The 57,671-nt window shown below is 70.9% G+C and carries 45 protein-coding genes (2 of these 45 only partly in view); 21 read left to right on the forward strand and 24 right to left on the reverse strand.

Annotated features, from left to right (window positions below):
* Together F4560_RS13535 and F4560_RS13540 are read right to left on the reverse strand one after the other, a co-directional pair.
* Window positions 1-1,061, reverse strand: the 5' portion of a protein-coding gene (locus tag F4560_RS13535) for a sensor histidine kinase (RefSeq protein ID WP_184920043.1). Its footprint begins 202 nt before the window's first position; only the first 1,061 of its 1,263 coding nucleotides appear in the window; the start codon lies at window positions 1,059-1,061; its stop codon lies off the left edge, out of view.
* Complete coding sequence (locus F4560_RS13540) at window positions 1,058-1,780, reverse strand: response regulator transcription factor (RefSeq protein WP_184920045.1); 723 nt, start codon at window positions 1,778-1,780, stop codon at window positions 1,058-1,060. The genes F4560_RS13535 and F4560_RS13540 overlap by 4 nt, the downstream gene beginning before the upstream one ends.
* A gap of 225 nt (window positions 1,781-2,005) precedes the next feature.
* On the opposite strand from F4560_RS13540, the gene F4560_RS13545 reads away from it, so the two are divergent.
* From F4560_RS13545 to F4560_RS13555, 3 genes are all read left to right on the forward strand, one after another.
* A complete protein-coding gene (locus F4560_RS13545; protein ID WP_184920047.1) occupies window positions 2,006-2,464 on the forward strand; it encodes a universal stress protein in 459 nt (152 codons plus the stop codon).
* 76 nt (window positions 2,465-2,540) lie between these two features.
* Complete coding sequence (locus F4560_RS13550) at window positions 2,541-2,960, forward strand: hypothetical protein (RefSeq protein ID WP_184920049.1); 420 nt, start codon at window positions 2,541-2,543, stop codon at window positions 2,958-2,960.
* 255 nt (window positions 2,961-3,215) lie between these two features.
* Window positions 3,216-5,045: an acyl-CoA dehydrogenase gene (locus F4560_RS13555; RefSeq protein ID WP_184920052.1), complete on the forward strand. Its 1,830-nt coding sequence runs from the start codon at window positions 3,216-3,218 to the stop codon at window positions 5,043-5,045.
* Between the two features lie 9 nt (window positions 5,046-5,054).
* On the opposite strand, the gene F4560_RS13560 is transcribed toward F4560_RS13555, so the two are convergent.
* Both F4560_RS13560 and F4560_RS13565 read right to left on the reverse strand, forming a co-directional pair.
* On the reverse strand, window positions 5,055-6,068 hold the full coding sequence (locus F4560_RS13560; RefSeq protein ID WP_312869299.1) for a 3-oxoacyl-ACP synthase III family protein: 1,014 nt from the start codon (window positions 6,066-6,068) through the stop codon (window positions 5,055-5,057).
* A gap of 71 nt (window positions 6,069-6,139) precedes the next feature.
* On the reverse strand, window positions 6,140-6,748 hold the full coding sequence (locus F4560_RS13565; RefSeq protein WP_184920056.1) for a hypothetical protein: 609 nt from the start codon (window positions 6,746-6,748) through the stop codon (window positions 6,140-6,142).
* Window positions 6,749-7,331: 583 nt separating this feature from the next.
* Between F4560_RS13565 and F4560_RS44425 the strand changes: the two genes are divergently transcribed.
* The 8 genes from F4560_RS44425 (at window position 7,332) to F4560_RS13605 (ending at window position 15,270) form a co-directional block, all read left to right on the forward strand.
* Window positions 7,332-7,583: a phosphopantetheine-binding protein gene (locus tag F4560_RS44425; protein ID WP_184920058.1), complete on the forward strand. Its 252-nt coding sequence runs from the start codon at window positions 7,332-7,334 to the stop codon at window positions 7,581-7,583.
* A gap of 81 nt (window positions 7,584-7,664) precedes the next feature.
* Window positions 7,665-8,648: an acyl-CoA desaturase gene (locus tag F4560_RS13575; RefSeq protein ID WP_184920060.1), complete on the forward strand. Its 984-nt coding sequence runs from the start codon at window positions 7,665-7,667 to the stop codon at window positions 8,646-8,648.
* 4 nt (window positions 8,649-8,652) lie between these two features.
* Window positions 8,653-10,326, forward strand: coding sequence for an AMP-binding protein (locus tag F4560_RS13580; RefSeq protein WP_221483477.1), 1,674 nt, complete (start codon window positions 8,653-8,655; stop codon window positions 10,324-10,326).
* 5 nt (window positions 10,327-10,331) lie between these two features.
* Complete coding sequence (locus F4560_RS13585) at window positions 10,332-11,351, forward strand: SDR family oxidoreductase (RefSeq protein ID WP_184920064.1); 1,020 nt, start codon at window positions 10,332-10,334, stop codon at window positions 11,349-11,351.
* Between the two features lie 43 nt (window positions 11,352-11,394).
* Window positions 11,395-12,330, forward strand: a complete 936-nt coding sequence (locus F4560_RS13590) for an SDR family NAD(P)-dependent oxidoreductase (protein ID WP_184920066.1) — start codon at window positions 11,395-11,397, stop codon at window positions 12,328-12,330.
* Window positions 12,327-13,202 carry an SAM-dependent methyltransferase gene (locus F4560_RS13595; protein WP_184920068.1) on the forward strand — a complete coding sequence of 292 codons (876 nt, stop codon included), beginning with the start codon at window positions 12,327-12,329 and terminating at the stop codon, window positions 13,200-13,202. Before F4560_RS13590 ends, F4560_RS13595 begins: the two co-directional genes overlap by 4 nt.
* Complete coding sequence (locus F4560_RS13600; RefSeq protein WP_221483478.1) at window positions 13,199-14,602, forward strand: NAD(P)/FAD-dependent oxidoreductase; 1,404 nt, start codon at window positions 13,199-13,201, stop codon at window positions 14,600-14,602. Before F4560_RS13595 ends, F4560_RS13600 begins: the two co-directional genes overlap by 4 nt.
* Before the next feature lie 14 nt (window positions 14,603-14,616).
* Window positions 14,617-15,270 (forward strand): HAD-IA family hydrolase, encoded by a 654-nt coding sequence (locus F4560_RS13605; RefSeq protein WP_221483479.1) that lies wholly within the window; start codon window positions 14,617-14,619, stop codon window positions 15,268-15,270.
* A 109-nt stretch (window positions 15,271-15,379) separates the two neighbouring features.
* Here F4560_RS13605 and F4560_RS13610 read toward each other — a convergent pair whose 3' ends face one another.
* Window positions 15,380-16,072, reverse strand: a complete 693-nt coding sequence (locus tag F4560_RS13610) for an alpha/beta hydrolase (RefSeq protein WP_184920070.1) — start codon at window positions 16,070-16,072, stop codon at window positions 15,380-15,382.
* 210 nt (window positions 16,073-16,282) lie between these two features.
* Here F4560_RS13610 and F4560_RS13615 point away from each other — a divergent pair, with 210 nt between their 5' ends.
* Both F4560_RS13615 and F4560_RS13620 read left to right on the forward strand, forming a co-directional pair.
* On the forward strand, window positions 16,283-18,010 hold the full coding sequence (locus F4560_RS13615) for an FAD-dependent monooxygenase (RefSeq protein ID WP_184920071.1): 1,728 nt from the start codon (window positions 16,283-16,285) through the stop codon (window positions 18,008-18,010).
* Between the two features lie 16 nt (window positions 18,011-18,026).
* The gene (locus F4560_RS13620) at window positions 18,027-18,929 is read left to right on the forward strand and encodes a branched-chain amino acid transaminase (protein ID WP_184920073.1); all 903 of its coding nucleotides are present in this window, start codon (window positions 18,027-18,029) and stop codon (window positions 18,927-18,929) included.
* A 255-nt stretch (window positions 18,930-19,184) separates the two neighbouring features.
* Here the strand turns inward: F4560_RS13620 and F4560_RS13625 are convergent, their stop codons facing one another.
* Together F4560_RS13625 and F4560_RS13630 are read right to left on the reverse strand one after the other, a co-directional pair.
* Entirely contained in the window at window positions 19,185-19,580 is a 396-nt protein-coding gene (locus tag F4560_RS13625) for a YybH family protein (RefSeq protein ID WP_184920075.1), read from the reverse strand.
* An 81-nt stretch (window positions 19,581-19,661) separates the two neighbouring features.
* Window positions 19,662-20,519, reverse strand: coding sequence for an alpha/beta fold hydrolase (locus tag F4560_RS13630; protein WP_184920077.1), 858 nt, complete (start codon window positions 20,517-20,519; stop codon window positions 19,662-19,664).
* 115 nt (window positions 20,520-20,634) lie between these two features.
* Here F4560_RS13630 and F4560_RS13635 point away from each other — a divergent pair, with 115 nt between their 5' ends.
* Together F4560_RS13635 and F4560_RS13640 are read left to right on the forward strand one after the other, a co-directional pair.
* Window positions 20,635-21,627 carry a ScbA/BarX family gamma-butyrolactone biosynthesis protein gene (locus tag F4560_RS13635; protein ID WP_184920079.1) on the forward strand — a complete coding sequence of 331 codons (993 nt, stop codon included), beginning with the start codon at window positions 20,635-20,637 and terminating at the stop codon, window positions 21,625-21,627.
* A gap of 76 nt (window positions 21,628-21,703) precedes the next feature.
* On the forward strand, window positions 21,704-25,798 hold the full coding sequence (locus tag F4560_RS13640; RefSeq protein WP_184920081.1) for a type I polyketide synthase: 4,095 nt from the start codon (window positions 21,704-21,706) through the stop codon (window positions 25,796-25,798).
* Window positions 25,799-25,829: 31 nt separating this feature from the next.
* On the opposite strand, the gene F4560_RS13645 is transcribed toward F4560_RS13640, so the two are convergent.
* From F4560_RS13645 to F4560_RS13685, 9 genes are read right to left on the reverse strand one after another with little or no spacing between them, the layout of a single operon-like run.
* Window positions 25,830-27,368, reverse strand: coding sequence for a tetratricopeptide repeat protein (locus F4560_RS13645; RefSeq protein WP_184920083.1), 1,539 nt, complete (start codon window positions 27,366-27,368; stop codon window positions 25,830-25,832).
* Window positions 27,369-27,408: 40 nt separating this feature from the next.
* A complete protein-coding gene (locus F4560_RS13650) occupies window positions 27,409-27,609 on the reverse strand; it encodes a hypothetical protein (protein WP_184920085.1) in 201 nt (66 codons plus the stop codon).
* Between the two features lie 18 nt (window positions 27,610-27,627).
* Window positions 27,628-29,571 carry a tetratricopeptide repeat protein gene (locus F4560_RS13655; protein WP_184920086.1) on the reverse strand — a complete coding sequence of 648 codons (1,944 nt, stop codon included), beginning with the start codon at window positions 29,569-29,571 and terminating at the stop codon, window positions 27,628-27,630.
* Window positions 29,538-30,857 carry a serine/threonine-protein kinase gene (locus F4560_RS13660; protein WP_184920088.1) on the reverse strand — a complete coding sequence of 440 codons (1,320 nt, stop codon included), beginning with the start codon at window positions 30,855-30,857 and terminating at the stop codon, window positions 29,538-29,540. Before F4560_RS13660 ends, F4560_RS13655 begins: the two co-directional genes overlap by 34 nt.
* A gap of 4 nt (window positions 30,858-30,861) precedes the next feature.
* Window positions 30,862-32,790 (reverse strand): Hsp70 family protein, encoded by a 1,929-nt coding sequence (locus tag F4560_RS13665; RefSeq protein ID WP_184920090.1) that lies wholly within the window; start codon window positions 32,788-32,790, stop codon window positions 30,862-30,864.
* 8 nt (window positions 32,791-32,798) lie between these two features.
* Window positions 32,799-33,893, reverse strand: a complete 1,095-nt coding sequence (gene grpE, locus F4560_RS13670) for a nucleotide exchange factor GrpE (protein ID WP_184920092.1) — start codon at window positions 33,891-33,893, stop codon at window positions 32,799-32,801.
* Between the two features lie 6 nt (window positions 33,894-33,899).
* Window positions 33,900-34,337: a hypothetical protein gene (locus tag F4560_RS13675; RefSeq protein ID WP_184920095.1), complete on the reverse strand. Its 438-nt coding sequence runs from the start codon at window positions 34,335-34,337 to the stop codon at window positions 33,900-33,902.
* Window positions 34,338-34,344: 7 nt separating this feature from the next.
* Window positions 34,345-36,951 carry a tetratricopeptide repeat protein gene (locus tag F4560_RS13680; RefSeq protein ID WP_184920097.1) on the reverse strand — a complete coding sequence of 869 codons (2,607 nt, stop codon included), beginning with the start codon at window positions 36,949-36,951 and terminating at the stop codon, window positions 34,345-34,347.
* On the reverse strand, window positions 36,948-39,566 hold the full coding sequence (locus F4560_RS13685) for a TIR domain-containing protein (RefSeq protein WP_246477793.1): 2,619 nt from the start codon (window positions 39,564-39,566) through the stop codon (window positions 36,948-36,950). The genes F4560_RS13680 and F4560_RS13685 overlap by 4 nt, the downstream gene beginning before the upstream one ends.
* Before the next feature lie 423 nt (window positions 39,567-39,989).
* On the opposite strand from F4560_RS13685, the gene F4560_RS13690 reads away from it, so the two are divergent.
* Window positions 39,990-40,565 carry a dihydrofolate reductase family protein gene (locus F4560_RS13690; RefSeq protein WP_184920101.1) on the forward strand — a complete coding sequence of 192 codons (576 nt, stop codon included), beginning with the start codon at window positions 39,990-39,992 and terminating at the stop codon, window positions 40,563-40,565.
* Here F4560_RS13690 and F4560_RS13695 read toward each other — a convergent pair.
* A complete protein-coding gene (locus F4560_RS13695; RefSeq protein ID WP_184920104.1) occupies window positions 40,555-41,625 on the reverse strand; it encodes a bifunctional NAD(P)H-dependent oxidoreductase/GNAT family N-acetyltransferase in 1,071 nt (356 codons plus the stop codon). The genes F4560_RS13690 and F4560_RS13695 overlap by 11 nt on opposite strands.
* A 31-nt stretch (window positions 41,626-41,656) precedes the next feature.
* Here F4560_RS13695 and F4560_RS13700 point away from each other — a divergent pair, with 31 nt between their 5' ends.
* A complete protein-coding gene (locus F4560_RS13700; protein WP_184920106.1) occupies window positions 41,657-42,169 on the forward strand; it encodes a MarR family winged helix-turn-helix transcriptional regulator in 513 nt (170 codons plus the stop codon).
* Between the two features lie 88 nt (window positions 42,170-42,257).
* Here F4560_RS13700 and F4560_RS13705 read toward each other — a convergent pair whose 3' ends face one another.
* Window positions 42,258-44,768, reverse strand: a complete 2,511-nt coding sequence (locus tag F4560_RS13705) for a GH32 C-terminal domain-containing protein (RefSeq protein ID WP_184920108.1) — start codon at window positions 44,766-44,768, stop codon at window positions 42,258-42,260.
* A gap of 250 nt (window positions 44,769-45,018) precedes the next feature.
* Here F4560_RS13705 and F4560_RS13710 point away from each other — a divergent pair, with 250 nt between their 5' ends.
* The gene (locus F4560_RS13710; RefSeq protein WP_184920110.1) at window positions 45,019-48,345 is read left to right on the forward strand and encodes a GH32 C-terminal domain-containing protein; all 3,327 of its coding nucleotides are present in this window, start codon (window positions 45,019-45,021) and stop codon (window positions 48,343-48,345) included.
* A 121-nt stretch (window positions 48,346-48,466) separates the two neighbouring features.
* Window positions 48,467-49,501, forward strand: a complete 1,035-nt coding sequence (locus F4560_RS13715) for a LacI family DNA-binding transcriptional regulator (RefSeq protein ID WP_221483480.1) — start codon at window positions 48,467-48,469, stop codon at window positions 49,499-49,501.
* A gap of 96 nt (window positions 49,502-49,597) precedes the next feature.
* Here F4560_RS13715 and F4560_RS13720 read toward each other — a convergent pair whose 3' ends face one another.
* The 5 genes from F4560_RS13720 to F4560_RS13740 form a co-directional block, all read right to left on the reverse strand.
* Window positions 49,598-51,016, reverse strand: coding sequence for a glycoside hydrolase family 32 protein (locus F4560_RS13720; protein ID WP_184920112.1), 1,419 nt, complete (start codon window positions 51,014-51,016; stop codon window positions 49,598-49,600).
* Between the two features lie 23 nt (window positions 51,017-51,039).
* Window positions 51,040-51,945 (reverse strand): carbohydrate ABC transporter permease, encoded by a 906-nt coding sequence (locus tag F4560_RS13725; RefSeq protein WP_184920114.1) that lies wholly within the window; start codon window positions 51,943-51,945, stop codon window positions 51,040-51,042.
* 1 nt (window position 51,946) lies between these two features.
* Window positions 51,947-52,786: a carbohydrate ABC transporter permease gene (locus F4560_RS13730; RefSeq protein ID WP_184920116.1), complete on the reverse strand. Its 840-nt coding sequence runs from the start codon at window positions 52,784-52,786 to the stop codon at window positions 51,947-51,949.
* 169 nt (window positions 52,787-52,955) lie between these two features.
* Complete coding sequence (locus F4560_RS13735) at window positions 52,956-54,254, reverse strand: ABC transporter substrate-binding protein (protein WP_184920119.1); 1,299 nt, start codon at window positions 54,252-54,254, stop codon at window positions 52,956-52,958.
* Window positions 54,255-54,339: 85 nt separating this feature from the next.
* A complete protein-coding gene (locus F4560_RS13740) occupies window positions 54,340-55,371 on the reverse strand; it encodes a LacI family DNA-binding transcriptional regulator (protein ID WP_184920121.1) in 1,032 nt (343 codons plus the stop codon).
* A gap of 349 nt (window positions 55,372-55,720) precedes the next feature.
* Here F4560_RS13740 and F4560_RS13745 point away from each other — a divergent pair, with 349 nt between their 5' ends.
* Window positions 55,721-56,170, forward strand: a complete 450-nt coding sequence (locus F4560_RS13745; RefSeq protein WP_184920123.1) for a hypothetical protein — start codon at window positions 55,721-55,723, stop codon at window positions 56,168-56,170.
* A gap of 30 nt (window positions 56,171-56,200) precedes the next feature.
* Window positions 56,201-56,467, forward strand: a complete 267-nt coding sequence (locus F4560_RS13750) for a hypothetical protein (protein WP_184920125.1) — start codon at window positions 56,201-56,203, stop codon at window positions 56,465-56,467.
* A gap of 62 nt (window positions 56,468-56,529) precedes the next feature.
* On the opposite strand, the gene F4560_RS13755 is transcribed toward F4560_RS13750, so the two are convergent.
* On the reverse strand, window positions 56,530-57,671 hold the 3' portion of the coding sequence (locus tag F4560_RS13755) for an FAD-dependent oxidoreductase (RefSeq protein WP_221483481.1). Its footprint extends 271 nt past the window's final position; 1,142 of the gene's 1,413 nt are visible here — the last part of the coding sequence; its start codon lies off the right edge, out of view; it ends in the stop codon at window positions 56,530-56,532.

Here is a 57,671-nt window from a genome sequence, read left to right on the forward strand (position 1 = left end):
CCGTCCGCGTGCACCGTCACCCTGAACTCGGTGCCCGGCTGGGTGTGCCGGAACACGTTGCCGATGAGGATGTCCACCACGGCGGCGATGTCCTCCCGGGCAACCGGCACCGGCGCCGGGGCGTCCGGGCAGCGCACCGAGTGCCGCCGCCGTTCGTCATCCGCCAGCGGCGACCAGAACCCGGTCCGTTCGGCGACCACGGCCGCGAGGTCGCACGACGTGCCCGCGGCCGTTGTGGCAGCGGGTCGGGAGGCATCGCGGATCATCCGGTCGAGTTCCTCGTCGAGGTGGCGGGCGGCTCGCAGCACGCGGTCGACGCCGGGGCCGCGGAGGTTCTCCACGTCGATCCGCAACGCCGTCAGCGGGGTGCGGAGTCGGTGCGACAGGTCCGCGGCACGGGATCGCTCGACGGCGAGCAGTGCGGTGATGCGCTCGGCCATGAGGTTGAACGTGAGCGCGACGTCGACCAACTCCGGCGGGCCGGTCGGGTCAATGCGCTCCACCAGATCACCCCGCCCGAAGCGGTGCGCCGCCATCGCGAGGCGGCGCACCGAGCCGACGAGGCCGAGCGCGAGCCGGTCCACCAGCAGCACCGCGCCCGTGACCATGGCGATGACGACGGCCGCGAGCATCGCCCACACCCGGCCCACACCGCGCTCCAGCTGTTCCTCGGCCAGGAACACCTCCGCCACGAACGTCTCCTCGCCCAGCCGCACCGGTCTGAGCAGCACGACGCCATTCGCCACGGGTTCGACGAGCGGCCCGTTCCGCGCGGCGTCGACCTGCGGGCCGCGCGCACGCGGGGCGCCCACCGGCCCGTCGGGCGTGTACACCGACACGGCGTGCCCGGAAACGGCGACGACCTCGGCCAACCCACGTGCGATGGCACTTCGTCCGTCGGCAGTGGCAATGACGCCGACCACGGCTGTCACGGAACGTTCGGCATCGGCGAGAGCGGCGCGGCGCGCGACCTCGCGCGTGACCACCGCCAGCGGCACGAGGACCGCGACCAGGATGGCCGACGCGCACGCCAGCGCCACCAGCACCAGCGCCCGTCTCATGCCTGCTCGACCAGTCGGAACCCCACCCCGCGCACGGTCAGCAGGTGGCGCGGGACGGCGGCGCTCTCCCCGAGCTTGCGCCGCAGCCACGACACGTGGACGTCGACGCTCTGCTCGCGGCCGGAGTGGTCCCGCCCCCACACGGCGGCGACCAGTTCCGCGCGCGGCACCACCCGGTCACGGTGCTCGGCCAGGTACCGCAGGACGTCGAACTCCTTGCGGTTGAGCGCCACCGGTCTACCGTCGACGTGCACCTGCCGCAGCCCGAGGTCGATCAGGAGCGCGCCGAGGGAGACGACGCGCGGTCCGGATTCGCCTGATCCGCGCACGCGGCGCAGCACCGCGCCCATCCGGGCGAGCAGCACCGGCACCGAGAACGGCTTGACCAGGTAGTCGTCCGCCCCGGCGTTGAGCAACTGCACCACGCGCAGTTCGTCACGGCGTGCGGTCGCGACCACCACGGGCACGTTGCTCGCACCGCGCATCATGCGCAGGGCGTCCGCTCCGTCCAGGTCCGGCAGGCCGAGGTCGAGCAGCACGATGTCGGGCTCGTCGTGGGCGATGACCCGGAGGGCTTCCAACGCGGTGAACACGCCGCGAGATCGGTAGCCCGCGCCGCGCAGCGCTTCGACCAGCGCGGTCGACAGGTCCGGGTCGTCCTCCACCACCAGCACCGACGGGGCGGGTCCGAACGTCGACTGGCCGTGACGGGAATTCATTGGTCTGCTCCGTCTGCTCGTTCCGGGGGCGGCGGCACGATGCGGCTGCCCATCGTGCCGGGAACACCCGGAATCCGGCAAATTGGCACATACCCGTCCGTCGACTGCTCGTTTGACAAATCTCTTTCAGTCTTAAAAGTACCTTAAAAATCACCGGTAATGACTTGACGACAACAGGCTGCGGTCCGACTATTCCGGCGGGGGCATCGTTTGCGAGGAGGCGTGATGGAAGCCAGTCGAATTGTCGTCGGCTTTGACAACTCGGTGGCCGGTGCCGCAGCTCTGAAGTGGGCGATACGTCATACGCGGGACGGTGGGGTGGTGGTCGCGGTGTCGGTGTGCGGCATCCGCACACCCACCGGCAGCACAGACCTCTTCCACACCGCGCGGCTGCGCATGATCGACGACGCCGTGGCGCGGATGCGGCAGGACCCGAGCGTGAGCGTCGAGCAGTCGGTGCTCGACGGCGAACCGGGCCCGACGCTCGTGGGGCTTGCGGAGGAAGCCGACAGCCTGGTACTCGGCCGCCACGGGTACAGCCGGCGCGGGACGACGATCTTCGGGTCGGTGATCAGACACTGCCTGCAACACGCGACGTGCCCGGTCGTCGTGGTGCCGGTCGGGGCGGACCACACGGCCCGCACGATCCTCAGTGGACAGTCCTCAGAAGACGGTCCTCAGTAGACTCAGGATCTTGATATCCGGGTGCTGGAGGTTGCGGGCGGGGACCGGTCCCCGCCGGGCTCGTTACCGTGTGCGCATGATCCGACGAGCGGTGGTCGTCGTTACGGCGGCGTTGGTGGCCTCTGGTTGCTCCTCGAGTGGTGGCCCGTCCATCGCGGAGCCGACCACCACGACCACCACGACCACCATCACGACGACGACGACGACGACGACGACAACCACGACCACGACCACCAACCCGCCCGTGGGCGGGGAACAGCAGCTGTGTGCCGACCTGGCGTCCATCGACCTGTCGAATCCGCAGCAACTGCTCACGATCAAGCTGCCCAGAACGACGGACTCCACCTTCGACGTGCCGTTGGCCTTCCTGGCAGCAAGGCTCACCGCGCTCGAGTCCGCGCTCAACGCCGGCACCAACCCGGCCTATCCGACGCAGGACGCGGCGAACGCGGCGACAAGTGTGCTGGACGCGTGCCGGCAGGGCGGCTACCTGTAGGTCCGGGCACACCAGAAGATCCGCGCCGCACGCATCAGCCCTCGAAGAGGACCGCGCCGAGACCTCCGGGGTGTCCTTTGTGGACAAACGACCGCCGCAGCCCTCCCGCCCGACGGCAATGCGACACCCGCTGATCCGGTGAAGCCCGCGACCGCAGCGCAGTCGACTACCGAACGTGGCACCGGGACGGCGCGAAGCGCTATGGTCGGCGGCACTCTCCGGTCGCACTCGCCGCCCCACCACCCCGAGGTCACCTTGAGCCACTACCGAAGCAATGTCCGTGATCTGCGCTTCGTCCTCTTGGAGGAGCTGCGCATCGACCGCTACCTGGGCTCCGACGCGTTCCCCGACTCCACTGTGGACACGGTCAGGGACGTCATCACCGAGTTGGCCGGCATCGCGGAGACGGTGCTCGGCGAGTCGTTCACCGACGGCGACCGCAACCCGCCGGTGCTCGACCAGGCCGACGGGACCGTCCGCATCCCCGAAACGGTGAAGAAGGCGGTCGCCCTGCTCACCCGTGACGGCTGGGACTCGCTGCACCTGCCCGCGACGCTCGGCGGCCCCGGGCTGCCGCCGTCGGTGGCGTGGGCCTGCGCGGAACTGGTTCTCGGGGCCAACCCGGTCCTCTACTTCTACACCGGCGGCAAGGTCGCCGCGCAGGTGGTGCACCGCCACGGCACCGAGGACCAGCAGCGGTGGGCGCGCTGGATGATCGAGCGGCACTGGTCGGCGACGATGGTGCTGACCGAACCGGACGTGGGCTCGGACGTCGGCGCCGTCAGCGCCCGCGCGGTGCCCCAACCCGATGGCAGCTGGCACATCGAGGGCGTCAAGCGGTTCATCACCGCGGCGGCCCAGGACGACATGACCGAGAACATCGTGCACCTGGTGTTGGCCAGGCCGGGTGTCCCCGACGCGAAGCCGGGCACGAAGGGGCTGGGGCTGTTCATCGTCCCCGCGGTGCACGTCGACCAGGCGACGGGCGAGCCGACCGGTGAGCGCAACGGCGTCGTGGTCACCAAGCTCGAGGACAAGATGGGGATCAAGGCGTCCACGACGTGCGAGCTGGTCTTCGGCGGGGAGACGCCCGCGGTCGGCTGGCTGCTGGGCGAGCAGGTCCGCGGCATCGCCCAGATCTTCGACCTGATCGGCCACGCCAGGCTGATGGTCGGCACGAAGGCGGTCGCGACGCTCTCCAGCGCGTACCTGACGGCGGTGGACTACGCCAGGACCCGCGTGCAGGGCACGGACCTCAAGCGCATGCTCGACCGCGACGCGCCCAGGGTGGCCATCATCAAGCACGCCGACGTGCGCCGCTCCCTGATGCTGCAGAAGTCCTACGTGGAAGGCATGCGCTCGCTGTACCTCTACACCGCCTCACAGCTCGACCTGTGCCAGGTGGACCCGGCCGGGTCGGACATCGCGCGGCGGGTGCACGAGTTCCTGCTCCCGGTGGTGAAGGGCGCGTGCGGGGAACGCGCGTGGTCGCTGCTCGCCGAGTCGCTCCAGGTCATCGGCGGCTCGGGGTACCTGCGCGATTACCCGATCGAGCAGTACCTGCGGGACGGCAAGATCGACACGCTGTACGAGGGCACGACGGCCATCCAGGCGCTGGACTTCTTCTTCCGCAAGATCGTCCGGGACGGCGGGACGGCGTTCGAGCACCTGCTCGGCGAGATCGCCGCGTTCACGGCCACCGCGGACCCGCGCATCGGCGCCGACGTGGCCGCCCTCAGCGAAGGCGCGGACCACCTGCGGGCGATGGTCGCCGCCATGACGGGCCACCTGACGCTGGCGGCCGCGGACCCCGCCATCGTCCACCGGGTCAGCGCGCACGCGGTGCCGCTGCTGTCCGCCACCGCGGACCTGCTGGTCGGTTGGCGGTTGGCCGTCGCCGCGGACATCGCGGTCACCGCCATCGACGCCGGTGGGCTCAGCGACCGGGAACTCGACTTCTACACCGGGAAGACGGCGGCCTCGGCGTTCTTCTCAGCGACCGTCCTGCCGCACCTGGCCGCGGTCAGGAAGGTCATCGAGAACGCGGACGACCGCCTCACCGAGGTCCCCGACAGCGCCTTCTGACCCCGAGGGTCAGACCCGCCAGCGCAGGGCGGACGCGGCGGCGAAATCCCCGGCGTGGGCGAAGCCCGCCACCACGACGAGGTCGCCGTCGCGCACCCTGCCCGCGCGGACGGCGTGGTCCAACGTCACCAGGGCTCCCGCGCCGAAGAGGTTGCCGAACACGTCGAAGGTGTCGAGGTGCCGGTCGGCGTCGATGTCGAGGGCCTGCCGCCAGTTGCGCAGGAAGATCCGGTTGGGCTGGTTGGTGATCAGCAGGTCGATCTCGTCGACGCCGATCCCGATGTCCGCGCACAGCTCGGTGACGAGCTCGGGCACCAGCCGGTTGCCCAGCGCCAGGGTGTCGGCGGTCTTCGCCGGGTCGAAGCGGACGTCGAGCGCGCCCTCCCCCGGCGCCCAGTAGGCCCGTCCGTCCTGTGTGGACGGACCGAGGTCCAGCGCGACGGCGGGCGTGTTGCGGGTGCGCACGCCGAGGACCTCGGACCCTTCCCCGCCCGCGCGCACGTAGGCCACGCCGCAGCCGTCCCCGGGGACAACGGCGTGCGGCAACTGCCGAATCGCGGGGTGGCTGAACACCTGGCCGGCGGAGTTCTGCACGGTGGCCAGCAGCGCGGTGCGCGCCCCGCCACCGGCGAGAATCCGCTGCGCGATCTTGAGCATGTAGACGAAGGACGCGCACCCGCCGTTGTGCAGGTCGATGATCCATTCGGGAGTGCAGCCGAGCCGGTGGGCCGTCTCCGCGCCGCAGCCCGTGAACAGCTGGTCGGGCAGCAGCACGTTGGTGATCAGCAGGTCGACGTTGCCGTCGGGCTCGATGCCCAGCCGCTCGAACATCGGCGTCGCGGCGCCCGCGATCAGGTCGGCGGCCCGTTCCCCCGGCGCGACGTGCCTGCGCAGCCGGGGCGGGCCGAACAGCGGCGAGTCCTCCATCGGGACGGGGCCCGCGCCCTCGGCCCGGAAGAAGTCCAGGTCTACGACCGCGTCCGGCAGGTAGCTGCCGACGTCGACGACACTGATGGCGTTCACCCGAGGGTCCTCCGGAATCATCGGTGCCTGCGCGGACGCGCGGAGTGCCCGCTGCCGCCGGTCTTCGACGGTCAATCGGCCTGTAGGTCGTATCCGCAGTTCGGGCACGCCGGCAGCGGCGCGATGCCGACGGTCGAGCGCTGCCTGACCTCGGTCATCGTCCGCGTCGAGCCGTGCCCCGCGTCGTCGGCCGCGCGCTCGGAGCGCGCCAGTTCGAGCCTGTCGACGTTGGCGATGACGTTCTTGTTGCCCCGCCGCCAGCTGCGCAGTTCGTCCCGCAGGCCCCGCACGGACAGCTGGCGCTCCTGCGCGACGTCCAGCCACCGTTCCTGGAGTTCCAGGTCGAGCCCGGCCAGTGCGGAGTGGTGGCTCCAGGACAGGCACTCGCGGCGGCGGGAGATGCCGAACCGGGAGGCCACATAAGCCATGTTCATCAGGCTCTGGACGTCGTAGCCGGTCACCCTGGCCGCTCGCGAATATTTCTCGCCATAGGCGGTGTTGCCGTAGTTCACCCAGTCACCGATCCACCACGCCGCACCGCGGCCGATGACCCCCAGGCGTTTGCCGTGTTGCAGCCACTCCACCAGCCGCAGGTCACGCGACGGCTTCCAGGCGATAGAGCTTATTGCGATGTCCGACTCGTCCTGCGCACTTCGGGAACGTAACTCCCCCGACCTCATGACGTTGTCCAACCAAACCCCCCAGAGTTGTCAAGCGCGGCCACCGAAGTCAATGGCGAATGTCGCCAGTTGACCCGGCTCAGCCCGACAAGTACAGCGAAGCTAGCGCCCTCCACAGAGGGCGTCAACGGATGTCAATTGCCTTTGCCTGAACCTGTCAAATTTCACCAGACCCCGGCCCACCTGCGCACGATCGTGTATCGTGCCCCGCGTGGATCGCTCGACCGCCCGTTGATTACAGGTTGCGGCGGCAGAACCTACCGACGTCGGTAGATTCGGCCCCGGCGATCTCGCGATTCCGAATGCCGCATTGGGCCATGCGGACGAAGGTCATTGCCCCTGCCCGGCGCAGACCGTCCGGCGATGGTGACAGCGAGCCGATTCCCGTCCGCCACCCGGCGGCGGGATCTTGCGCCCTGCCACGCGAAGTCGGATAGGTTCCGCCCTGCGTTACCCGATCCGCCAACGTCCGGCGCCGCTCGATAAACGTTTGCCGCTCCGCCGGCCGCCACCACTGCGTGCGCCGGACGCGTTGAGCATTTCAATCGATTGTCAACGTAATTATTGATTCGGAGGATCCACTGTGATCGGCATCGACGAGGTCATCGGGCTCATCAAGCGCGAGATGCGCGGCAAACTGCCCGCCGACATCACCATCGACGAGAACTCCAGCATGGACGACCTGGGCCTTTCCAGCCTCCAGGTCGCCGAGATCGTGTTCACCCTCGAGGAGGACCACGGGGTCGAGTTCGACGCCGCGCGCGCCGCAGACGCGCGCACCCTCGGCGATCTCGTCGCGCTCGGCAACGACGCGCTCAGCGCCAAGAGCGCCTGACGCGGGTCTCCCGCTCCCCGTCCCAGCCCGCGAGCGCATCCAGGGGACGCGCCGCTGACCAACGCAGAAAGGAGACTCCGCATGGATGGGCGCAAGCACTACGGTTTTGTCCTCATCTCCGCGATCCTGCCGCTACTCGGTCTCGTTGTCGCAGTCGTTCTCTTGTGGAACAAGGGCGTGTGGCTGTCCGACCTGATCGTTTTCGGCGTCATGTACGTCATCGCGGGCCTTGGCGTGTCCACCGGCTACCACCGGATGCTCGCCCACCGGTCCTTCAAGACGACCCGGCCGATCAAGATCTTCTTCGCGGTTGCGGGTTCGATGGCCGGCCAAGGCCCGCCGATCATCTGGACCGCCCACCACCGCAGGCACCACCGCGTGGCGGACAAGCCCGGCGACCCGCACAGCCCGTACCAGGACCACGAGCCCGGCATCCTCGGCGCCCTCAAGGGCCTCTGGCACGCCCACATGGGCTGGCTGTTCGACAAGTCGCTCTCGTCCGACCCCATCAGGTACTGCCCTGACCTGGTACGCGACCGGGACATGCGGATCATCTCCCGGTACTTCCTGCCCATCGTGGCGGCGGGTGTCGTGCTGCCCGGTCTGCTCGGCCTGGCGATCAGCGGCACCTTGCGCGGTTTCCTCGCCGGGATGCTGTGGGGCGGGCTGGTCCGGTTCTTCGTCAGCAACCACATCACCTACGCGGTCAACTCGATCGGCCACTACTTCGGCAGGCGCCGGTTCGCCACCCCGGACGAGTCGCGCAACGTCGGCTGGCTGTCGCTGCTCTCCTTCGGCGAGTCCTGGCACAACAACCACCACGCGTTCCCCCGTTCGGCCAGCCACGGGATGCGCTGGTGGGAGGTCGACATCAGCGCGATGGTCATCCTCCTGCTGGAGAAGACCCGCCTCGCGTCGGACGTCATCCGCATCGATCGGGACCGCCAGGAGCGCAGGGCCGAGGGCCTGCTCACCGTCGGCGGTGGCCGGCTGGCCGACTCCGCCCCGGACCGGCCACTGGCCGAGCGCAAGGCCGCCACGGTCGGAGTAGCCGATGTCGAGTGACCGCGTGAGCTCGCCCACCGGGCGCTCGCTGTGGGACGGCCTGCTCACCGCGGCGGCCTCGCACCGGACGTCGCTGCACTGCTGGGACGGTGACGGGTTCACCGCGTTCCCGTGGTCGGAGGTCGTGCGGGACGCCGAGCGGATGACGCTCGGCCTGCGTCGTGCCGGGGTCCGCCCCGGCACGACGGTGGCCACCGTGCTCACCAACGGCGTGTCGCCGGTGCGCGGCCTGCTCGCCTCGTGGATGGCGGGCGCGGCGGTGGCGTCGCTGCCCGTCCCGGCACGCGGGATGAACGTCCAGGAGTACGCCGCGCAGCTGGGCAAGATCTGCGCCCAGCTGGGCGCGGCGGCGTTCATCGTCGAAGAGCGGATGATCGGGCTGATCCCCGAGGAGATCACCGCGGTCACCCCGGCGTTGTCGTGGGAGTCGTTCGAGGGCAGCGGTCGCGTCGACCCCAGCCCGCCCGACGAGGACGCCTTGGCGTTCGTGCAGTACTCCTCCGGCAGCACCAGCACGCCCAAGGGCTGCATGCTCTCCCCCAGGGCCATCGCCGCCCAGCTCGACATGATCACCACGATGCTGGAGTTGACGCCGCGCGCGGACGTCTCGGTCTCCTGGCTGCCGCTGTCGCACGACATGGGCCTCTTCGGCTGTCTACTGACCTGCCTGTGGGCCGACATCGACGACTACCTGTCCACCCCGGAGCGGTTCATGGTCGCCCCGGGCACCTGGTTCTCGGACATGGCCAAGGTCGGCGCCACCGTCACCGCGGGCAGCAACACCGGGCTGCACCTGGCCGCGCGCTCGGCCTCCCGGGTGCGGCAGTGGCCGAACACGGGCTTGTCGCAGGTCCGCGCGTGCATCATCGGCGCCGAACGGGTGGAAGCGCACACCCTGCTCACGGCCACCACTTCCCTGGCGCCCGCCGGCCTGCGACCGGAGGCGTTCATGCCCGCGTACGGCCTGGCCGAGGCGACCCTGGCGGTCACGGCCACACCCCTGGCCGAACGGCCGACCACGCTGGCGTTCGACGCGGGCGCCCTCGCCGACGGCGAGCTGCGGGAAGTCGACGCCGACGCCCCGTCCGCGACGGTGATCGTCGGCGCCGGGGTGCCCTGCGCCGGGGTCGACCTGTCCGCCCTGGCCGCCTTGCCCGGCGACCGGCTGGGCGAGATCTCCGTGGTCTCCCCGAGCCTGGCCATGGGCTACCTCGACGACCGGGAGCGCACGGCGGCGCGGTTCGTCGACGGCGGGGTGCTGACCGGCGATCTCGGGTTCGTCCGCGACGGCGTGCTCTACCCGGTCGGCCGCGTCGACGACGTCATCTCGATCGCGGGGCGCAAGGTGTACTCGCGGGAGATCGAGAACGCGGTCGACGCGCTCGACGGGGTCCGCCGCGGCTCCTCCACGCTGGTCGCCGGCAACGACCGCGGTGCGATCCGGCTGACCCTGCTGGTCGAGCTGGGCAAGTCCACGACGAACTACCGGGAGCTGGCCGACCAGGCCGCCACGGTGGCCATGGCGAAGGCGGCGATCGCGCTCGACGAGTGCGTCTTCCTGCCGCGCAACAGCCTGCCGAAGACGCCCAGCGGCAAGACCCAGCGGCACCGCTGCCAGCACATGCTGAACACCGGGCGGTTCACCCCGTTGGCCACCGTCGCGCTGGCCGGGGTGTGAGGCGCGTGTCCACATCCACTGCGGGCAAGCGCACGATCCTGTTGACCGGAGCGTCCGGGGTGATCGGGCGTGCTGTGGCCCGGGAGCTGAGCAAGCACACCGTGATCGGCCTCGCCCACTCCGACACCGACGTCCCCGAGTGCGCCGAGGTGCACCGCAGCGACCTGAGCGCGCCCCGGCTCGGCCTGTCGGAGCGCGACTGGAACTCCATCGCCGAGCGGATCGACGTGGTCATCCACTCGGGGGCGCTGACCGAGTGGGGCCAGCCGAGGCAGCGCTACCAGGCGATCAACATCGACGGCACGCAGCGGGTGATCGACCTGGCCGCGCGCGCGGAAGTGCCCGTGCACCTGGTCAGCACCTGTTTCGTGCACGCGATAGAGCGCGACGCGCTGCACCTGCTCGGCCCGGACAACGTCGTGGCGCCCTACATCTGGTCCAAGCTCGAAGTCGAGCGGCTGGTGGCGGCGAGCGGGCTGCCGCACAGCATCTACCGCCCCACCAACCTCGTCGGGGACTCGCGCACCGGGATGAGCAGCCGCCCGCAGATCGTGCAGTTCATGTCGGACTGGTTCTGCCGGGGCAAGGCGCCGTTCTTCCCGGCGCACCAGGGCAACCTGGTCGACATCGTGCCGCTGGACGTGGCGGCGCAGGCCATCGCCCGCGCCGTCGAGGCCGACGACCTCGGGTCGCTGTACTGGATCACCAGGGGCGCCGACGCCCTGACCGTGGACCAGGCCCAGGACGTGCTGGTCGAGCACGCCCACGAGCGGGGCCGGCGGATCGGGCGGGTCCCCGTCATCGACCCGTCGGGACCGCTGCCCGTTTCGCTCGACCAGGTCCCGGCCACGTCGCGGGCGTTCCTCAAGGTGCTCATCGACGTCAGCGAGGTCACCCACGCGTGCGGCGGGGTGCTGCCGACCTCGTGGCCGCAACTGCGGTCGACCTACGCCCTGCCCGAGGTGTCCGACGCGGACGCCTACCGCTTGAGCCTGCGCTACTGGTCCCAGCAGCGCGGAGGCTGATCACCCGCGGCAGTACCCGCTTCCGCGTTCAGGAGGATTGAGAGTGGACGAGACGACGAACGACTGGTCGCCGCCGGACCTGCGGGACGCCGTGGCGCTGGTCACCGGTGCCAGCCGCGGTGTCGGCCGCGGGATCGCGGCGGCGCTGGGTCAGGCGGGCGCGACGGTGTACGTGACCGGCCGCAGCGTCCGCGGCGGCGCCCGCACCGAAGACCTGCCGGGGACGGTGGAGGACACCGCCGACGAGGTCACCGCGCGCGGGGGCACCGGCATCGCGGTCCGCTGCGACCACACTGTGGACGCCGACAACGAAGCGCTGTTCGCGCGGATCGCCGAGGACCACCAGCGGCTCGACCTGCTGGTCAACAACGCCTGGTCGGGGTACGAGCGCTCCAACGAGGCGAAGTTCGACGCGCCGTTCTGGCAGCAACCGCGGTGGCGGTGGGACTCCTTCGCCGCGTCGCTGCGCGCGCAGTTCATCGCCGGCCAGCTCGCCGCGCCGCTGATGATCGAGCGGGGCACGGGCCTGATCGCCAACATCTCCTTCACCGACGGGGACGTCTACCTCGGGCAGACCGGTTACGACGTGTGCAAGTCCGCATCCGACCGGATGGTCACCGGCATGGCCTACGACCTGCGCAAGCGCGGCGTGGCCGCGCTGGCGATCCACCCGGGGTTCGTGCGGACCGAACGGGTGGAAGCGGCCTGGACCCTGCTCGGCGACGGCCCCGCGCAGGTGGTGCACACCCCGGAGTACGTCGGCCGCGCCCTCGCCCACCTGGTCGCCGACCCCGACCTGATGGCGATGTCGGGCAGCCGCGTCGCCGTGGGCGACCTCGCCGTCAAGTACGGCTTCACCGACGTCGACGGCAGGCGGCCGCCCGCGTTCAGGTTGGAGGGCCGGATGACCCTGGCCACCAGGATGGAGCGGCTCAACCGGGTCGTGGCCGCGAGCCAGGCAGGAGGACCGGCGGCATGACGGTGGAGATCGAGTACCAGGGCGCGTCCGCGGCGGCGATCCGCAGCCACTACGACGTGAGCAACGACTTCTACAAACTGTGGCTGGACAAGGAACGGGTCTACTCCTGCGCGTTGTGGGACGGCGACCCCGCGCTCAGCCTGGACGACGCGCAGATGCGCAAGCTCGACTACATGGTGGACGGAGCGAACGCGGCGGGTGCGCGTCGCGTGCTGGACATCGGCTGCGGCTGGGGTGCGCTGCTCACCCGGTTGGTGACCGTGCACGGGGTCGAGTCCGCCGTCGGCCTGACCCTCAGCGACGAGCAGGCCGCGCACGTCCAGGGCCTCGGCGACCCGCGGGTGACCCCGGTGGTGCAGAACTGGGCCGACCACGAGCCGGAACAGCCCTACGACGCCATCATCTCCATCGGGGCGTTCGAGCACTTCGCCGACTTCGGCCTGCGCCGCGCGGGGCGCGTCGAGGCGTACCGCCGGTTCTTCCGCAGCTGCCGCGACTGGCTGCCCCCCGGCGGACGCCTGGCGTTGCAGACCAACGTCAAGGGCAACAACGCCGCCATGTCCCGGCAAACGGTGCGGGACCTGCTGTTCATCGCCGACCGGGTCTTCCCCGAGTCCGAGCTGCCGTGGCTGTCCGAGGTGCTGGAGGCCAGTGAGCGGGCGTTCGACGTCGTGTCCGTGCGCAACGACCCCGACATGTACGCCAGGACGTGCCGCCAGTGGCACGACAACCTCGCGGCGTGCCGCGACGAGGCGACCGAACTGGTCGGGGAGCAGGTGGTGGGCGACTACCTGCGGTACCTGGCCGCGTCGGTCGACGCGTTCACCCGCCGCCACCTCGGCCTGGCGCGCATCATCTTCGAAAGGGCGTGAACCACGTGCCGCACAGCGACACCGGCCACGGGGCCGTCGCCACGGACCGCCGGGGCGGCGGTCAGCCCGTGCCGGTCAAGCACACGATCTACTGGCGCGAGACCGAGACCGTCGAGCCCGGTCCGCCGCTGGACGGTGACGTGCGCTGCGACGTGGTCGTCGTCGGCGGCGGGTACACCGGGATGTGGACCGCCTACCAGCTCAAGCAGGCCGAGCCCTCGATGGACATCCACGTCGTGGAGGCGGACTACGCCGGCAGCGGGGCCTCGGGCCACGGCGACGGGTTCGTCACCCCGACGATCGGGCACAACCTCGCCGCGTTCGTCAACGCCTTCGGCATCGACCGGGCCAAGGTCGCGTACTCGCTGGTTGGCCGGTCCATCCTCGAACTGGACCGCTTCTGCCGGCAACACGGCATCGACGCCCAGCTCGAACCCAACGGCTACTTCCAGGTCGCCACGAACGCCAGCCAGATGCGGTGGCTGGAGCGCGACATCGCCATGATCGAGCAGATGGGCGCCCGCGCGCCCAAGCTGCTCGACCGCGCCGCCATGGCCCGGCGGATCGGCTCACCCGAGATCATCGGCGGCATGGAGATCAGCGGCGCGCTGGTCAACCCGCACCGCCTGGTCCGCGGGCTCAGCCGGGCCGTCAGGGCGGCCGGGATCCACGTGCACGAGCGCACTCCGGCCACCGAGGTGATCCGGGGCGTGGGCGGCGGCCACGTCGTGCGCACGCCGGGCGGCACGGTCACCGCCGACAAGATGCTGCTGGCCACCAACGCCCACCAGCACCAGTTCCCGGAGTTCCGCAGGGAGGTCAAGCCGCTGTGGAGCTACGCGGCGGTGTCCGAGCCGCTGACCGACCGGCAACTCGCGCAGGTCGACTGGGCGGGGCGCGAAGGGTTCGTGGAAGCGCTCAACTTCATCGTGTTCGCCCGCCTGACCGCCGGAAACCGCCTGCTCGTCGGGGGCGGGCCCGCGCCGTACCACTACGGCAGGGACATGGACGACCGGCACATGCGCAACCTGTCCGCCGCCACGGTGCTGCGGCAGACGCTGGCCCGGTACTTCCCGGTGTGGAAGGACGTCCGGTTCACCCACGTGTACGGCGGGTGCCTCGACATGACCCGCGACTTCGTCCCGCACGTCGGCACCCTCGGTGACGGCGTGTTCTTCGCCCACGGGTACTGCGGCAACGGGGTCGCGCTGACCCACACGATCGGCAAGGCCCTGCGCGACCTGATGCTCGACCGGGAGACCGCGTACTCGACGATGCCGTTCATCGGCGGGCCCCGCAAGACCTACCCCGCCGAGCCGCTGGCCTACCTCGGAGTCCGGGCGCAGAACCTCGTGCTGTCCCTTCAGGACCGCTTCCCCGGCCTGCTCGCCGGCCGATGAGGGAGGGACGATCGATGGTCAAGCCGACGATGGCGGTCTGGTCCGACTTCGGCGGGGTGCTCACCGCACCGGTCACCGTCACCATCACCGCGTTCTGCGAACGCATCGGGGTCGCGCCGCCCACCTTCGGCGTCGCCATCCGCGAGGTGGCCGCGCTGTTCGGCACCTCGGACGTGATGGAGCCGCTGGACACGCCCCTTGTCGACGCGCCGGGGTACGCCGCGCTGCTCGGCCGGGTGCTCGCCGAGAACCACGGTGTCACCGTCGACCTGACGGACTTCGTGGAGAAGTGGTTCACCGACCGCACGGCCAACACCGCGCTGGTCGAGCACCTGTCGCGGCTGCGCGCGGACGGCCACTTCGTCGGGTTGCTGTCGAACATGCCACCGGCGTTCGACGGGCAGTGGCAGCGGGTGGTGGCCGCCGACCTGTTCGACGACCTCGTCCTGTCCTCCCGCGAGGGCTGCCGCAAACCGCAGCGGCGGATCTACGACATCAGCGCGCTGCGGTGCGGCAGGCCCGCGCAGGACTGCGTGCTGATCGACGACATCGCCGAGAACTGCGCCGCGGCGCGGGAAGCGGGCTGGCAGGCGATCGAGTTCACCAGCACCGAGGAGGTCGTCGCCCGGCTCGACGACCTCCTCGTCGGGCAGCGGCTGCGCACCTGATCAGCGTCCCGATCCGGTCCCCTTCACCGCGATCCGGGCCGCTCACGAGAGCGGTCCCGCACCAGCCGGTGCGGGACCGCTCTCCGATGTGGCGGAGAAGCCGTGGGAATTAGGCGGTGGGGACCCGGTCGACCAGGTCGACCACGATGTCGGCGATCAGGTCGGGCCGCTCGACGTGCGGGAAGTGGTTGGTGTCCAGTTCGATTACCGCCTTGGTCCTGGCCGCCTGGGTCCGCTGGATCTCGACGGTCACATCGCCGTCCGCGCGGCAGACCACGTAGGTGGACTCGATCTCGCGCCACGCCGCCGCGGTCGTCTCCTGGGCGTAGACCGCACCGTTCTGCCTGGTCAGACGGGTCATGGCGGCTTGCTTGGTGTCCTCGTCGGACGCGGAGAGCAGGCGGTCGACGAAGTGCCGGGCGTTCTCGCCGATCGTGCCGTCCTCGCGGAAGTCGACGGTGGTGGCGACCGCGCCGTCGGCCGGGACCCAGCCGCTGGTGAGCACCGACTGGAGGTCGGGGACGATCGCGCTGACGTAGAGCAAGTGGGCCACGTTCGGCATGCCCGCCGCGGCTTCGGTGACGGCCATGCCGCCGTAGGAGTGGGCGACCACGACGACCGGCCCGTCGATGGCGGCGATCGCGGAGCGGACGGTCGCCACGTCGTCGGCGAACCCGCCGAGCGGGGCGGCGGCACCGCAGCTCGGCAGGTCCACGGCGTGGCTGGTGATGCCGCGCGCGGCCAGCGGCTCCGCGACCCGGCTCCACCACCACGCCCCGTCGCGGACAAAGGCACCATGCACGTACAAAACCGCAGGACGCATCCTTACGACCCTTCTGTGTGAGACGGCGATAACGCCTGGAGAACCCGGCACGTCCGCCGCGAATGGCCAGAGATTAACAGGATTTTGCAATGGCCATCGACGGTGTCCTAGGCTGTGCCCAGCGGATCGGGAAACTCTCTCATTTGCATTCTTTTCAGCCGACCTGGGCATACCTGGATTGGGCACACTATGGTTGACAACCCCGGGATTCTCATCGCCGGAGCGGGTCCGACCGGCCTCACGCTCGCCTGCGAACTGCTGCGCCGAGGGGTGCCGTGCAGGCTGATCGACCAGGCCGCCGGTCCGCTGGAGCGGTCGCGGGCGATCGGCCTGTCCACCCGCTCGCTCGAGGTGCTCGACGGGTTCGGCGCCGCGGACCACGCCGTCGACCTCGGCCACCAACTCCGGGCGGCGAACTTCTACTCGCGCGGCGGCAGAATCGCCTCTGTCTCCACCGATGGCCTGTCCCACACCAAGTTCCCCTTCATCCTGTCCTCACCGCAGAACAACACCGAGCAGGTGCTCACCACCGCGCTGGCCCGGCTCGGGGGCGTCGTCGAGCGCGGGACCAAGCTGACCGGGTTGACCCAGCCGGCGGGGTCGGGCACGGTGTCGGTGGCGCTTGAGGGCCCGGCGGGCCGCGAGCTCGCCGAGGCCGACTGGGTGATCGGCGCGGACGGCGCGCACAGTGCCGTGCGCAAGCTCTCCGGCATTTCCTTCGACGGCGCCGCGACCAACGTCGAGTTCGTCATCGTCGACGCCGCCGTCGAGATCGCGCCCCCGCGCGGCACGGCGCATTATTACTTCTCCCCGGATGGCCTACTGGTCGTCATTCCGCTGCCCGACGGCGGGTACCGATTCGCCGCGACGGTGCGCCCCGGAGAAACGGGCGACGACCTCGACCTGGATTTCGTCCAGTCGATGGTCGACCGGCGCACGCGCGGACGCGGGACCATCCTGACCGAACTGCGCGACGCGGGCTGGGGCGCCGCCAGGGTGCGCATCCACAACCGGCTGGCCGACCGGTTCCGGTCCGGCCGCTGCCTGCTCGCGGGCGACGCCGCGCACATCCACAGCCCGGTCGGCGGGCAGGGCGTCAACATCGGCGTCCAGGACGCGCACAACCTCGGTTGGAAGCTCGCCATGGTCGCCACCGGGAAGGCGGGCCCCGCCCTGCTCGACAGCTACGAGGCCGAGCGCCGCCCGGTCGCCGTCGCGGTCGCCGCCGCGGTGGACAAGCAGACCACCGCGGCCGCCATGCGCTCCCCCATCAAGGCCAAACTGCGCGACATCGTGCTCTCGCGCTCCAGCGCCCGCGGGACGCTCGCCAAGACGATGGTGCCGATGCTGGCCCAGCTCGCGGTGAACTACGCGGGCAGCCCGGCCGTCGCGACCGACGACGCGCCCACGCTGGTGGGCACGCGCCTGCCCGACACACCGCTCGCGGGGCCGACAGGCACGCCGGACACCGCGCACGGACTGCTGCGCGAGACCCCGTTCACCCTCCTGGTCATGGCCGGGGCGGGTCTGTCGACATCGCAGACCGCCCAGGTGGCCGCGCTCGACGCGGACCTGGCGGCACGCCACCCCGGGCTCGTCGGCGTGCGAACCCTGCTCCGCGGCGAGGCGTCCGCCGACGCGATCGCCGACACCGGCGGCGCGACCACCGACACCGGCCACGCGCTGCACCACCACCTCGGCGCGACCACCGACACCAGCGGCGCGATCACCGACACCGGCGGCGCGCTGCACGACCACCTCGGCGGGGCTACCGACGCCCGGCTGTGCCTGGTCCGCCCGGACGGCCACATCGTCCTCCTCGCCGGCCTCGCTCCGACGACGTCGGTCCCGGCCGTGCTCGACCGGGTCCTGACCCGGGCGCGCGCATCCGAGTTGTCCGCCATTCCCGAACACTGACCACGAGGTACGGCACATGGAGCAACAGCAAGTCATCTGGTACGACGGCGAACTCGTGCCGTGGAGCTCGGCCCAGACCCACATCACCAGCTACGGCCTGATGCTGGGCATCGGCTTCTTCGAGGCGTTCCGGTGCTTCGAGACGAAGGACGGGCCCGCGCTGTTCCGGGTGGACGACCACCTGCGCAGGCTGCACGAGAGCGGCCACACCTACCTGCGCACCTTCCCGTACTCGTCAGAGCAGCTCAAGGCGGCGTGCAAGGAAGTGGTGCGAGCGAACGGGCTCAGCGAGTGCTACCTGCGCGTGCTGGTGTTCCTCGGTGAGGGGGCCAACCCCGCCACCACGCCGTTCCGCACCGCGGTCATCGCCACCACCGCGGGCCCGTACGTGAACGAGCCGGACGCCAACGGCTTCCACGCCAAGATCAGCAACGTCCAGCGGCCCGCGCCGAGCGCGCTCCCGTTCACCGCGAAGGCGACCGGGCAGTACCTCAACGCGTCCCTGGCGCTGATCGACGCGCTCGCGGGCGGCTACGACTCGGCGATCCTGCTCAACCAGAGCGGCCACGTCGTCGACGGCTACATCCACAACATCTTCGCCGTGCGCCGCGGCGTCCTCCGCACGCCGCCCGTCAGCTCGGGGGCGCTGGCGGGCATCACCCGGGACACCGTGCTGCGGGTGGCCGAGGAGCTGGACATCCCCGTCGAGGTCGAGGACATCCTGCCCGCGGAGCTGTACAACGCCGACGAGGTGTTCCTCACCGGCACGCAGGCCGGGATCATGCCCATCGCGTCGGTCGACCGCCGCAAGGTCGGCGACGGCAAGCCCGGCGCGGTCGCCCGAGCCCTGTCCGCCGCGGTCGACGACGTCGTGCACGGCAGGACGCAGGCGCACGCCGACTGGCTGGAGCCGGTCTAGGCGGTGGTTCGAAAGCCCGTGTTCACGACAGCCGCGCCGGATGCGGCCCATGGCGGCAAGGGACTTACGAAACACCGCCTGGGCGTCCCGCGAGTCCAGTCCGCGCCGCATGCGGCCCCTGGCGGCACGTGGTTTCCGAAACACCGCCTGGGCGTCCGGCGAGTCCTGTCGCGCCGGGGAGGCGAGTGCGTCGCTGACGACGCCGGGAAGACCCTAGGTTTCCCAGCACCGTCAGCGGCGCGCTCGATCCCGTCCTCACTCCTGGGTGGGCAGCGGCACCGAGTGGAAGAGCACCAGCTTCCACTCGCCGTCCTCGCGGCGCATCACCATCGTGGTCGGGGCGAGGACCTGGTGGCGGACGCCGGAGATCGTGTACTCCTGGTCCACGACGAAGGTGGCCGCCGCCGTGTCGCCCCAATTGCGCACGGTCAGGTCGAGGACCCGCGACTTCTCGGTCTCCAGGCTGTTCTCCAGGTTCGCCAGGTGCTCGGCGATCTCGTCGATGCCGCGCGTCCAGCCGCGGGTCACCCCGTCCGCGGCCTGGAGGTCGGCCGACAGCATCTTCGCCGTGGTCGCGATATCCAACCTCGACATCGCGGTGTACACGTCGTCGACAAACGTCTCGATCTCTTTCAGCGCCTGCTCGCTCACAGCGTTTCTCCCTCTCATCGAACGGGTACGGAGGCGATCATTCCGAATGAGAACGGGAAGGCGCAAAAACGTCCACCGGCCCTATGCGGAATCGTCCGCCCGTTTGCCGTGGGCGAATGCGCGGACCAGCTCGCCGACGCGCCCCGGCTGGTCCAGCGGAACGAGGGTGTAGCTGTCGGGCACCTCGACGAACTCGGACCCGGGCAGCAGTCGGGCCAGCTCGCGCCCGTGCTCGGCGGGCATGATCCGGTCCTGCTCCGCCCACACCACCAGCGCGGGACCGGTGAACGCGGGCAGCCCCCGGGCGGCCTCGGTCAGCTCCTGGCGGGGGTCGCCCGACTTGAGGAACCGGGCGAAGTCACGCCGGATGGGGCGCGAGCTCCTGGCCGACCGCATCCAGCTGTCGATGACGTCTCCGGGGATGGGCCGCTTGGCCATCCACCCGTAGGTGATCGGCAGCCTGCGCATGGGCGCCATCCGCAGCTGCTGGGCCGCCATCCACATGCCGCCGGGCATCTTCCCGGCCACGGCGGACATCTTGCCGGGCAGGCCGGGCGGGAAGTTGTCGAACGCCTCGCAGGCGATCAGCGCCAGCTTGGCCACGCGCCCGGGGTTGTCGGCGACCAGGATCTGCGCGAGCGCGCCGCCGGTGTCGTTGCCCACGAGCGTGACGTCCCGCAGGTCCACGCGGTCGAGGAACTCCGCGAGGATGCCCGCGATCCCGCGTAACGACAGGTCCGCGTCGGCGTTCATCGGGTGCCGGTGCGACCCCAGCGGCAGCGTCGGCACGACGCAGCGGAACTCGCCGCGGAGGTCGGCGACGACCTCGCGCCACAGCGAGCCGTCCATCAGCACGCCGTGCAGGAGAACGACGACCGGCCCCGGTCCCCCCGTGTCGTCGTACTCGATAACACCCGCGGTCAATTCGATTTCAGGCATGATCCGAACCTACAACGTTGCGGATGCCGGGGCCACTGTGGCTATGCTCGTCGCGAGACCATTCCAGTGAGCGCCCGGCGCTAATGCCGCCATCGGTGATGAAACGGACGTGCTCATGAACCACCAACCACCCGCGGCCGCCCCGCGGGCCGAGTTCCGCGAAATGGCGGGCGATGGTCTGGCATTCGACCGGACCGTCCACAAAGAATTGGTGCACCGCCGGTCCGTGCACGAGGTGCTGCTGACCGACTCGGCCAGGACGTCACCGGATGATTTCGCGGTCGCGGCCCAGCTGAGCCGCGGCCACCGGCTCTTCGGCGACCGCGCGACGGCGTTCCACGACCCCCTGATGGTCCTCGAAGCCGCGCGCCAGGCCACGGTGCTGGTCGCCCACCGGTACTGCGACGTCGCGGCCGACCGGGCCTTCATCGCCAACACGATGGCCTGCGAGGTGACCGACCTCGACGCGCTGCGCGACCACGGCGACCCGGCCGACGCGGTCATCGTCATGCGGACGGCGGATCGCCGGATGCGGTCCGGTGAACTGACCGGCATGACGTTCGCCATCGACGTGACCGTGGACGGCGCGCGGGCGATGTCCATGGCGGGCGCCCTCATGTTCATGCCCCGTGCGGACTACCGCGATCTGCGTGCACTGCGCCGTGCCGGCAAGCCGACTGGCGGGGCGTCCACCCCCGCGTCCCCGCTGTCCGCCTCGGCGGTGGGCAGGCGCGACCAGCGCAACGTCGTCATCGGCCCGAGCGGTCCTGATGGGACCGATGCGGACGAGGCCCGGTTCGCCGTTGTGGTCGACCAGCGGCATCCGTCCCTGTTCGACCACGAACTCGATCACCTGCCCGCCATCCACCTGATCGAGGTGTTCCGCCAGGGCGCGATCGCCGCGGCCGGCCTGCGCGGCGCCTCCCCCCACGAACTGGTCCTCACCCGGTGCGACACCACGTTCACCGACTTCGCCGAGCTGGACGCGCCCGTGACGTGCGTGGTGTCCCTGCCGCCGCGCGACGGCGGGCCGTGGGTGGCGCGCGTCGGCCTCGAACAGTCCGGCGGCCGGATCGCCGAGGCGACGGTCGACCTCACCCCGGTGTGACGGACCGGTTCCACGCGGACCGGTTCCACCCGGCAGGCACGGCGCGAAGAAGCGGCACGACCAACCTGGAGAACACGTGACCAAGGTGACGGGCGAGCAGGCACGGGCCGCGCTGGCGGCATTGCCCGAGGGACGGCGGCACGCCGAGCTGTCGGGTCTGGTCATCGGCCAGACCGCGGAACTCCTCGGGCGCCCGCCCCACGAGGTGGACCCCGACGTCGCCTTCCAGGACTACGGGTACAACTCCCTCGCGGCGTTGGAGCTGACGAGCAGGCTCTCCGCGGGCACCGGGCTGGACCTGGCGCTGACGATGCTGTTCGACCACCCGACCCCGAGGTCGGTGGCCGACCACCTGAACTCGCTGTTCGAGCCCCGCCCGGAAGCACCGGCGCAGTGGGAGCCGACCCGCCCGGCCGACGCGGACGACCCGGTGGTGATCGTCGGCATGGCCTGCCGGTACCCCGGTGGCGTCCGCGGCCCGGACGACCTGTGGGACCTGGTGCGCGACGGCCGCGACGCGATCACCGAGTTCCCCACCGACCGCGGTTGGGACCTCGACGGCCTCCACCACGGCGACCCGGAGCGACCGGGGACGTGCCAGACCAGGTTCGGCGGGTTCCTGGACGACCCCGGGCACTTCGACGCCGAGTTCTTCGGCATCGGCCCGCGCGCGGCGACCGCGATGGACCCGCAGCACCGGCTACTGCTGGAAGTCGGCTGGGAGGCCGTGGAGAACGCGGGCATCGACCCGACCTCGCTGCACGGCACCCCCACCGCTGTCTACATCGGACTGAGCACGCACGACTACGCCACGCTCGTCGCGTCGGACCCCGGTGAGCTGGAAGGCCATTGGGGCATCGGCAACGCGGGCAGCGTCGCCTCCGGCCGGATCGCCTACACCCTGGGCCTGCGGGGTCCCGCGCTGACCGTCGACACCGCGTGCTCGTCATCGCTGGTCGCGATGCACCTGGCCGTGCGGGCGCTGCGCTCGGGGGAATGCGGCACCGCGCTGGTCGGCGGTGCGGTCGTGCTGGCGACGCCATCGCTGTTCGTGGAGTTCAGCAGGCAGCGCGGGCTGGCGCCGGACGGGCGCTGCAAGTCCTTCGCCGAGGGCGCCGACGGCACCGGGTGGGCCGAGGGCGTCGGGATGCTGGTGCTGCGCCGCCGGTCCGACGCGATCGCCGCGGGGCAGCCGATCCTGGCCGTGGTCCGCGGCACGGCGATCAACCAGGATGGCGCGAGCAACGGGCTGACCGCGCCCAGCGGCGCAGCGCAGGAGGCGGTGATCCGGTCCGCGCTGGCCGACGCCGGGCTCCGACCGGGCGATGTGGACGCCGTCGAGGCCCACGGCACCGGGACCGCCCTCGGCGACCCGATCGAGGCGCGCGCGCTGCTGGCCGCCTACGGGGCTGACCGGACGGCGGACCGTCCACTGTGGATCGGGTCGCTGAAGTCGAACATCGGCCACGCGCAGGCGGCCGCGGGCGTGGGCGGCGTCATCAAGATGGCGTTCGCGCTGCGGCACGGTGTCCTGCCGCGCACCCTGCACGCCTCCGCGCCGACGACCGCGGTGGACTGGTCCAGCGGCGCGTTGCGGTTGCTGACCGAGGAAGTCGAGGTCGACACGGGCGGCGAGCCGCTGCGGGTCGCGGTGTCGGCGTTCGGCATCAGCGGCACCAATGCGCACGTCATCCTCGAACAGGCCGAGCGAACGGCCGCACCCGGGCGGGCGGACGAGGAGGGCCCGTTCCCCTGGCTGCTCTCGGCCCGCTCCCCCGAGGCGCTGTCCGGCCAGGCCGCCAGGCTCGCCGACCACCTGGCCCGCCACCCCGGTGCCACCGAGGCCGGGATCGCCTCGGCCCTGGCGAAGCGGACCCGGTTCGGCTACCGGGCCGCGGTGCTCGGCGCGGACCGGACTGAACAGCTAGCAAGGCTGGCCGCCCCAGGCGTGCCACCTGTGGTCAAGAGCGGGCCGCGCGGTGACATCGCGGTGATGTTCAGCGGGCAGGGCAGCCAGCGCGGCGGCATGGGCACCGGTCTGGCCGCGCGGTACCCGTTGTTCGCCGAGGAACTCGACCGGGTGTGCGCGGCGTTCGACCCGCACCTCGACCGCCCGCTGCGGGAGACCATGGCGGTCGCCGGACCCGACCCGGCCGCCGATCCGGTCCACCGGACCGACACCACCCAGCCCGCGCTATTCGCCTTCGAGGTGGCGCTGTTCGCCCTGGCGAAGTCGTTCGGCATCACACCCACCCACTTGATCGGCCACTCCCTCGGCGAGCTGACCGCCGCCCACGTGGCCGGGATGCTGTCGCTCCCCGACGCCGCCACGCTCGTGGCCGCCCGCGCCAGGCTCATGGCCGCGCTGCCCGACGGCGGCGCGATGCTCGCGGTGGCCACCACAGAGGACCAGGTCCGCGCCGACATCGCCGACACCGCGCTGGTGTCGGTGGCCGCGGTGAACGGCCCGCGCGCCGTCGTGGTCTCCGGCGCGGAGGCGGCCGTGGCCGCGCTCGCCGAGACCTGGCGCGAGCGCGGGCTCAAGGTCTCCCCGCTGCGGGTCTCCCACGCGTTCCACTCGCCGCTCATCGACCCGATGCTGGCGGAGTTCGGCCGGATCGCGCGGACGGTGCGGATCTCGCCGCCGTCCATCACGGTGGTGTCCAACACCGACGGCCTCCCGCTCGAGCTGACCGCCGCCACCGCGCCGGACCACTGGGTCCGGCACGCCCGCTCGACCGTCCGGTTCGATCGGGGCATCCGCCACCTGGAGGACGTGGGCGTCCGGACCTTCGTCGAGATCGGCCCCGACGCCACGCTCGCCACCCTCGCCCAGGGCTGCGTGCGGCAGCCCGACGCGCTGGTCACCCCGTTGCAACGGCGCCGACTGCCCGAGAACGCGTCCCTGGTGGACGGGCTCGCCGAGCTGTGGGTCAAGGGGGTCGACGTGGACTTCGAGCAGGCGGTGGGACAGGCACCGCCCGAGCCGCTGCCGACCTACGCCTTCCAGCGCCGGCACTACTGGGTGGGACACCAGACTCGCAAGGCGACCCCGGAGGTGGTTCCCGAACCCACCCGCGAACCGCGCCACGGGTCGACCCTGGAGCTGGTGCGCGGCGCGGTGGCGGCCGTCCTGGGTCGGGAACCGGGCGACCCGGTGGACCCCGACGCCGACCTCGCCTCGCTGGGTGTCGACTCGATGAGCGGCATCCAGCTCCGCAAGGAGCTGATGGCGATCACCGGCGTCGAGTTCCCCCTGGCCCGGATGATCGACAGCCCGACGGCGCGTTCCCTGGCCGACCTGATCGACTCGCTGCGGCCGGACACCGGGAACCCCGCGGTCGGGGACAACGCCGAGGCGGCCACGCTGACCAGGCTGACCATCGACGCCGCACGCCGGGGCGCGTTGCTCGACGCGGTCGCGGTGGTCAGGTCTGCGGCACGCCTGTTGCCCACGACGGCCTCCACGTCCGAGATGGACGATCCACCCCGCGGCCTGCTGGTCGCGGACGGGCCCGCGCGACCGCAGCTCATCGGCGTCCCGTCGTTCCTCGCGGGCTCAGGCCCGCACCAGTTCACCGCCCTGGCCGCGGGGTTCGCGCGGCGACCCCGGATGGCCGCGGTCGCCTTGCCCGGCTTCACGGGATCACCGCTGCCCGCGTCGTGGGCGGACGTGGTCGATGCGGTGGCCCGCACCACGCGCGAGTTGGCGGGAGACCACCCGGTCGTCCTCATCGGCCACTCGGTGGGCGGCGTCCTGGCGCACGCCACGGCCGCGGCCCTCGGAGAGCGGGTCGCGGGCCTGGTCCTCATCGACACCTTCGAGCCCGGCCGGGACGAGGAAGCCCAGCTGTCGGCGGCCCTGAACGAGGTGCTCGACCGCGACAGCGGGGTCGTCACCGACGCGAACCTGCTCGCCATGGGGCACTACATCGACCTCTTCGCCCAGTGGCGGCCCGCGGACATCGCGGCTCCCACGCTGCTGGTCGCCGCCGACACCGCGACCGCGTCCGGGCGGCTGGGCGGCCAGCCGTTGTGGCAGCAGGTCGCCGACACCGTCGTCACCGTGCCCGGCAACCACTTCACCGTCCTGGAGGTAGAGGCGACCGCCACGGCGTCGGCGGTGGAAGCCTGGATCGGCGCCGTCACCGCGCCATCGATCGCCGGGTAGGCGCCGGCGTCGGTCCGCTCCGAAGCACCGCCTAGGCCAGCACGTTCCGAACCGCCCCGATCAGTTGCTCGAGCTGTCGCGCCTCCTCGGACCCCCTGTCGCACTGGCGGTGCAGTGAGGTGGCCTGAACACGGATCTTCTCGAACCGGCCCCGTATCTGGTACAGCTCGTGGTAGTTCCTGACGCCCCGGCGGGACAGGTTCGTAGCCTCCGTGTTGAACCTGCGGATCAAGTCGCCGATCCCCGTCAACAACCGCACCTGGGCCAAGTCGCGCGCGATCACCGCGGCGATGTTCTCGGCGATCTCGCGCCGCTCCGGGTCCTCCGCGGCCATCTCGACACGCACGCTTGCCCTGATCAGCAAGTCATCGCACTCCGCCAGGGACGTTTGCGGGCTGCGGCACAGCAACACCAACGCGATGGCGTGCCAGTAGGCGACGGCATGGCATCTGTCGTCGACCTGTTCAGCAGCCGCGTACAGCTCGCAGGCATCCTCGAAGCGCTCGTCCTCGATCGCCGCGTGACCGGCCTCCAACTCCTCGGCGAACAGCCACATCAACAAGCTTTCCAGCGCATCCGGCTCCACCGGCGTCGCACCCGCCTGGTTCATCCGCTTGCGGCCGACGAACGCCAGGAGCGACCGGGCGGCGAGCCGTTCGTGCGCGTAGTCCCACAACAGCCGGACGTCCGAGGACTGCCGTCGCACGTCGACCGGGCACTGCTCCAGGTACCGCACCGCCCCCTTCGGGTCGCCGGCACGCAACCGCTCCCGCGCCGCGTCGATCTGCGGTTCGTACAGCATCAGTTGGACGCGTGCGCGCATGTCGCGGAATATCTCGGCGTTCTGCCCGGTCGCCGTCCGCAACGCGATGTCCAGGCTGGTCCACGCGTCGGCGACCCGGTCGGACATCACCAGCGAGCCCACGTGGAGGTACCGCAGCGGGAGGCTGTCGGGCAGCCTGCGGAGGTAGCGGTCGAGGGTGGCGACCGCGGCGGCCAGGGCGCCGTCGTCGAGCATGTCCTCGACTTCGCCGCGGACCGCGTCGGTGATCCTCTCCTCGCAGTCCGCGCGCATGGTCGACACGAGCAGGCCGGTCTCGGCGTCGGTCGCGAGTGCCCGAGCCTCGTCGAGCAGGTCGAGGGCGCGCTCGAACTCGCCGATCGCGCAGGTGCACACCGCCTTGAGGCCGACCGCCACCGCGGCCGTGGCGTCGATCTCCAGCACCTGGTCGATCAGAGAGATCGCGATGTGGTGCTTGCCCTGCTCGATCTTCTGCCGCGCCTGGGTCAGCAGCCGCTCGACCCGCGCGTTGGAGGCCAGCTCGCCCAGCTTGCCCAGCCCGGCGTCGAGCTTGCCCCACCCGTCGCCGAGTCGCAGGCCCTCGCCGAGTTCCGGGGTCAGCCGGGCCGCCTCGCCGAGGTCCACCTTCGTCGGCGCGAACGCGGCGTGCCCCGTGACGTCCTCGGCGGGGACGATGTCCCGCAGCTGGTCCGCGTCGTGGCGCAGCGTTTCCAGGGTCGGCTTGTCGGTCACGCCGAACTCCAAGCCGCTCACTTCGTCATCCGGCACGACTCGTCCTCCTCATCACCGGTTCCGTCGTCGGACACGATCACTCGTCACTTTCCGGCACCTCGCCGAGGACGGCGGTGACCGCGGCACGGACCAGCGCCGACTCGGTCACGTGGTCGAGCTCCGCAATCGCCCGCAACGCGCGGCGCAGGTCCACCCGGAACAGGTCGCCGCTGTGCGCGACGTCCACGTCCCCGAGCGTGGGCTCAGGCAGCAGGTCGAGGCACTCGGCCGGGGTCATCTGGTCACCTCTCGTCAGTCAGGAGTCGTCGTAGTCGCCGAGGAGCCGGTCGCCGAGCAGGACCAGCAGGTCGGCTTCCTTCTGCTCGACGGACCGGGCCTGCTCGGACAGTTGCCTGCTGTCGGCTTCGAGGCGCAGCACCAGGTCGCGGGCGCCCGCGAGATCGCCGCCCGTGGCCGAGAGGAGCTGGCCCACCCGTTCGCGCAGCAGTTCGGAGCGGTCGTTCATCTCGGCGACGGTCGGCGCCACCACGCGCACCTGCACGATCTCCGGCCTGCTGTCCCAGTCGCGGACCTTGCGGTAGCGCGACAGCCTGCGGACCAGGTCGGCGCGGACCTGTTCGCGCACCGAACCGTCCTCGACGTAGCGGTCGAGCACCTGGAGGTAGGCGTCGACCGCGTCGCGATTGGCGCGGCTGCGACGGGCTTCCCGGTTGAGGATGCCGAGCACCTCCGGGTCGCGGACGCCGAGGAGCTGCGCGTGCTGGAGGATCGCGGCGGCCTCTTCCCTGGCGGCGTCGCTCCCCGCCAGGTAGTACCTGAGCAGCCCGGCCGTCAGGTAGGTGTCGCTGAACTCGGGATCACGTTCCCGCGCCGCGCCTAGCCTGCCCAGCACCTCGGCCAGCCGGGCGTCGACCTTGGCGGCGGCCTTCGGGTCGGCCGCCCAGCGCCGCAGCAGGGCCGCGGCTCGCAGCAGGTGGACGTCGCGCAGCGTGCGGTCGAGCGCGGACGGCTCGCCGCCGCCCTCGTGCATCGCGGCCAGCCGGTCGGCCACGCTCGCCGTGAGGGCGTCATCCGGCCACGGCAGCTCGGTGGGCCCGTCCGGGTCGAGCCGCCGTGCGACCGAGGTCAGCAGCGCGTCGACGTGGCTGCCCGAGTCCGGGCGGTCCTCGATCCACGCGGCGAGCGCCAGGCCCAGTTCGGCGGAGGCGTTCATCTGTTCGCGATCGGCGGGTTCGGCGGCGAGCGCGGCCTGTTCGAGGTCCTCGAAGTGCTTGCGCGCGGCGACGACGTCCCGGTCGTACAACGCCTGCGCGCCCAGCGTGATGTGCTGGTTGCGCAGGTCGGCGGGGATCAGGTCGCGGAAGTCGCCCAGTGTCTCCACGGCGGCGAACAGCGCCGACGCGACATCGACCCGTCCGTCCCGCAACGCTTCCAGGGCGCGCCGGAACTTGATCACGCCGAGGAGCTTGCGGAAGCGGGGCGTGAAGCCGGACGTGCCCTCGATGGCGCTCAGCACGGGCTCGGCGCCGTCGTAGTCGCGGCGCTCGGTGCGCAGGTGGGCGAGCAGGTAGGCGACCTCCGGGTTCTTCGGGTCCTCGCGGTTGAGCACGCCGAGCTGGTGCTCGGCCTCGTCGAGGTCGTCCATCCGGAACAGCGCAAACGCGGCGAAGAACCGGGCCCGTGCGCGCTGTTTGTCGGTCAACTTGTTCTCGAGGCCGGTCAGCGCGGGCACCGCCGCCGCGTAGTCGCCCGCGGCGACCAACGCCGTCGCCGCTCGCAGGGCCTGGTTGTGCTTGCGCGGCACCAAGATCTTCCGGACGACCAGGAGGCCGAGGCCGATCAGCAGCACCGTGGCGAGGATCGTCAGCAACACGGTGGGGAGCCCGGTGTCCTCCGTGGTGTCCACTTTGGACGCCTCGTCGGCCGGGCTCGGCGCAGACGTGGCCGGTGGAGCCGACGTGTCCTGACGGGCCGACGTGTTTTGTCCGGCTGATGTCGGCGCGTTCCCGCCGGCGACCGCGAACGTGACGTTGACCGGACCGTTCGGCCCGACGATCGTGCCCCGGTAGTTCCCGCCGGGTATCGTGACGCCCGCCGGTAGCGTGGCGGTGACGACCTGGCCGGACGGCTGTTCCTGCGACGCCGTCACTTGCGGCGCGGAGAACAACGCCAGCGCCCCGGCCAGCACCAGGGCGGGCAGGCCGATCAGCGCATGTACATGGCGAACCGTGCGCGCCATTGATCTGCCTCCCAGTCGGTGAGCAAGTGGTTGCGGGCCATCCGGTCGACGCGGCGGTTGGCCTCGACGGCGGTGAGCCACGCGTTCCCGGGGTCGCGCAGCTCCACCCAGCACTGCGCGTACCCCAGCAGCGAATCGAGGTCGCCGGGGTCGGCGATCGTCGCGGCGTGGAACGCGGTGGCGGCTCCCGCCGGGTCTCCGCGCCGCAGGTGCACCAGCGCCGCCCGTCGGTGCCAGGACGCACCGTCCTCCGCGTCGAAGTCGGCGACGACCTTGAGGTCGCGCAGCAACCGCTCCTCGACCCCGTCCGCCACCGGGCCCTCGGACCGCTCGATCACGTCTTCCGCGACCAGGCACCGTTCCCGCCTCAGGTCCAGCCGTTCGGGCGCGCGGTCGACCGCCCGGGTGAGCACCCGCAGGGCCGCGGCGGGATCGGCGGCACGCAGCGCGCCCGCGAGCCAGAGCGGTTCGGTCACCGCCGCGATGGCGGTCCGCAGCTCCGCCGCGTCGCGCGGGCGGACGTCCGGTTTCAGGTGCCGGTAGTGGCGGATGGCGATGAACAGCCGCTCGACCTCCGGCGTGGTGTGCAGGTACTCCGGGATGTGCGAGCCGGTCGCGGTCGACCGCAGCAGCACGCCCCTCGCCTGGGCTTCGAGCTGGTGCTCGTCGTCGTCGGCCGCCAGCCGGGCGGGACGGCACCCCAGCACCTGCGCCGCGAGCGTGCCCAGCGCGTACGCGTCCTGGGCGCGATCGTCGAACGGGACGCCCCTGATCGTCTCGGGGGCCAGCGTCGCGACCACCGCGGCGTCGACGCCGAACAGGTCGCACGGCGACGTGACCGCCATCGGCGGGCACGGGACCAGCCACGGGCGAGCCTCGCCCGCATGCCCGACGACCACCACGCTGTGCAGCGTCATCCCCAGGGGGTGCAGCGGGCTGCGCTGCCAGTGCGCCACCGCGTCGCAGACGTCGCCCAGCACGGCCAGCCGTTCCCACCAGTCCGCCGGTGTGCCGAGCCACTCCGCCAGCGAACGCCACGCCGCGTGGACCGAGTACTCGACGTAGTAGTGCCCGTCGGACCAGCCCTCCCCCGCGACGCCGAGCACCCGGTCGTGCCCGCGTTGCCGCAGCGTGGACAGCGCCTGGCGGAACCGGCCGTCGCAGAAGCGGGGCGCGATGACCCGGACGATCCGGTCGTGCTCCCGCTCCCGGCTGGCCCGCCACAGCGTGCCGCGATCCGTGGCGCCGATCGCGGCCGCGAGCCGTATCCCCCGCAGTTCGTCCACCGCGTCACCTGAGCTTGTGGAACACGTCGACGAGCTCGTCGCCGAGGTCCTCGACGTCGTCGCCACCGGCCTCCACCGCGGCCACGAACTTCACGTACGCGGCCGTCAACGTCGCCCGGTCCGCGGGCTCCAGCTGGCCGATCAGCTTGAACGAGCGGCGGGCGAAGGACTTGAACTCGTCCGGGACCGCTGCCGGCGGTGGCGGCAATGCGGGCGCAACCGGCACCGCTCCGGGAGGCTTCGGCAGGCTGCCCGGCGGCTTCGGCAGGCCGCCGACGACCGGCGTCATCGGCAGGCCGGGCGGCGGCTCGACCGGCCGCGGGGGCATGACCTCGTTGAGCAGTTCGGCGCTGCGCTCGATCTGCTCGGCGGTGGCGCGCACGTCGCACTGCACCCGGGTCTGCCAGATCTGGTTGTCGTTGAGGCACTTGACGCCGACGCCGAGCAGTCCGTTGGTGTCGATGTCGAAGGTCACCTCGAAGCGGTAGAAGCCCTTCTCCTTGGGCTCGGGCAGCACGATCGGCAGCTTCCCGATGAGGTCGTTCTCGAACGCGACGGGGTCCTCCCCCTGGAAGATCATCACGTCGATGTGGGTGGAGTTGCCGCCGTTGGTGAAGTCGCCGCGGGTCTGCCCGCCGGGGATCCGGCTGTCCTTGGGCAGGATCGGCACGAAGTCCGCGCGGTTGGCGAGGATGCCCAGCGTGTGGCTGGTGACGTCCTGCAACAGGATCGCGCCTTCGACGGCCGCCGACTGCACCCCGTCGGCCGGGGTGATCACGATGTCGCCGCCCGCGTAGCCGTCGCTCTCCGGGAACTGGCGGGCGATCATGCCCGCGCCCTTGGCGACCACCTCGTCCGGGCTGATGTCGCTGCGGATGTCCTTGAGGTCCAGGCCGAGGTGTTCGGCCAGCATCGGGCGGATGCGGGCGATGCGGGTGGAGCCGCCGACGAGCAGCACCTGCTCGATCTCGTCGGGTTCGACGCCGTTGCTCTCGTTGGCCGAGGCGATCGCCTGGTCGAGGCACTCCAGCGACTGGTCGAGCAGGTCCTTGATCAGCGCCTCGAACACCGCACGGGTGAGCGGCAGGTTCACGCTCAGCGTGGGGGTCAGGTAGGGCAGGTTCAGCGTCGCCGCAGTCGCCACGGACAGCTCGCGCTTGCGCATCTCGGCCTCGCGCTTGATCCGCTGCCAGATCGCCGGGTCCTGGCTGAGGTCGGCGCCGTGCTTCTCCCGGATCTCGTTGAGCACCCAGCCGGTGATCCGGTCGTCGAAGTCGCCCCCGCCCAGCCGGGAGTTCCCGCCCGTGCCCACGACGCTGACGTTGCCGGGGCTGATCTGGATGATCGACACGTCGAACGTGCCGCCGCCGAGGTCGTAGACGGCGTAGGTGTGGGTGCGCTCGTCCTCGATCTTGTCCGTGCCGAAGGACACGGCCGCGGCGGTCGGCTCGTTGAGCAGCTGGTGGACGTTGAGCCTGGCCATCCTGGCCGCGTCGTGGGTGGCGCCGCGCTGGGGCTCCTTGAAGTACGCGGGCACCGTGATCACCGCGTCGTGGATCGGCTCGCCGACGAAGTTCTCCGCCTGGCGCTTGAGCTCCATCAGGATGAACGCGGAGATCTCCTGCGGCAGGTAGTCGCGGCCCCGGAAGGGCACCCGCTTGGGTTCGCCGGGGTCACCGGGCCCGGAGGGCTCCCGCGAGTAGACGCCCATCTCCCGCTTGACCTCGATGATCGTGTTCTCGGGGTCGCTGACCAGGTTGTTCTGCGCGGGCGCACCGACGATCACCTGACCCTCGGGGTCGAGGCCGACCACCGACGGCACCGTCTTCGTGCCGAAGGCGCTCTCGATGATGTGGGTGTCCTTGCCGTCCCAGATGGACACCGCGGAGTACGTGGTGCCGAGGTCGATCCCGATCACCTTGTGGAATGGCATGGTCGCTCCTACTCGCTCACCGGGTCGTCGACAGCGGGGACAGCCGGGTCGTCGGGCTTGGCGGGCTCGGCCGAGTCGGCGGGCTCGGCGGGCTCGGCGGACTTGGCGGGGCCGGCGGGGCCAGCGGGCGCGGCGGACTTGGCGGGGTCGGCGGGCTTGGCGGGCTCGGCGGACTCGGCGGGGCCGGCGGGCTTGGCGGAGCCGTCAGGCGCGGCGGGGCCGGTGGGGCCGGCGGGCTTGACGGAGCCGTCAGGCGCGGCGGGGCCGGTGGGGCCGGCGGGCTTGACGGAGCCGTCAGGCGCGGCGGGGCCGGTGGGGCCGGCGGGCTTGACGGAGCCGTCAGGCGCGGCGGGGCCGGTGGGGCCGGCGGGCTTGACGGAGCCGTCAGGCGCGGCGGGGCCGGTGGGGCCGGCGGGCTTGACGGAGCCGTCAGGCGCGGCGGGGCCGGTGGGGCCGGCGGGCTTGACGGCTCCGTCAGGCGCGGCGGGGCCGGTGGGGCCGGCGGGCTTGACGGAGCCGTCAGGCGCGGCCGGATCGGCCGCCGGGGCGGCGGCGCCGGGCCGGCTCGCTTGGATCTCCACGGTGGCCGGGGTGAGCAGCCTGCCGTCGAGCACGTAGCCCTCCTCCACGACCCGGACGACCGTGCGGGGCGCAGCACCGGGGAACGGCGACTCATCCGGGTCGAGCACACCGACGCACCGGTGCCAGACCGGGTCGAAGACCTCGGCGCCGACGTCCACGACGATCGGCGTGGCGCCCATCCGGCCGAGCACCGCCCGCAGCGTGGCGGTCAGGCTGCGCACGTGGGTGGCGACGGCGTCGGGATCGGTGAAGTCGGCGGCGGCGATCATCGCCTCCATCGCCGCCAGCGGCGACGTCAGCTCGATCACGAGGTCCTTGAGCGTGCGGTAGGCCAGCCCGCCGGCGACCTCCCCGCGCAGCGCGGCGACCTCGCGGCTGAGGTCGGCGGCCATCGCCTGCTGCGACTGGGCGAGCTGGTTCATCGACGCGACGACCGCGGTGTTGTCGTCGACGACCTCCTCCAGCAGCTTGGAGATCTGCTCCAGGCGTTGCTCGGTGTCGGTGCGCGTTTCCTGGTCCATGTCCGCCTATCCGATCGGGCCGTCGAGGACTGAGTTGGGCGTCATGTCGGCGGTGAAGTCGTCCCGGTCCAGGTCGGACCGGGGCCGCAGGGTCACACCGCGGGCACGCAGGTGGTCGCTGATCGCCGTGTAGAGCACTTCCACCCGGTCGGCCCGGTCGGTGAAGATCCCGGCGGCGGCGTCCCGGACGGTGAAGAAACGCAGGTGGGCGTTGTCCTGGTCGTACACGGCGCGTTTGGCGGGCCGGGCGAGCTCCTCCCCCGCGGTGTTCACCACCTTCTGCCGCGCCTCCAGCTCCGCGCGCCGGGTCGGCTCACGACGTTGCCGCTCCCGCAGCTCGCGGACCAGCGTGTCGCGGGCCTGCCGGATCTCCGCCGCGGTGGCGGTGGGCGCGACGCCGAGGACGGTGTAGAACGACTCGGCGCCCAGATCGATCATGAACACGGTCCGCTCACTCCCCGTCGTGTGAAAGGTTCGACTCCGCGATCCGCAACTGCTCCAACTGCTCCGCCAACCGCGTCACGTCATCGGTGAACCCCGCGCGTTCGGCCATCGCCATCGCCTCGCCCACCGCCGTCATCGCCTCGCGCAGGGCCAGCCGCGCCGCGGCGATCGCTTCCGGACCCGAGTCGCGGCGCAGTTCTTCGACGGCCTCGTTCACCCTGGCGTTCGCGGGCTCGGTCAGCTTCTCGATCTGCGCCCGGACCGCCGCCTCGGCCGCCGCGCCGTGGGTGGCGGCGAGCTTGGTCTCCGACTTGATCCGGTCGTCGTCGTCCAGTGCGAGGTCGATGGCGTCGCTCAGCAGTTCGATCGCCTCTCGTACGAACGCCTCGCTTCCGAGTTGCAGCAGGATGTCCGCCATCGCGCGCCGCAGGGACCCACTGCGCGGGTACCGTTCCAGCGCGCTCCGGCCGGCCGCCAGCGTGCGACGTGCGCTCGCGGGGTCGCTCGGCGAGCGCAGGTGCGCGGGAATGGCGGCTTCGGCGATCGAATCCACCACACCGACCAGGACCGGGCGCAGCGAGCGGGCCTCCTCGTCGTCGGCAGCGGCCTGCCGGTCGAGCGCCGCGACCGCTGCGGCGTAGCCCTCTTCCGGCCGTTCGGCGGCCACGAGGGCCCGGCTGTGCAGCACGGCGAACTCCAACCGGTCGGGCACCAGCGCGACGCACTCGCCGAGCGCGGTCACCCGCTCGTCCCACTCCTCCGGCGTGGCCGCCGTGGGCTCCTCCCAGTGCACGGCCAGGTTGACCAGGTCCACCTGGAAGATCCCGACCAGGTCGTCGTCCTCGCTGATCAGTCCCCGCTCCACGCAGATCGGGGTCAGCACGGTCCACGGCAGGGTGAGTTGCCTGCGGGCCATCTCCACGCCCAGCGCCAACTGGTGGGCGGACTTCTTCGCGCTCAGCTCACGGATCATGTTGCGCAGCAGCAGCCCCCGTCGCAGCGCCTCGTCGGCGAGCCTCGCCGCGCGCGGCTTCTCCAGGTCGCGATAGACGTCGCGGGCCTGTTCCGCGGGATCGCTCGCCACCGCGTGGGCCTCGCGCACCCGGTCCACGACCAGGTCGCGGAACACGGTGACCCCTGCCCAGTCCTGTCCGCGCAGGGTGCTGTCGACCGAGCGGACGAACGCGTCGCGCGCGGCGTCGACCTCCTCGGCGGTGGCGTTCTGCGGCACGCCGAGCAGGTGGGCCGGTGACCGGAAGTTCAGCCGCTCGTTGAGGTAGTAGAGGTCCCACTCCCGCAGCCAGACCTCGATCGCCTCGACGTCGGCGACCCAGGCCGCGAGTTCCGCGTCGCTCGGGTAGGGGCTGTTGGAAGGCGCGCAGTGGCGTGACCTGCTCTGCTGGCTCAGCGCCAGGTGCAGCGTCCGCCGTTCGTCGAGCAGCAGGGTGAGCTCGCCCGTTCCGGCCGCGTGCAGGTACATCAGCTCGGTGAGCCGGGACCACGCCGGACCGTAGTCGTCGACGGACTTCGTGCGGGCCGCGAGCAACGCCAGGTTCACCGCGAGCGGGACGCGGTGCGGGTCCAGCGCGGCGGACTCCCGCCAGAGCAGCCGGGCTTCGGCCAACCGCTCGTCCGTCCACGCCGCGCGGGCCAGGCCGTCGAGCACGGACACGCGCAGCTCGCGCACGCACTCCACGTCGGGATAGGCGTCCAGCAGCCGCACCACGTCGGCCGGCGGCAGGCCGCTGTCGGGTCCGTACCGCGAGAAGTGCAGCCAGCACACCAGTTCGACCGGTAGCACGCCGCTGTCGAGCCGCGCGACGGCCAGCTCCACGAACGTCTCCGGCGTCTCCGCCTCGGCCAGCTCCAACGCGGCCTCCAGCAGCGCCACGGCCGGGTGGTCGACCCCGGCCGGCCCTGTCTTGCGCACGTCGCGCGGACTGTCGCCGGCGACCAGCAGCAGCACGCAGGCGACGGCGAACTCGGCCACGGCCGAACCGTCGCGCGCCCGTGCCGCGCCCACGTCGAGGTGAGCCCTGACCTGGCCGCGCTGCGGTTTCGCCCGGGACAGCTGCTCGACCAGCGACGTCTGCCAGACGTCCGGGGCACTGCGGTTGGCGGCACGGGTCTTGGCCTCGCGAGCCGGCCGCGCGTCCGGTTTGGCCTCGGTTCCCTGCCGTCGCACCAGCTCGTCGAACGCGGCGACGGCGGCGGGCAGGCTGTCGGGTGCGCCGGAGTTGAGCGCGGTGAGCACGGACTGCCCGATGGCGCGCTCGTCCTTGTCGAGTTCCAGCAGCGCCAAGGCGAACAGCACGTGCGCGCGACGGTTCGACGGCGCCATCCGCAGCACCTGCCGGTACTCCACGAGCGCGGCCCGGTGCTTGCCCGCCTGGTGCAGCAGCCGACCGAGGTGCAGGTTGAGCTTGGGCAGGAAGGGGTCCTGGGTGATCGCCGCCCGCAGCCGGGCGATCGCCTCGTCCCGGTCGGTGTCCGGGTCCACCGCGAGCCGGAACTCCGCCTCGGCGATGGCCAGCCGCACCTGTGGCGTGGACTCCTGGCCACGGAGTCCGGCCAGTGAGTCGAGCAGCGCCTCACGGGCGCGCACGACGCTCATCCGACGTCCTGGTACAGCTCCACCTTGCCCGGTCGGCACACCGCGACCCAAGACCCGTCGGCCGACAGCGCACCGCTGACCGCGTCCGGCCAGTGCAGCCGCTCAGTCCCCTGCCGCCAGTAGGCGTACCCGTCGTCCGGGGTGGACACGAGGTGGCAGTCGCCGACCGTGGCGAGCACATCCGTGCCCGGTGGGAACGTCGCGATCCGCAGCTGCCGATCGGCCTCGTCCACCCGCCACACCTCCACCGACCGCGGCGGGCCCGAGGCGACCACCAGCGTGCAGTCGCCCGCCGACGCCCCCGGCCGCAGCCGCACCCCGCCCGGCTTGCGCTCCGGCAGGCCGATCGCGCCGTCCACCCCCATGCTGATGAGCGCGTCGTCGGTCAGGACCACCAGCCTGCTGCCCGCGTAGGCCACGTCGGCGGCCATCGCGATGCCCGGCATGTGCGAGACCCGCCGCCGGCCCGCGTAGATCGACAGCCCACCCGCCAGGTCCGCCACGGCGAAGCGCTCGCCGTGGTTTGCCACCGCGATCCGGTGCACGCCCGCCTCGACGTCGAGCAGTTCGTCCCGCGTGCCGTCGTGGGAGAACCGCCACAGGCTGTGCTTCCAGGACCCGGCGACCACGTCGTCGCCGATCAGCCGCAGGTCTCCGACCGCCCCGTCGAGCTTGCCCGAGGCGACCAGCGCGCCGTCGGCGAAGTAGCGCACGGCGCCGTCCCAGCCCCCGACCGCGATCCGGCCGCGACCGATGTCCACCCGGCGGACGGCGATCGCCCCGGTGTCGCGCCACACCACGTCGATGTCGTCGAGGATCGCCAGGGTGTCCGTGCCCGACTCCCAGACCAGCACCAGCCCCTCGCCCAACGGCCACGCCCGCCTGGCGTCGACCGGGTACGAGCCGACCAGCACCACGCCGGGTTCGACGGGCGGCCGGGTCTGCGCGGCGATGCCCTTCTTCCGCATGTAGTCGCGGTAGACCGAGGCCAGGTTCGGCGCGGCGGGCAAGCGCGTGCGGGCGGCTTCGAGGATGGCGCACGCACGGGCCGCCGTCGCGCACTCGGCGAGTTTGTCGAGCACACCGCCGGGATCGACGCCCGGTCCGAGGGGCGGCCCGTCCTCGGCGAGGTATTCGCCGGTCAACAGGTAGTGCAGCACCAGCCGTAACGCGGCGACGTCCGACGTCGGGGTGAGCGGGGCGCCCACGCGCTGTTGGGGGCTGGCGAAGAGGAAGGAGTCGAGCCGGCCTTCCGCCACGTCGGCCTCGCTGCCGATGCACAGGACGCGGACCGTCCCGAACGTCCCGACGATCACGTTGGCGGGTCTCAGATCGCCGTGCGCGATCGGTGGCTCGGCGGCGTGGAAGCCGCACAGCGCCCGTGCGATGCCCAGGCACAGCTCGTAGGCCGCGCGCGGCGGCAGCGTCCCGTGGTGCTCGGTGATGGCCTGCGCGCTGCCCCCGTCGACCACCGGGAGCACGAGGAACAGGCACCGCCGCTCGCCGTCGACCACCACCGTGCCCGCGTCGGTCGGCGAGACGATGTTCGCGTCGCTGAGCCGGGTGAACCGGGCGACCTCCGCGAAGAACGCGTCGTCGTGGTCGGCGGCGACCCCGACCAGGTTGATCGACACCGGCCGGTCGCGCACCGTGTCGTGGCCGGGGTGCAGTGGTCCGTGGCTGTTGCGGCTCACCGCGTCGCCGGTGATCACGTAGTCGGTGTCGGGGATGCGCCGGCCCGCGGCGGTGAGCGGCAGCAGTTCGCACACGTCAGCCAGCACGTCCGGCGCCTTGAACTCCGGGAACGTCCAAGCGCTCAGCTCACGCCACGCCGCGAGCGGGGTCACGAGCGACGCACTGGTGATCGGGGAGTCGTCGATCCGGTCGCTCACCACGATGTTGCCCAACGACTGCATGATCGCCAACGCGGCCATGATCTCGCGGGGCAGCTTGCCGGACACGATCAGCTGCCCGATGATCAGGTTGAGCGTCGCGTCCGGCGGCAGCTCACCGATCTCCCTGCGGTACAGGAACGTCGACAACGCCTCGTTCGCCCGCCGGATCCGGTACAGCGTGACGTGCGGCTCGGCCGACTGGAAAGGAACCTGGCACAGTTCCTCCAGGTGGGCCTGATCCACCACGACCGGCCGCTTGATCAGCTTCGTGATGCGCTCGTAGGTGCGGTCGTAGTTGCGCTGGTCGGTCAGGTCGCTGACGGTGAGGTGCTGGACGTCCTCCGGCACGGGACCCGTCATCGGCTTGAAGCGCACCAGGATCGTGCTCGCGGTGTCGCCCGCGGGGTCGCGGTGGGTGCTGAGGGCCAGCTCGAACTTGGTCCACGGACGCGTCACGTACGAGTCGGTCAGGCACGCGATCGTGTGCTTCGACCGCTTGATGGCATCGGCGATCTGCTTCTTCAGCGCCGGACCGCCGTGCATGTCCTGGTCGTAGAACCAGACCTTGAGCCCTTCACGCTTCAACAGTTCGACGAATGGCGCCACGACGTCGCGGTCCGCACTGGCATAACTGACGAATACATCATAACTGTCACTGCTGTCGTCGTTCGTCGTCGCCAATGAGCCGATACCTCCCCGGAAGCGATACCGCGCACCCATCCCACGTCCAAGCGTGGACTTTGACGATCTCAGACCGGTGGCAGGTCGTTCGCGCTTTCGCCCGACTTCACCCGTTCAGCCGCCTCGCGCTTCCCCGAAAAATGCGGTCAACCAACCTGAATTCGCGACCACACGTCACAACCCGCCCGACTCGATTCCACCTCGCACGGATTTCCGGCATCGCGATTCGTCGGTGATCGATACATCCGGGCGACTTCTCTCACGACGTTTCCGGGTCATTTTGGCAAATCACCTGTTGCAGCACGCGGTGACTCTGCGTGATCGTGCGTTTGCGCCGGTGGAGCGGCGGCAGGACAGTGCCCGGAGTGCGTGGAAACTTTCTCGGCGCGAGGTGTCGATCGCGGCGGGCCCTGTTCGACGCACTGATGACAGACAGCACGAGGACAACCGAGGAGCACTCCGATGCGCACCCTGATCACCACCGCCTTCGTCTCCCTCGACGGCGTCGTCGAGGCGCCCGGCGGGGAACCGGGCTACCGCAACACGGGCTGGACCTTCAAGGACATCGAGTTCGACCCGGCCGCCTACGAGATCAAGACCCGCGAGCAGGACGAGGCCGCCGCCTTGATGATGGGCCGGGTGAGCTACGAGGCGTTCGCACCGGTGTGGCCGACCATGACCGAGGAGTTTCCCGGTTACATCGCGATGCCGAAGTACGTCGTGTCGACCACGCTCCGGGACGAGGACCTGGTGACCAACTGGAACGAGATCACCATCCTGCGGTCCCTGGACGACGTCGCCGCGCTCAAGCAGGGCGACGGCGGGCCGGTCATCGTCCACGGCAGCGCCACCCTCAACCGCAACCTCTCCGACGCGGGCCTGATCGACCGCTACCACCTGCTCGTCTTCCCGGTCCTCCTCGGCGCGGGCAAGCGGCTGTTCAGCGACACCGACCAGGACAAGCGGAACCTCAAGCTCGTCGAGAGCCAGTCCTACGCCAACGGAATCCAGAAACTGGTCTACGACGTCACCCGCTGAGCACGGGCATTTCCTTGGCGAGGCAGACGGTTCCGTCAGGGCCGGCGAGCGACACGTGTTGGTAGCCCTCGCTCTCGTAAAGGTCGATGTTGCCCAGGCTCTTGGCACCGGTGAACAGCAGGATGCGCCCGAGATCCGGTCCGGCGGCGGACTCGGCGGCGTGCAACAACCACCGGCCCAGCCCTCGTCCGCGCAGGTCGGGCACGACGGCGAGCCGTCCCACGTGCCAGTCGGTCTCGACGGGGCGGGCACGCACCATGCCCAGCAGCCGTCCGTCGAGCCAGATGCCCGTGGTGCGCCAGCTCGCCAGCCATTCACGCACCTCCTCCGGCGACTCGTGCAGTGCCGGGATGTTCATGGTGTCGTTGAGAATCGCCTCTTCCACCCAGCAGCACCGCTGGAGCACGGTGACCTCCGAAGCGTCGTCCGGGGTCAGTTGCCTCACGTAGGACCCGGGCAACGGGCCGGACGAGGCCCCGGCTCGCTCGCGCATCGGACGCAGGGCGTGGCTCACGCGGACCAGTTCGTCCAGCAGGGCGACACCCGCCGCGTCGCGGGCGGTATCGGTCCGCAGTCGCCCGTTCTCCACCGAGTCGCCGATGCGGATCGCAACGGTGGCACCCAACGGAACCATTCGCAGCGTGGTCACAACCTGTTTGGTGTGCTGGACGGATCGGGTGCCCGCCGAGGTGTTGCCGTAGCTGACGAAGCCGATCGGCTTCCACGCCCACTCGCTGCCGAGGTAGTCCAGCGCGTTCTTCAGGGCCGCCGGCATGCCGTAGTTGTACTCCGGCGTGACCACGATGAACCCGTCCGCCGCGTCGGCGATCGCGCTCCACCGACGGGTGTGCTCATGCCGGTAGACGCCCGATGACGGATGTTCCTCCTCATCGAGGAAGGGCAGTTCCAGGTCGCCGAGGGCCACCGGCACGAGGTCGACGCCCAGTTCCGCCGCCCGAGGTGCGATCGCCTCGATCAGCCACTGCGCCACGACGGGGCCGAGGGCGCCCGGGCGCGTGCTGCACGTCAGGGCAAGAACACGAAGGCGTTTCGTTGACATGGAAACGAAGACTAGGTGCTAGGTTGATTACATGTCAACGAAGCCGTCGGCCGGTGCCGTGCGCTGGCTGAACGCCGACGAGGAGCGGGCCTGGCGGGCATACCTGCGGATCGTGGTCGCCGTGCGGACCGGCACAGCACGCGACCTGGCCGCGATCGGCCTCTCCGAACCCGACTACGAGGTGCTGAGCACCCTGTCGGAACGGCCCGCGCACACCAGCACGCTCGGGGAACAAGCCGACAAGATGGGCTGGTCACGCAGCCGGCTGTCCCGTCACGCGACCCGAATGGAAACTCGGGGTCTGCTGCGGCGCGCACCGGACCCAACCGACGGCAGGGGCTGCCTCCTCGTACTCACCGCGGAAGGTCTGAACGCTCTCGACAACGCCGCACCGGCCCACGTCGAGTCGGTACGGCACCACTTCATCGACCGGCTCACGCCCGCAGACCTCGCCGCCCTCGAACACATCGCCCGAAGGCTGGAACAACCCCAAGCCGGTGATGACCCCGACGAGGGAGCACCTGGACAGCACCCATCGGGATGACCAACGCTTCCGGCCACAACGGTGATCATGTCGTGTCCCCTGACGGAGCGGTGGTGGGAGCCCACGTGGGCTCCCACCACCTCAGCGGTCAGCGTCGGTAGGTGCCCATGTCCCGGATGGTGAGGCGGTCGATCCGGGCGTTCCCGTCCTCGGCGAAGACCTCCACCCCGTCACTGGTCGGGTCGGGGAAGACCTGGCTGGTGATCACGGCTTCACCCGCGCCACCGAAGACTTCGACCGACGACCAGTCCACCAAGGCGCGCAGCGTCACCTTTCCGTTCACCGCGGCCAGCGGCGCGCGCTGCACCGCCGGGAACTCGGTGCTGAAGTCGGTGCGCCCGGATCGCGTGCGGTCGACGTACAACTCCCCCGTCGTGGTGTCGTAGCCGATCACCGTCTCCTGGCCCGCCCCGCTGAGCACCTTGAGACCGAACCGCTCGGCGTCGCGCAGGGAGAAGGTCGCCTCGATGTCGAGGGCCTGGCCTTCGGCGTGCCTGCCCAGCGACCGCGAGCCGTCCCGGACGGTGCTGCCGTGCAGGGAGAACGGCGCCCCGCGGTGGAGGCGGTCGAGGGCGCGGACCGGTTCCTGGACCAGCTTCACCTCACCACCGATGGTGCGCAGCCCCACCTGCCTGGGGATGCTCTGCGCACTGCGCCACGGCGAGGTCGGGATGTTCCCGGCGTACTGCCAGTTGTTCATCCACCCGATCATGTGCCGCTTGCCGTCCGGGGCGTTGTCCCACGACACGGGCGCGTAGTAGTCCTTGCCGTAGTCGACCCAGTCCGCCCGCTCCACAGTGGACTTCGCGGGTGCGTCGGCGAGCGCGAACCGGTCGACCATCACGTGTCCCCAGCCCGCGGTGTTCATGTCCACCACCGAGATCCGCGCCTGCTCGCCCTGGTGCTCGCGCAGGTCGAAGGAAGCCCAGTCCAGGGTTTCGCTGTCCGCCCCGGTCGCCGTCCGCACGACCTTGCCGTCCACGACGAGGTTGACCGAGGTCTCGGTGGAACGCGGCTTGGCCGGCGCGTCGGCGAGCATCACGTGGTCGACCAGGATGTGTCCCCAGCCGCCGGTGTTGGCGTCCACGACCTCGAAGCGCGCCTTGCGGCCGGCCAGGTCGCGCACGTCCCAGGAAGCCCAGTTCAGCGCCTCGGAGTCCTTGCCGGTGGCGCTGCGCACGACTTCACCGTCCACGACCAGCCGCACCGCGGTGGGCGCTTCGGAGTCGGACGGGTGGTTGCCGCCGCCGATCAGGAAGTTCACGTACGGCGAGGACAGGGTGAACTCCGGCGAGGTCAGGGCGCCGACCGTGGCGTCACCCCGCAGGAAGGTGTTGACCAGGCCGCCGCCTTGCCAACCCGACACCGGCAGCTGGCCGGGAAGGCTGCCGGTCGCCGGCGCGGCGCCGAACGCCTCGCCGGCGGCGGTCCAGGTGCCGTAGGTGTCGCCCTCGAAGTCGGCCAGGACCTCGCCCGCCGGGGGTGGCGCGTCACCGGTCACTGCTGCCGGATCGTGCGGGTGCCGGCCACCGCCGACCTTGAAGTTGAGGTAACGCTTGTCCACGGTGAACGGCGGCGACGTGAGGGTGCCGGTCGAGCTGTCGCCACCGTGGAAGCTGGTGGCGTAACCGGTTCCCTCGATGCCTCCCACGGGGAGCTGCCCCTCCAGCGGCCCGGTGGCCGGTGAGTCGCCGAAGGCGCCGCCCGTGGTGCTCCACTGGCCGTAGGTCGACTCGAAGTCCTCGACGACGACGCCGGCGGGTGGGGTGTAGCTGCCGTCGTCGTCGGCGGTGAACCGGGTGCCGTCGAAGTCGCCGATGAAGTACTGCGCGGCCGAACCGCCCGCGATGCCGCCGGGGTTGATGCTGACCACCAGCACCCACTTGGTCTTGCCGGGGTCGCCGTCGACCTCGAGCGGGAACAGGTCGGGGCACTCCCACACGCCGCCGACCGCTCCTGCCGGGCCGAAATCGCTGAGCGGCGCCCACGACTTGAGGTCCTTGGAGGAGTAGAACCGGATCTTGCGCTCCGTGGCCAGCGCAACGGCCATCAGCCAGCTCTGGGTGGGCGCGTGCCACTGCACCTTCGGGTCGCGGAACTCGGCGGAACCGATGTCCAGCACGGGGTTGTCCGCGTACTTGGTCCACGTCCGACCGCGGTCGGTGCTGTAGGCCAGCGATTGCGCCTGCTTGCCGCCGGCCTTGGGCGCACTGGTGTAGACGGCGACCATCGCCGGCTCGTCGGGGGTGCCGAAGCCCGAGGTGTCGGCGTGGTCGACCACCGCGCTGCCGGAGAACACCATCTCGGTGTCGTCGTGGCTGATCGCGACCGGAAGTTCCTGCCAGCGCACGAGATCGCGGCTGACCGCGTGGCCCCACGACATGTCGCCCCACGAGTTGCCGTTGGGGTTGTGCTGGTAGAAGAGGTGGTACTCGCCCTTGTGGTAGACGAGGCCGTTCGGGTCGTTCATCCAGTTCCGCTCCGGCGTGAAGTGGAACTGCGGCCGATAGGTCTCGGTCGCCGGCGCCGCCACGACGGGGCTCGTGGAGGCGACGAGTGCCGCTGCGGTCAGCACGGCTGTCATCAAGCGTCTTGTCATGGGCTGCCCTGCGTTTCGTCTTGGGGAAGCGGTGCCTGGGGAGTGGCCGGCTCGAACGGGGTCCGATCGGCCCGGTGAGGCGAGAGCGCCGCACGATAGTAAATCGAATTACCAGCGTGAACAAGAGACATCCAAATGTAACGAACTGGTAAAGTTGCCTCGTTACCACCTTGTTTACCTCGAACGCCTGCGCGCAGCATCAGCGCCCACGAAGATTCGATTTATCACCTCAACGTCGAGGAGGCGTCACATGGCACGTCATGCCGCTAGCGGCCTGGTGCGTCGCGCCAGGCTCGTGCTGGCCGCCCTGATCGCGTGCGCGTCGCTCGGTCCACCGCTGGCGACCCAGGCAGCCGCCGCGGAACCCGGAGGCCTGACCAACGCGGGGTTCGAGTCGGGGAACCTGACGGGGTGGACGGCGCAGGGGCAGGCGTTCTCGAACGCCGTGTCCTCCGATCCGGGTTGGGGTTGGGGCTGTTGCTTCAACCAGCAGGGCACTTATCACCTGTGGGGCTTCAAGAACGGCGGTGACTCGGCGACCGGCACACTCACCTCAGACCCGTTCACCGTGTCCGGCACCGGCGTCGTCAGCGTCCTGATCGGCGGCGGCCAGAACGAAGCCAACCTGTACGCGGCACTGACCACGGTCGACGGAACGGTCCTGCACAAGGCCACCGGCGCGGACAACGAGGCGTACCGCAGGGTCACGTGGGACGTCCGCGACCGACTCGGCCAGCAGGTGCAGGTCAAGCTGGTCGACCAGGCCACCGGCGGCTGGGGCCACATCAACCTCGACGACGTCCGCGTCGGACTCGACCAGCCGCCGAGCAGTGGCCTCACCAACCCGGGGTTCGAGTCCGGGAACCTGACCGGCTGGACCGCCCAAGGCCAGGCGTTCACCACCGCGCTGACCACCGACACGGGCTGGGGTTGGGGCTGTTGCTTCAACCAGCAGGGGACCCATCACCTGTGGGGCTTCAAAAGCGGCGGTGACGCGGCGACCGGCACACTCACCTCAGACCCGTTCACCGTGTCCGGCACCGGCGTGATCAGCGTCCTGATCGGCGGCGGCCAGAACGAAGCCAACCTGTACGCAGCACTGACCACCGTCGACGGAACGGTCCTGCACAAGGCCACCGGCGCCGACAGCGAGGCGTACCGCAGGGTGACTTGGGACGTGCGTGACCGACTCGGTCAGCAGTTGCGGATCAAGTTGGTCGACCAGGCCACCGGCGGCTTCGGCCACCTGAACTTCGACGACGTCCGCGTCGGACTGGACCAGCCCATCGGCGCCACCGCCGCCCACTGGGACTTCCGGGAGGGCTCGGGCGCCTCGACCGTCGAACGGGTCAGCGGCCAGGCCGACCCGATCAGCTACGTGTTCAACCAGGCCGTCTACAAGCCCAACAGCGAACCGCTGTGGCAGCCGGCGAACGACGGCAAGGGCGTGCTGTCCAAGGCGCTGCTGTTCGACGGCTACTCGACCTGGGTCAGCCGCAGCGCCGGGACTGTGCCGTTGGACCAGAACGCCCTGACCGTCGAGGCGTGGGTCGCCCCGCAGGGGTTCGAGTGGGGCGACGAGGGCAAGGTCTCCGCGATCGTCAACCAGCAGGAGCAGACCGCGAACCGGGGCTTCTCCCTCGGCGTGGGACGGCACGGCGCCTGGAAGTTCGGGATCGGCACGGGTGACGCCTGGCGCGAAGTGGCCACTCCCGCGTCGGCCGCGCTGCGCACCGGCGCGTGGGCGCACCTGGTGGCGACGTTCGACCCGGCCCAGGGTCGGATGCGGCTCTACCTCGACGGCGCGCAGGTGGCCGAGACGGCCATCCCGACCGGCGCCCGGCTCCAGCAGGCCGGCGTGCCGCTGCTGATCGGCAAGCACAACCAGCCGGTGATCATCAACGGCGCCTTCGCGGTGAACATGTTCAGCGGCCTCATCGACGAGGTGAAGCTGCACCGCAAGGCCCTGAGCCCGGCCGAGGTCGCCGCCGACCACTCCGCGGCCCTGGCCACGTTCGCCGGCGGGACCGTCCCGAAGGCCGACATCGTGCAGGACCGGTCACGCTACAACGGCGACAAGTACCGCCCCGGCTACCACTTCACCGCGCCCAACCACTGGATGAACGAGCCGCACTCCCCCATCTTCGCCAACGGGCAGTACCACCTGTTCTACCAACACAACGTGCATGGCCCGTACTGGCACAACATCAGCTGGGGCCACGCGGTCAGCAAGGACCTCGTGCACTGGCGGGACCTCCCGGTCGCGCTGGCGCCCACCGCGGGCAGCGTCGCCCCCGACGGCGTGTGGTCCGGCGGCGCGGCGCTGGACCAGAACGGCGACCCGGTGCTGTTCATCACCGCGGGTGACGACTCCAAGCGCCCCAACCAGGCCACGGGCATCGCCCGTCCGGTGAACCCGGACGACCCCGACCTCGTGGAGTGGCGGATGGAGCCCCGGCTCGTGACCGAGCAGCGGGCCGACCTCGACGTCGGCGCCGGGCGCAAGGTCCGGTTCGGGGAGTTCCGCGACCCGTACGTGTGGCAGGAGGGCAACACCTGGTTCCAGCTCGTCGGCTCCGGCGTCCAGACCACCTCCGGCGCCGACGTCGGCGGCACCGCGCTGCTGTACACCTCGACCAACCTCACCGACTGGAGCTACGCCGGTCCGCTCATGACCGGTGACGTCGCCGCCCACCCCAAGACCGGCCAGGTGTGGGAGCTGCCGGTGCTGCTGCCCATCGGGAAGGACGCCGCAGGCCGCCAGAAGCACGCGTTCGTGGTCAACCCGGCCTTCACCAGCGCAAGCCCGCACAGCAGCAAGAACACCTTCTACTGGGTCGGCACCTGGGACGCGACCGCCCGCCGCTGGACCCCCGACACCACCACGCCGAAGCTGTTCGACTACGGCGAGCACTTCACCGGCCCCAGTGGCACGGTGGGCCCGGATGGTCGGTCCCTGCTGTTCAGCATCGCCCAGGACCGCCGCACCGAACAGGCGCACCACGACGCCGGGTGGGCCCACAACGCGGGCCTGCCGGTCGAGCTGGGCGTGCGTCCGGACGGCGACCTGGCGATCAACCCCGTCCGCGAGGTGTCCGCCCTGCACGCCGGTGCGCCGCTGCTGGATGTGCGGACGCCGACGGGCATCGACGCCGTCAACAGCCAGTTGGCCGCGGTCAAGGGCGACATGCTGCACGTCCGGCTGACCATGAAACCGGGCACGACCCAGCGCTTCGGACTGGACGTGCTGCGCAGCCCCGGCGACGAGGAGCGCACCAGGCTGTTCCACGACATCGGCGCCGGCCAGTTCGGCGTGGACCGGACCCGTGCGGGCAACCGGTCCAGCCTCGACGCCGACCTCGGCGTCCACAGCGGACCGCTGGCGTTGGAGGGCGGCAGGCTCACGCTCGACGTCTTCGTCGACCGGTCCTCTGTCGAGGCGTTCGCCAACGCCCACAAGTCGATCACGACCCGGGCGTACCCGCACCGCGACGACTCCCTCGGGCTGCGGCTGTTCGGCAACGGGGCGGTGATCGAGTCCATGACGGTCTGGCGCATGGGCGCCATGACCGGTTGATCCGCCCGTCCGGCACCGCGCGGGGCTCCCGCGCGGTGCCGGACCCGTGCGCGGCGAGACCGTACTGTTGTCGCAGGCGGGAGGCCGCGCGCCGGCGTTTCGATCCGAACGAGGGGTGACGATGACGAGTGGACGACGGGTGACCATGGCCGATGTCGCCCGCAGCGCGGGCGTGTCGCCGACTACGGCGTCGTTCGTGCTGTCCGGGCGGGAGGGCGTGCGGATCTCCGAGGGCGCCCGCGCCAGGGTCCGGGACGCGGCCGAGGCACTCGGCTACCGCCCCAACGCGACAGCACGCAGCCTGCGCACGAAGAGCACGAAGACCATCGGCTTCGTCTCCGACGGGATCACCACGACGCCGTTCGCGGGCGACGTGGTCCGCGGCGCTCTGGAGGCGGCGGCGGAGCGCGACCACGCGCTGATCATCACCGAGACCGGCGGAGCGGGTTCCTCCGAGTCCGCCGTGGTCAACGTGCTGCTGGACCGACAGGCCGACGCGGTGATCCTGGCGACCATGTTCACCCGCTACGTCGTCCCGCCGAAGGAGCTGCACGGGCGCCGGGTCGTGCTGCTCAACTGCCTGGCGCCCGGCTTCGAGGCGCCGTCGGTGATCCCGGACGAGATCGCGGCCGGTCGGGAGGCGGGCCGTGTGCTGCTCGACGCCGGGCACCGCTCGGGGATCTGGGCCATCGGCGGCCACCAGGCCGTGCCCGCGACCCCGGAGGGCATCTTCGCGGGCATCGAACGCATGCGCGGTCTACAGGAGGTCCTGCGGGCGCAGCGGGCGATGCTCGACGGAGTGGTGGAGTGCGAGTGGAACGCCGAGGACGGCTACCGCGAAGTGCGGGCCCTGCTGACCTCCGGCGTGCCGCCGCGGGCGCTGGTGTGCTCGACCGACCGCGTCTCGTTCGGCGCCTACCAAGCACTTGCGGAAGCGGGCCTGTCGGTGCCCGGCGACGTCTCGATCATCTCGTTCGACGACCAGGACATCGCCTCGTGGCTGCGACCCGCGCTGACCACCCTGGCCCTACCGCACTACGAGATGGGACGTCGCGCGGTGGAGTTGGTCTTCGACAAGGAAGCGCAGGTCTCCGGTGTGCACCGGGTGACGATGCCGCTGCGCGAGCGCGGATCGGTGGCCGCGCCGCGACCGTGAGCGGCGGATCGGTAGCCGCGCCGCGACCGTGAGCGGCGCACCCTTGAGCGGCGCGCGGCCGGTCGGGAACACGTCGTTCCCGACCGGCTCCTGCGGTCAGCTCGCCGCCGTGTGCAGTTCGTCGTGGCCGATGGCGGTCCGTCGCCCACCGGCGTCGAGCTCCCAGACGTCGACGATGTGCTCCGGCTCGCCGAACGCCCGCAACCGCCACGGCGTGGGACCGGTCGGGTAGCAGCGCACTGTCAAGGACTCTCCGCTTTCGAGGAACAGCTCCACGATCGAGCCGTCCACGATCACCCGGAAGTCCACCGACCTTCGCTGACCGGACAGCGGGATCCGGTAGCGCCCCATGTGGGCACGGGGGTCGAGCGAGGCGTGGTCGCGGTCCACGACCAGCTCCCCCGCGACCGGGTCGACCACGATGTCGAGGTGTTCGCCTGGAGCGGTCTCCAGCCGCAGGCCGCACGGCGCGTCCGAGTTCGGCCGTACGCGGGCGGTGAGGTCGAAGGCCGTGCCGACCTCACCGAGGTCGTCGTCGGCGGACCAGCCGGTGGCGTGCACGACCTTGCGCCCGCGGTACCCGAGGACCTCGGAGGCGGGTTGCTGGCGCACCGTCCCGTTCTCGGTGAGCGACAGCTCGCGGGGAACGGTGAGGACGCCCGCCCAGCCGGCCTCGTGCGACCACTGCTGGTCGCGGGCCTCCCACGACCAGCCCCACAGCAGCCAGCGGCCGTCGGGCGCGTGCAGCAGGGCGGGCGCGTACAGGTCCGGACCGTGGTCGAGGGGTCCGTGACCGGTGGGCGCGAACCGGCCGGCCTCCTCGCCACCCACGTAGACGCGCGTGCTGCGTGGACCGGCGACCGCGTCCCACAGGCTGACGACCAGGAGGCCGCGGTCACCGAAGGTGGCGTACTGGGGGCACTCCCAGCCGGTCCAGCCGCCGTCCACGTCCGGTCCGTCGGCGAAGAACGGCCCGCGGTACTGCCAGTCCACGAGATCCGGCGACTCGTACAGCAGCGCCGCGCCGCGCTCGCCCGTGACGCTCGCGCCGACGAGCATCCGCCACCGCTCGCCCTGGCGCCAGACGTACGGATCGCGGTACATCGACGTGCCCTCGGGAGGAGTCGGGATCACCAGACCCGGGTGCTTGCGCCAGGTGAGCCCGCTGTCCCGGGATTCCGCCGTGGCGATCGGCTGCCACCACCGGTCGGTGCGGTAAGCGGAGTAGAACGCCAGCATCCGGTCCCCGTCGGAGACCGCGTTGCCGGAGAAGCAGCCGTCGGCGTCGTCTCCACCGGGCGTGGGCGTCAGCGCCGGCGGGAGTTCCTCCCACGTGACGAGGTCCGTGCTGCGGTGGTGTCCCCAGTGGATGCCGGTGTGGTCCGGCCCGTGCGGGTTGTGCTGGAAGAACACGTGGTAGTGGCCGTCGTGGAAGGTGAGCCCGTTGGGGTCGTTGATCCAGTTCCGGGGTGGCCTGAGGTGGATCGTGGGCAGGTGGAGGTCGGGAGTCGACAACGGAGTCCTCGAGGTCGGAGCGGTCAGCCCTTGACGCCGCTGGAGGCGATGCTGTTGATGAAGGACCGCTGGAAGGCCAGGAACAGCGCGAGCACGGGAACGGTGATCATGGACGAGTACGCCATGATCTGGCCCCAGGAGACGTTGAGCTGGAAGAAGTACTGGATGCCCACCATGACCGGGCGCAGCTCCTCGTCCTGCACGACCATGAGCGGCCACAGGTAGGAGTTCCACGCGGGCAGGAAGGTCAGGATCGCCGCGGTCGCGATCGCCGGGCCGGACAGCGGCATGACGATCCGCCGGTAGATGCCGAACCACCCCGCGCCGTCGATCAGCGCGGCCTCGTCGAGCTCCTTGGGGATGCTCTGGAAGTACTGGTGGAACAGGAAGATCGAGAACGCGTTCGCGACGAAGGGCAGGATCTGCACCCGGTAGGTGTCCAACCAGCCCTCGGTCAGGGTGAGGCTGAACCCGTTCAGCTCCAGCCACGGCAGCTTGTTCACCCACCAGACCATCGGCAGCGCGAAGGTCTCGAACGGCACGATCAGGGTGGCGATGATGACGGTGAGCAGGACCTTGCGGCCGGGCCAGCGCATCCTCGACAGGGCGAACGCCGCCAGGCTGTTGACGAGGATGCCCAGGACGATCGTGATCACCGAGACGCCCAGCGAGTTGAGCAGGAACCGGACCGCCGGCACGCGGTCGAACACCGCGGTGTAGTTCTCCAGCGACAGGCTGCCGACCGGCAGGAACGCCCTGGGGCTGCCGAGGTCGCCGAAGATCTGCTGGTCCGGCTTGAGCGACGAGACCAGCATGAACACCACGGGGAACGCGAAGAACAACGCGAGCAGGGCGCGAAGGGCGTACACGGGCAGCCGGCGCAGCACCGGCGAGAGACGGGCGGCGGACTGGGGTGACCTGGTCGCCATGTCAGTCCTTCTCCCTGGTGAGGTAGCGCTGGACGAGCGAGACGATGAGCACCAGCACGAAGAACACCAGTGAGATCGCCGAGGCGTACGCGGTCTGCTGCTGCTGGTAGCCGCTGCGCACGGCCTGGTAGACCAGCGTGGTGGTCGAGTCCAGCGGCCCGCCCTGCGTCATCACGTTGACCTGGGTGAACAGGCTGAACGCCGAGATGGTGATGGTGATCAGCACGAACGTGCGGGTCGCCCGCAGCCCCGGCCAGGTGACGAAGCGGAACCGCGTCCACCGGCTCACGCCGTCGATGGAGGCGGCCTCGTACAGGTCGGCCGGGATGGTCTGGAGCCCGGCCAACCAGATGATCATGTGGAAGCCCGCGCCCTGCCAGACCGACATGAAGATGATCGCCGCCAGCGACGTCGACGGGTCGTTCAGCCAGTCCGGCCCTTGGACGAGCCCGAACGTGACCGCGTCGATGATCCGGTTGAGCAGGCCGTCCTTCTGGTACAGGAACGTCCACACGATCGACACCACCACCATGGAGGTGACCACCGGGATGAAGTAGACGGTGCGGAAGAAGTTCGTGCCCCGGAACCGCCCGTTGACCAGCAGGGCCAGACCGAGGGCGAGTCCCGCCTGGACGGGCACCACGACGGCCGCGAAGGCGAACGTGTTGAGCACCGAGCGCAGGAAGACCGGGTCCTCCGCCAGCATGGCGAAGTTGCGCAGCCCCACGAAGCGGGGCGGTGTCGGCGAGACCAGGCGGGCACTGGTGAAGGCCAGCCCGAACGCCAGCACGACCGGGATGACGAAGAAGACCAGCAGCAGCAGGACCGCGGGACTCGCCATGCCGATGGCGGTGACGCCCTCCCTGCGACGGGAGGTGCTCGACGTGGACCCGTGGGCGCGACGCAGACGTGAGAGAAGGGGAACAGCGGCGGTCAACGAGACCTCCGGGCGAAGCGGGCACGCCCGGTGGAGACGGTCGGGTCTCCACCAGGCGGGCGAGGCGGAGCCGTCAGTCGGCGTAGAAGTCGTTCAGCTTGAGGTTCGCGTCGATCTGCTTGACCGCCTCGTCCAGGGCGGATTTCGGATCGGCGCCCGCCACGACGTCCTTGGCGGTCTTCTCGAACACCGACGCGATGTAGGGGTACGCGGGCGTCACCGGACGTACCACCGCGAAGTCCCTGGCGGACTGGACCAAGGACTCGTACCGGCCACCGGGCTCGTAGCCCGGGATCTGGGCCGCGGCGGCATCGGTCGCCGGAATCGTGCCGGTGGCCTTGGCGAACTCGGTGAAGTACTTCGTCTTGCGGGTGAACTCCAGGAACGCGCGTGCGCCCTCCGGCTTCGCGCAGTTCGCGCTCATGGCCCACTGCCAGGAGGCGCCACCGATCTTCGGCCCCTTGCCGAAGTCCACCGGCGGCAGGATCAGCAGGTCCTCGCCCAGCTTCTCGACGTTCTTGGCCGCGTCCCAACTGCCGTCCCACTCGATCGCGGACTTCCCGTTGAGGAAGTCGTCATTGGGGCTGGAGCCCGACTTCTGGGCCATGTGCCCGTCGGTGACCAGCGAGCGGAACCACTTCGCCCAGTCCAGCGCCTCGGGACCGTTCAGCGCGCCTTCCGCGGTCTTGTACGAAGAGCGGTCGACCAGGTCTCCGCCGAAGCTCTGCAACTGCGGCGAGTACGCGTAGGGCCACCACTCGCCGCTGCCTCCGGTGCCCATCTCCAGCGGGTGCTCGAACTTGCCGCCCGCCTTGAGGTCGGCCAGCGCCGAGGCGAACTCCGCACGGGTCCACGGCTTGTCCCAGGTTGGGACGCGGATGCCGTGCTCGTCGAGCACGGACTTGCGGGCGAACATGGTCAGCGCCACGTCGTAGAAGCCGAAGGCGTAGACCTTGTCCTGGTACTTGCCCACGGTGCTGGGCAGCTGGTCCTCGACGGGCACCTCGCCACCCGCGAGCTCCAGTGGGGCCAGGTACCCGCCCCACGCCCAGTTGGGCACGTTGGGGCCGTCCACGTCGAGGATGCAGGGCAGCTTCTTGGACGACGACGAGGCGACGACCGCGTCGTTGTAGGAGCCCTGGGGGAATGCCTCGATCTCGACCTTGTAGGTGGTCTGGCTCGCGTTGAAGTCGTTGACCACTTTCTCCACGACGTCGTACTCGGCGGCGTTGCCCGCGTTGTGGGTCCACAGCTTCAGGACGCCGCCCTCGGCGTCCGATCCGCCGTCGGCGCCGCCGCAACCCGCGAGCACGGCCGTCGCGGTGACGGCCACTAGACTCACGGCGGCGAGACGCCTGGTTCTGGCATTCATGGTTCCTCCATCGTGCTGGGCTGGTTCTCGTCGGGCGGCCGGTGCAAGCGGCCGCCCACTTGGTGTCGCTCCGCCGTTCCGGTGGTCAAGACCGGTGCGGCGGGGCGACCGAGTCCCGGCGCACCAGGGGGCAGTGCAGGACTTCCTGGAGCGTGGGACCGGTGGGGCTGTCCGGCAGGTCGATGAGGGCTTGCAGACGCGCGATGGCCCGGTCCCCCATCTCGTAGTGCGGCAGGGCGACGGTGCTCAACGTGGGGTGGAGGTTCTCGCTGATCAGCTCCTGGTTGTCGAAGCCGATCACGGACAGCTCCGCCGGGATCGCGAGGCCGAGCTCTGCCGCGGCGCGGTAGGCGCCCATCGCCATGCGGTCGTTGAAGCAGAACAGGGCTGTAGGTCGGTGCGCGGATTCCAGCAGGGCGCGTGCCGCGCGGTAGCCACCGGGCGCGTCCGAGCGGTCGGCGACGACGAGCGCGGGATCGAACCCGATGCCCTGCTCCGCCAACGCGGCCCGGTACCCGGCGAGCCTGCCCCGGGAGGCTGGGATGTCGTCGATGTTGGTGACGAAGCCGATCCGGCGGTGGCCGTGCGTCAGCAGCTCCCGCGTGGCCGTCATCCCGCCCTGCTCCTCGTCGGGCACGACCGAGGGCACCGAGGGGTCGTCCGCGCTCGCGTCCACGAGGATCGTCGGCACCGAACGCAGCTGGTGCGGCACCCGCACGACGCGGTGGTACATCGACGCGTAGAGGATGCCGTCGACACCGTGCTGGACCAGCAGGGTGATCGCCTTGCGCTCCAGCTCCGGGTCGCCCCCGGTGTTGAGCATCAGCAGCAGCAGACCCCGCTCGGTGCCCGCGTCCTGCGCGCCCTGGATGATCTGACCCGCGTGCGGCGTCGTGGCGATCTCGTCGCCGATGAAGCCCACGGTGTAGGTGCGGTTGGTCCGCAGGCCACGCGCCAGGCTGTTCGGCCGGTACCCCAGCTCGCGGGCCACCCGGAGCACGGTGGTCCGGGTCTCGGCGTTGATCCGCTTGCCTTCGACCTCGTTGAGGATGTGGGAGACCGTCGTCGCCGAAACACCGGCCGCCGCCGCCACGTCCTTGATCCCGATGCGCTTCACCGCGACCTGCCAAATCGTTTGGGCACTTGGTGCGGTGAAGGATTCATCAGGATGAAGCGGCTGTCAACGACCTGTTACGCACCCGTGTCCGTGCCGGTCGGGGACTGGTCGCCGCCGATGCGGGCGAACTGCTTGCTCGCGATGCCGATTTCGAGCAGGCAGGCCGGCTTCAGCGGCTACCGATCGGAGCGGACGGCACGGTCGGTGATCGGCCGCGACACCATCACCTCCCGTTCGTGGACCGCTCACTCCCCAGGTCGGTTTCTCCCGTTGTCCGCAGCGGGGTGCGGCATCGGCTGCCTACCGTCGAGCGGTGTCGGTGTCGGCACATCGAGCATGGAGGTGGGGAATGGTTGTCGGGCGGTTCGGCAAGATGTCGGTGGTCGTGGTGGCGGGGCTGTTGTTGACCGGTCTGTCCGGTGTCGGCAGCGCCGGGGCGGTGCAGCAGACGCGGGTGGCGTACTCGATCGAGTTCGCCAACCCCGATGAGTCCGGGGACCCCGAGCCGTACGGGGCGGTGGTCTTGCGGCTCGCCGACCAGGACAGGCTGCTGTGGCGCCAGGGGCGTACCGAGGACCTCCCGTCCCGGTGGCGGCATCCGGCCACCGGCTTCGCCGTAGAGGAGGTCGAGTTCGACGAGGACGCCGTCGAACAGGTGTGCGCCTACGTCCACGAGCGGGACGAGGCTTCCGACGACCAGCTCGCCTACGGCTGCCTGCCCTACCGGGGGCACTACGAGCCCTACGTGATCGAAGGTCAGGACGGCCACGTGACCGTCAACATCTACGGCATCGGCTGACCGGATCTCCACTCTGACAAGGAGACGGCAATGATCGCTACCACATCCAAAGCGTTGTTGGCGGGTTTGCTCCTCGCGGCCACCGGTGTTCTCGCGCCGGGGGCGGCGACGGCCGTGCCCGCGCCGAGGGACTTCGGCGACTGCATGGACATCGCCGTGGGCGAGCACGACGCCGACCCGTACATCGCCCACGACGCCTGCGACTCCGCCGAGCTGACCACCTGTTACCGCATTCTCCGCAACGCCTACGGCCGACAGCCGTGGGTCCTGGAAGCCTGCCAAGCCCGAACCGACTGACATGTCCGCCCGGACGGCCCTACGCCGCCCACGTCGACCTTCCTGCTCGTTCCCGCTCCTGATCAGCGCCGGGCGGCGGCGGGGAGGAGGTTGATCCTCAGCGCGCGCAGGATCGTGCCCGGCCTGGCCAGCTGTTGCGGATGGGTGAGCATGGTGGTGATGCCGGCCAGGCGTTCGTTGGTCACGGCGTCGGTCATGGACGCCTTGAAGACCTGGCCGCTCACCCACCTGATCAGCTTGTAACCGCGGGGGTAGGGGCCGTGCACGTGCGGTAGTTCCAGGTCGGCGAACGTCGACACCTGCCACGCGGCGTCCACGACGACCGCCACCCGGTCGAAGTACGCCTTGGCCGGTTCGTCCAGGTCCGGTCCCGAGCGGAGGTAGGTGGACAGGCACGACGCGTGCAGGGCCGCGGAGGTCATGCCCTGGCCGTACACCGGGTTGAACGACGCGATCGCGTCGCCCGCGACGGCGAGTCCGGCCGGCAGCCGGGACACCTCGTGGAAGTCACGCCGTCTGCTGTCGGCCTGGTGGTAGGTGACCACGTCGCCGAGCATCCGTCCCTTTTCGGCGATGTCACCGAAGACGGCCGGGAACCCGTTGCGGCACCGGGCGACGAAGTCGGCGGCGTCCCGGCTCGGGCGGTCGTCGTCGTAGCCCGCGATCAGCATGATCCAGCGGTCGCCCTCGACCCGGAGCACACCGCCGATCCGCGCGGGCCGCCCGTCGCCCGGACTGGACTGCGCGATCACGCTCCACAGGTCGCTGATCGCCTCGTCGTAGGCGAACATCGCGGTGGCGTAGTTGAGCTTGATCGGCATCCGGCGCATCGGCGGGCGTTCCCAGCCCGCGGCCTCCGCCCAGTCGCCCAGCCGGCTGGACCGGCCCATGGCGTCGACGACGAAGTCCGCGGTGGCGGTGACGGCTTCGGTCCCGCCTTCCGGGACGTACTTGACGCCTGCCACCCGTTCGCCGTCGAACAGCAGACCCTCGGCCCGGCCGGCGACGAAGCGGATGTTGTCCACCGCGAGGGTCCGCCGACGCACCTTGGCCTCCAGGTACGGCCGGGTGGTGATCAACACCGGCCAGTCCTGCTCGACCGGCGGCGCGATCCGCACCTCCCCGTTCATGAAGAACCGGTCGCGCGACCCGTCCTTCGGCGGCACGACGGCGCCGCCCGCGATGGCCTCGGCCGCGAAACCGG

Source organism: Saccharothrix ecbatanensis (assembly GCF_014205015.1).
Taxonomy (GTDB): Bacteria; Actinomycetota; Actinomycetes; order Mycobacteriales; family Pseudonocardiaceae; genus Actinosynnema; species Actinosynnema ecbatanense.

Coding starts and splice junctions, on each gene's coding strand:
- F4560_RS13730 (WP_184920116.1), bottom strand. CDS start 52,786: ATGGCGAGTCCCGCGGTCCTGCTGCTGCTGGTCTTCTTCGTCATCCCG.
- F4560_RS13705 (WP_184920108.1), bottom strand. CDS start 44,768: ATGACAAGACGCTTGATGACAGCCGTGCTGACCGCAGCGGCACTCGTC.
- F4560_RS13710 (WP_184920110.1), top strand. CDS start 45,019: ATGGCACGTCATGCCGCTAGCGGCCTGGTGCGTCGCGCCAGGCTCGTG.
- F4560_RS13650 (WP_184920085.1), bottom strand. CDS start 27,609: ATGACCCCGGCCGAGTGCCTCGACCTGCTGCCTGAGCCCACGCTCGGG.
- F4560_RS13750 (WP_184920125.1), top strand. CDS start 56,201: ATGATCGCTACCACATCCAAAGCGTTGTTGGCGGGTTTGCTCCTCGCG.
- F4560_RS13690 (WP_184920101.1), top strand. CDS start 39,990: ATGCGCACCCTGATCACCACCGCCTTCGTCTCCCTCGACGGCGTCGTC.
- F4560_RS13715 (WP_221483480.1), top strand. CDS start 48,467: ATGACGAGTGGACGACGGGTGACCATGGCCGATGTCGCCCGCAGCGCG.
- F4560_RS13550 (WP_184920049.1), top strand. CDS start 2,541: ATGATCCGACGAGCGGTGGTCGTCGTTACGGCGGCGTTGGTGGCCTCT.
- F4560_RS13545 (WP_184920047.1), top strand. CDS start 2,006: ATGGAAGCCAGTCGAATTGTCGTCGGCTTTGACAACTCGGTGGCCGGT.
- F4560_RS13630 (WP_184920077.1), bottom strand. CDS start 20,519: ATGCCTGAAATCGAATTGACCGCGGGTGTTATCGAGTACGACGACACG.
- F4560_RS13565 (WP_184920056.1), bottom strand. CDS start 6,748: ATGAGGTCGGGGGAGTTACGTTCCCGAAGTGCGCAGGACGAGTCGGAC.
- F4560_RS13695 (WP_184920104.1), bottom strand. CDS start 41,625: ATGTCAACGAAACGCCTTCGTGTTCTTGCCCTGACGTGCAGCACGCGC.
- F4560_RS13540 (WP_184920045.1), bottom strand. CDS start 1,780: ATGAATTCCCGTCACGGCCAGTCGACGTTCGGACCCGCCCCGTCGGTG.
- F4560_RS13685 (WP_246477793.1), bottom strand. CDS start 39,566: ATGGGTGCGCGGTATCGCTTCCGGGGAGGTATCGGCTCATTGGCGACG.
- F4560_RS13620 (WP_184920073.1), top strand. CDS start 18,027: ATGGAGCAACAGCAAGTCATCTGGTACGACGGCGAACTCGTGCCGTGG.
- F4560_RS13605 (WP_221483479.1), top strand. CDS start 14,617: ATGGTCAAGCCGACGATGGCGGTCTGGTCCGACTTCGGCGGGGTGCTC.
- F4560_RS13665 (WP_184920090.1), bottom strand. CDS start 32,790: ATGCCATTCCACAAGGTGATCGGGATCGACCTCGGCACCACGTACTCC.
- F4560_RS13595 (WP_184920068.1), top strand. CDS start 12,327: ATGACGGTGGAGATCGAGTACCAGGGCGCGTCCGCGGCGGCGATCCGC.
- F4560_RS13575 (WP_184920060.1), top strand. CDS start 7,665: ATGGATGGGCGCAAGCACTACGGTTTTGTCCTCATCTCCGCGATCCTG.
- F4560_RS13655 (WP_184920086.1), bottom strand. CDS start 29,571: ATGGCGCGCACGGTTCGCCATGTACATGCGCTGATCGGCCTGCCCGCC.
- F4560_RS13615 (WP_184920071.1), top strand. CDS start 16,283: ATGGTTGACAACCCCGGGATTCTCATCGCCGGAGCGGGTCCGACCGGC.
- F4560_RS13700 (WP_184920106.1), top strand. CDS start 41,657: ATGTCAACGAAGCCGTCGGCCGGTGCCGTGCGCTGGCTGAACGCCGAC.
- F4560_RS13735 (WP_184920119.1), bottom strand. CDS start 54,254: ATGAATGCCAGAACCAGGCGTCTCGCCGCCGTGAGTCTAGTGGCCGTC.
- F4560_RS13635 (WP_184920079.1), top strand. CDS start 20,635: ATGAACCACCAACCACCCGCGGCCGCCCCGCGGGCCGAGTTCCGCGAA.
- grpE (WP_184920092.1), bottom strand. CDS start 33,893: ATGGACCAGGAAACGCGCACCGACACCGAGCAACGCCTGGAGCAGATC.
- F4560_RS13680 (WP_184920097.1), bottom strand. CDS start 36,951: ATGAGCGTCGTGCGCGCCCGTGAGGCGCTGCTCGACTCACTGGCCGGA.
- F4560_RS13745 (WP_184920123.1), top strand. CDS start 55,721: ATGGTTGTCGGGCGGTTCGGCAAGATGTCGGTGGTCGTGGTGGCGGGG.
- F4560_RS13725 (WP_184920114.1), bottom strand. CDS start 51,945: ATGGCGACCAGGTCACCCCAGTCCGCCGCCCGTCTCTCGCCGGTGCTG.